The 57,671-nt window shown below is 69.2% G+C and carries 45 protein-coding genes (2 of these 45 running past the window's edge); 9 read left to right on the forward strand and 36 right to left on the reverse strand.

All coding sequences use genetic code 11. The features are described 5' to 3' along the window. From recO to rpoE, 10 genes are all read right to left on the reverse strand, one after another. On the reverse strand, positions 1 to 218 hold the 5' end (the start) of the coding sequence (gene recO / locus AB3X07_RS15850; protein ID WP_369939566.1) for a DNA repair protein RecO. The gene continues 583 nt to the left of window position 1, outside the view; only the first 218 of its 801 coding nucleotides appear in the window; the start codon lies at positions 216 to 218; its stop codon lies off the left edge, out of view. Between the two features lie 141 nt (positions 219 to 359). After that, a complete protein-coding gene (locus AB3X07_RS15855; protein WP_369939567.1) occupies positions 360 to 1,073 on the reverse strand; it encodes a hypothetical protein in 714 nt (237 codons plus the stop codon). Positions 1,074 to 1,154: 81 nt separating this feature from the next. Further along, complete coding sequence (era, locus tag AB3X07_RS15860; protein ID WP_369939568.1) at positions 1,155 to 2,057, reverse strand: GTPase Era; 903 nt, start codon at positions 2,055 to 2,057, stop codon at positions 1,155 to 1,157. Further along, entirely contained in the window at positions 2,054 to 2,734 is a 681-nt protein-coding gene (gene rnc / locus AB3X07_RS15865; RefSeq protein ID WP_369939569.1) for a ribonuclease III, read from the reverse strand. The genes era and rnc overlap by 4 nt, the downstream gene beginning before the upstream one ends. Further along, on the reverse strand, positions 2,724 to 3,101 hold the full coding sequence (locus tag AB3X07_RS15870) for a DUF4845 domain-containing protein (RefSeq protein ID WP_369939571.1): 378 nt from the start codon (positions 3,099 to 3,101) through the stop codon (positions 2,724 to 2,726). The genes rnc and AB3X07_RS15870 overlap by 11 nt, the downstream gene beginning before the upstream one ends. Before the next feature lie 23 nt (positions 3,102 to 3,124). Continuing rightward, the gene (lepB, locus tag AB3X07_RS15875) at positions 3,125 to 3,925 is read right to left on the reverse strand and encodes a signal peptidase I (protein WP_369939572.1); all 801 of its coding nucleotides are present in this window, start codon (positions 3,923 to 3,925) and stop codon (positions 3,125 to 3,127) included. Positions 3,926 to 4,025: 100 nt separating this feature from the next. Then, positions 4,026 to 5,816, reverse strand: coding sequence for a translation elongation factor 4 (lepA, locus tag AB3X07_RS15880; RefSeq protein ID WP_369944786.1), 1,791 nt, complete (start codon positions 5,814 to 5,816; stop codon positions 4,026 to 4,028). Positions 5,817 to 6,030: 214 nt separating this feature from the next. Further along, positions 6,031 to 7,581: a DegQ family serine endoprotease gene (locus AB3X07_RS15885; protein WP_369939573.1), complete on the reverse strand. Its 1,551-nt coding sequence runs from the start codon at positions 7,579 to 7,581 to the stop codon at positions 6,031 to 6,033. Between the two features lie 100 nt (positions 7,582 to 7,681). After that, the gene (locus AB3X07_RS15890; protein ID WP_369939575.1) at positions 7,682 to 8,623 is read right to left on the reverse strand and encodes a sigma-E factor negative regulatory protein; all 942 of its coding nucleotides are present in this window, start codon (positions 8,621 to 8,623) and stop codon (positions 7,682 to 7,684) included. Positions 8,624 to 8,637: 14 nt separating this feature from the next. Next, positions 8,638 to 9,258: an RNA polymerase sigma factor RpoE gene (rpoE, locus tag AB3X07_RS15895; RefSeq protein ID WP_369939576.1), complete on the reverse strand. Its 621-nt coding sequence runs from the start codon at positions 9,256 to 9,258 to the stop codon at positions 8,638 to 8,640. Positions 9,259 to 9,496: 238 nt separating this feature from the next. Between rpoE and AB3X07_RS15900 the strand changes: the two genes are divergently transcribed. Next, positions 9,497 to 11,560: a 3-hydroxyacyl-CoA dehydrogenase NAD-binding domain-containing protein gene (locus AB3X07_RS15900; protein ID WP_369939577.1), complete on the forward strand. Its 2,064-nt coding sequence runs from the start codon at positions 9,497 to 9,499 to the stop codon at positions 11,558 to 11,560. Between the two features lie 103 nt (positions 11,561 to 11,663). Here the strand turns inward: AB3X07_RS15900 and AB3X07_RS15905 are convergent, their stop codons facing one another. Both AB3X07_RS15905 and AB3X07_RS15910 read right to left on the reverse strand, forming a co-directional pair. Beyond that, entirely contained in the window at positions 11,664 to 12,644 is a 981-nt protein-coding gene (locus tag AB3X07_RS15905; RefSeq protein ID WP_369939578.1) for a cation diffusion facilitator family transporter, read from the reverse strand. A gap of 378 nt (positions 12,645 to 13,022) precedes the next feature. Next, positions 13,023 to 14,030, reverse strand: coding sequence for a YeiH family protein (locus tag AB3X07_RS15910; RefSeq protein ID WP_369939579.1), 1,008 nt, complete (start codon positions 14,028 to 14,030; stop codon positions 13,023 to 13,025). A gap of 106 nt (positions 14,031 to 14,136) precedes the next feature. Between AB3X07_RS15910 and AB3X07_RS15915 the strand changes: the two genes are divergently transcribed. Next, positions 14,137 to 15,039, forward strand: coding sequence for a LysR family transcriptional regulator (locus AB3X07_RS15915; protein ID WP_369939580.1), 903 nt, complete (start codon positions 14,137 to 14,139; stop codon positions 15,037 to 15,039). 49 nt (positions 15,040 to 15,088) lie between these two features. On the opposite strand, the gene AB3X07_RS15920 is transcribed toward AB3X07_RS15915, so the two are convergent. From AB3X07_RS15920 to AB3X07_RS15945, 6 genes are all read right to left on the reverse strand, one after another. Then, entirely contained in the window at positions 15,089 to 16,687 is a 1,599-nt protein-coding gene (locus AB3X07_RS15920) for an alkaline phosphatase D family protein (protein ID WP_369939581.1), read from the reverse strand. 10 nt (positions 16,688 to 16,697) lie between these two features. Further along, a complete protein-coding gene (locus AB3X07_RS15925) occupies positions 16,698 to 19,634 on the reverse strand; it encodes a TonB-dependent receptor (RefSeq protein ID WP_369939582.1) in 2,937 nt (978 codons plus the stop codon). A gap of 138 nt (positions 19,635 to 19,772) precedes the next feature. Further along, positions 19,773 to 20,816 (reverse strand): FecR family protein, encoded by a 1,044-nt coding sequence (locus AB3X07_RS15930; RefSeq protein ID WP_369939583.1) that lies wholly within the window; start codon positions 20,814 to 20,816, stop codon positions 19,773 to 19,775. After that, complete coding sequence (locus tag AB3X07_RS15935; protein ID WP_369939584.1) at positions 20,813 to 21,328, reverse strand: RNA polymerase sigma factor; 516 nt, start codon at positions 21,326 to 21,328, stop codon at positions 20,813 to 20,815. Before AB3X07_RS15935 ends, AB3X07_RS15930 begins: the two co-directional genes overlap by 4 nt. 364 nt (positions 21,329 to 21,692) lie before the next feature. After that, entirely contained in the window at positions 21,693 to 22,388 is a 696-nt protein-coding gene (locus tag AB3X07_RS15940; RefSeq protein WP_369939585.1) for a hypothetical protein, read from the reverse strand. Between the two features lie 299 nt (positions 22,389 to 22,687). Next, on the reverse strand, positions 22,688 to 24,616 hold the full coding sequence (locus AB3X07_RS15945) for an alpha-L-fucosidase (RefSeq protein WP_369939586.1): 1,929 nt from the start codon (positions 24,614 to 24,616) through the stop codon (positions 22,688 to 22,690). 437 nt (positions 24,617 to 25,053) lie between these two features. Between AB3X07_RS15945 and mutS the strand changes: the two genes are divergently transcribed. Further along, the gene (gene mutS / locus AB3X07_RS15950) at positions 25,054 to 27,666 is read left to right on the forward strand and encodes a DNA mismatch repair protein MutS (protein WP_369939588.1); all 2,613 of its coding nucleotides are present in this window, start codon (positions 25,054 to 25,056) and stop codon (positions 27,664 to 27,666) included. A gap of 395 nt (positions 27,667 to 28,061) precedes the next feature. Here the strand turns inward: mutS and AB3X07_RS15955 are convergent, their stop codons facing one another. Both AB3X07_RS15955 and AB3X07_RS15960 read right to left on the reverse strand, forming a co-directional pair. After that, positions 28,062 to 28,718 carry a glutathione S-transferase family protein gene (locus tag AB3X07_RS15955; RefSeq protein ID WP_369939590.1) on the reverse strand — a complete coding sequence of 219 codons (657 nt, stop codon included), beginning with the start codon at positions 28,716 to 28,718 and terminating at the stop codon, positions 28,062 to 28,064. Positions 28,719 to 28,775: 57 nt separating this feature from the next. Further along, positions 28,776 to 29,471 carry a helix-turn-helix transcriptional regulator gene (locus AB3X07_RS15960; RefSeq protein WP_369939591.1) on the reverse strand — a complete coding sequence of 232 codons (696 nt, stop codon included), beginning with the start codon at positions 29,469 to 29,471 and terminating at the stop codon, positions 28,776 to 28,778. A 362-nt stretch (positions 29,472 to 29,833) separates the two neighbouring features. On the opposite strand from AB3X07_RS15960, the gene AB3X07_RS15965 reads away from it, so the two are divergent. Continuing rightward, entirely contained in the window at positions 29,834 to 33,145 is a 3,312-nt protein-coding gene (locus AB3X07_RS15965) for an AAA family ATPase (RefSeq protein ID WP_369939592.1), read from the forward strand. Positions 33,146 to 33,841: 696 nt separating this feature from the next. Further along, positions 33,842 to 36,088, forward strand: a complete 2,247-nt coding sequence (katG, locus tag AB3X07_RS15970; protein WP_369939594.1) for a catalase/peroxidase HPI — start codon at positions 33,842 to 33,844, stop codon at positions 36,086 to 36,088. A gap of 933 nt (positions 36,089 to 37,021) precedes the next feature. Here katG and AB3X07_RS15975 read toward each other — a convergent pair. After that, positions 37,022 to 37,429 (reverse strand): RNA-binding S4 domain-containing protein, encoded by a 408-nt coding sequence (locus tag AB3X07_RS15975; RefSeq protein ID WP_369939595.1) that lies wholly within the window; start codon positions 37,427 to 37,429, stop codon positions 37,022 to 37,024. A 409-nt stretch (positions 37,430 to 37,838) separates the two neighbouring features. On the opposite strand from AB3X07_RS15975, the gene AB3X07_RS15980 reads away from it, so the two are divergent. Beyond that, positions 37,839 to 39,299 carry an MATE family efflux transporter gene (locus AB3X07_RS15980; RefSeq protein ID WP_369939596.1) on the forward strand — a complete coding sequence of 487 codons (1,461 nt, stop codon included), beginning with the start codon at positions 37,839 to 37,841 and terminating at the stop codon, positions 39,297 to 39,299. Positions 39,300 to 39,568: 269 nt separating this feature from the next. Here the strand turns inward: AB3X07_RS15980 and rplS are convergent, their stop codons facing one another. The 8 genes from rplS to ffh form a co-directional block, all read right to left on the reverse strand. Further along, a complete protein-coding gene (rplS, locus tag AB3X07_RS15985) occupies positions 39,569 to 39,985 on the reverse strand; it encodes a 50S ribosomal protein L19 (RefSeq protein ID WP_128421712.1) in 417 nt (138 codons plus the stop codon). A 132-nt stretch (positions 39,986 to 40,117) separates the two neighbouring features. Beyond that, positions 40,118 to 40,900 carry a tRNA (guanosine(37)-N1)-methyltransferase TrmD gene (gene trmD, locus AB3X07_RS15990; protein ID WP_369939598.1) on the reverse strand — a complete coding sequence of 261 codons (783 nt, stop codon included), beginning with the start codon at positions 40,898 to 40,900 and terminating at the stop codon, positions 40,118 to 40,120. Positions 40,901 to 40,973: 73 nt separating this feature from the next. Continuing rightward, entirely contained in the window at positions 40,974 to 41,486 is a 513-nt protein-coding gene (gene rimM / locus AB3X07_RS15995) for a ribosome maturation factor RimM (protein ID WP_369939599.1), read from the reverse strand. Between the two features lie 43 nt (positions 41,487 to 41,529). Further along, positions 41,530 to 41,790, reverse strand: coding sequence for a 30S ribosomal protein S16 (gene rpsP / locus AB3X07_RS16000; protein ID WP_145701131.1), 261 nt, complete (start codon positions 41,788 to 41,790; stop codon positions 41,530 to 41,532). A 186-nt stretch (positions 41,791 to 41,976) separates the two neighbouring features. Continuing rightward, a complete protein-coding gene (locus AB3X07_RS16005) occupies positions 41,977 to 42,777 on the reverse strand; it encodes an aminotransferase class IV (RefSeq protein ID WP_369939601.1) in 801 nt (266 codons plus the stop codon). Next, positions 42,774 to 43,862, reverse strand: coding sequence for an NAD(P)H-dependent flavin oxidoreductase (locus AB3X07_RS16010; RefSeq protein ID WP_369939602.1), 1,089 nt, complete (start codon positions 43,860 to 43,862; stop codon positions 42,774 to 42,776). Before AB3X07_RS16010 ends, AB3X07_RS16005 begins: the two co-directional genes overlap by 4 nt. A gap of 1 nt (position 43,863) precedes the next feature. After that, positions 43,864 to 44,682, reverse strand: coding sequence for a DUF2314 domain-containing protein (locus tag AB3X07_RS16015; RefSeq protein ID WP_369939603.1), 819 nt, complete (start codon positions 44,680 to 44,682; stop codon positions 43,864 to 43,866). A gap of 157 nt (positions 44,683 to 44,839) precedes the next feature. After that, positions 44,840 to 46,219 (reverse strand): signal recognition particle protein, encoded by a 1,380-nt coding sequence (ffh, locus tag AB3X07_RS16020; protein WP_369939604.1) that lies wholly within the window; start codon positions 46,217 to 46,219, stop codon positions 44,840 to 44,842. Positions 46,220 to 46,513: 294 nt separating this feature from the next. Between ffh and AB3X07_RS16025 the strand changes: the two genes are divergently transcribed. Further along, positions 46,514 to 47,308, forward strand: coding sequence for a cytochrome C assembly family protein (locus tag AB3X07_RS16025; RefSeq protein ID WP_369939605.1), 795 nt, complete (start codon positions 46,514 to 46,516; stop codon positions 47,306 to 47,308). A 149-nt stretch (positions 47,309 to 47,457) separates the two neighbouring features. Here the strand turns inward: AB3X07_RS16025 and AB3X07_RS16030 are convergent, their stop codons facing one another. Beyond that, positions 47,458 to 48,510, reverse strand: a complete 1,053-nt coding sequence (locus AB3X07_RS16030; RefSeq protein ID WP_369939606.1) for an aldose epimerase family protein — start codon at positions 48,508 to 48,510, stop codon at positions 47,458 to 47,460. A gap of 645 nt (positions 48,511 to 49,155) precedes the next feature. Here AB3X07_RS16030 and AB3X07_RS16035 point away from each other — a divergent pair. Further along, the gene (locus AB3X07_RS16035; RefSeq protein WP_369939608.1) at positions 49,156 to 50,748 is read left to right on the forward strand and encodes an alpha-N-arabinofuranosidase; all 1,593 of its coding nucleotides are present in this window, start codon (positions 49,156 to 49,158) and stop codon (positions 50,746 to 50,748) included. 94 nt (positions 50,749 to 50,842) lie between these two features. Here AB3X07_RS16035 and AB3X07_RS16040 read toward each other — a convergent pair whose 3' ends face one another. From AB3X07_RS16040 to fusA, 6 genes are all read right to left on the reverse strand, one after another. Continuing rightward, positions 50,843 to 51,316, reverse strand: a complete 474-nt coding sequence (locus tag AB3X07_RS16040; protein WP_369939609.1) for a hypothetical protein — start codon at positions 51,314 to 51,316, stop codon at positions 50,843 to 50,845. A 128-nt stretch (positions 51,317 to 51,444) separates the two neighbouring features. Continuing rightward, complete coding sequence (locus tag AB3X07_RS16045; RefSeq protein ID WP_369939610.1) at positions 51,445 to 52,566, reverse strand: hypothetical protein; 1,122 nt, start codon at positions 52,564 to 52,566, stop codon at positions 51,445 to 51,447. A 10-nt stretch (positions 52,567 to 52,576) separates the two neighbouring features. Beyond that, entirely contained in the window at positions 52,577 to 53,050 is a 474-nt protein-coding gene (locus AB3X07_RS16050) for a hypothetical protein (RefSeq protein WP_369939611.1), read from the reverse strand. Positions 53,051 to 53,060: 10 nt separating this feature from the next. Further along, on the reverse strand, positions 53,061 to 53,546 hold the full coding sequence (locus AB3X07_RS16055) for a hypothetical protein (RefSeq protein ID WP_369939613.1): 486 nt from the start codon (positions 53,544 to 53,546) through the stop codon (positions 53,061 to 53,063). 44 nt (positions 53,547 to 53,590) lie between these two features. Next, positions 53,591 to 54,067, reverse strand: coding sequence for a hypothetical protein (locus tag AB3X07_RS16060; protein ID WP_369939614.1), 477 nt, complete (start codon positions 54,065 to 54,067; stop codon positions 53,591 to 53,593). Between the two features lie 562 nt (positions 54,068 to 54,629). After that, positions 54,630 to 56,684, reverse strand: a complete 2,055-nt coding sequence (gene fusA, locus AB3X07_RS16065; RefSeq protein WP_369939615.1) for an elongation factor G — start codon at positions 56,682 to 56,684, stop codon at positions 54,630 to 54,632. Between the two features lie 614 nt (positions 56,685 to 57,298). Here fusA and AB3X07_RS16070 point away from each other — a divergent pair. After that, positions 57,299 to 57,671, forward strand: the 5' portion of a protein-coding gene (locus AB3X07_RS16070; RefSeq protein ID WP_369939617.1) for a DJ-1/PfpI family protein. It continues 764 nt past the right edge of the window; the window shows 373 of its 1,137 coding nt (coding positions 1-373); it begins with the start codon at positions 57,299 to 57,301; its stop codon lies beyond the right edge, outside the window.

The following is a 57,671-nucleotide window of genomic DNA, read 5'->3' on the forward strand; positions in this document are numbered from 1 at the left end:
GCGCGCAGTTGCGCCAATTCGCCGCGCCGCTGCGCGCTGAGGCGGATCGACTGCAAGGGCTGCAGGGCGGCGCGCAATGGCTGCTTCTTCGGCCCCTGCACGCCGCGGGCCAACACGCCCAGCCGACCGTAGCGCGCGCTCAGGACTTCCACCAGCAGGCTGGTCTCGCGCCAGGGGCGCGCATGCAGGACGAAGGCGGGTTCGTGTTCGATGAACATCTCAGGCCAGCACCCGCCATCGCGGTCTCAGCCCAAGCAACGACGTCCGCAATCGATCGGTCGCGCGATCGCCAACGCCATCTTGCGGTGCTCTCGGCATCCCGGCGTCGGCAACCATGCCGCGCGCACCATGGACATCCGCTAGGGTGCGCTGGCGGCGGCAATGCATTGCTTCAAGCGATCCCTGGCTTGGTGACCGTCGTGCCACTTGATCTCGAACACCTGCTTCTTGTCGATGGACAATCGGTAATGCGCTTGGTCCTCTATCCCGCCGAGCAAGGCATCAGCCGTCGGGACCGCAAACGCGATCGTGACCAGCCCGGTCCCGGGCGTGACATAGCGATAGGCGCGCACGGTCTGCGGATTTCCATCGCCACCGTCCAGCGTGACCTTGACCACGTCGTCCTTCTTGGCGTGCGGCAATCCGGCGCCGGTGAAGGCCAACGTCGCCCCTCGGTAATCGCCCGACGGACCGGCGATGGTGGCAAGCCCCTGCAAGCTGGCGTAAGCAGCCACACAGCTGTCGCCCGGTTTGGCGCCGGCGCCAGGCGCGAAGTACTGCCAGTATCCATCGCGCAAGCGCTGATAGAGAGGGTCGTTGGCCATCTTCGCCGCATCGCCGGCCAGGATTTTCGCCATCGCCATGACCGCGTTGGCCATCCCTCTGGCCGGATCGGATTCCGGCTGCGCCGCACCCGGGGGGGCACCATCACGCACACACAGCGGCGTCGGCGCGATACCGGGTCCACCCGGCGCCATCCCCACCATCCGTTCGCCTGATCCGGCGGCATTCGAGCATGGAAAGGTCTGCGCGTTGACCGCGAACGGCAGCGCCAGCAACGCCGGCACCACCATCCTGCTGAAAACCGCGCGAGACGGGAGACCGCAAAAACCGGATTTCGCCCATCGCATCTCGCATCCCCTGTTGTTAGGGCGTCACTCCCCGTAGCCGAAGGCCTTCAGCGCCGCCTCGTCGTCCGACCAGCCCTCGCGCACACGCACCCAGGTCTCCAGGAACACCTTGGCGCCGAACAGGCGCTCCATCTGCTGGCGGGCCTTGGCGCCGATGTCCTTGAGCCGGGTGCCGCCCTTGCCGATCACGATCGCCTTCTGGCCCTCGCGCTCGACCCAGATCACCGCGCCGATGCGCAGCAGCGCGCCGTCCTCGGCGAAGCGCTCGATCTCCACGGTGGTCGCGTACGGCAATTCCTCGCCGAGCTGGCGCATCAACTGCTCGCGCACCAATTCGCCGGCCAGGAAGCGCTGGCTGCGGTCGGTGATCTCGTCCTCGCCGAACATCGGCGGCGCTTCCGGCACCAGCGCCAGCAGGTCGCGCACCAGCGCCTCCAGGCCCTTGCGCTTGAGCGCGGAGATCGGGTGCACCGCGGCGAAGCTGCGGCCGTCGCTGACCTGCTGCAGGAACGGCAGCAAGGCGGTCTTGTCCTTGAGCCGGTCGACCTTGTTGACCACCAGCACCACCGGGACGCCGGCGTCGCTGAGCACGTTGAACGCCAGCGTGTCCTCCTCGTCCCAGCGCCCGGCCTCGATCACCAGCAGGCCGGCGTCCACGCCTTCCAGCGAGCCGCGCGCGGCGCGGTTCATCACCCGGTTCATCGCGCGCTTCTGCTCGCGGTGCAGGCCGGGGGTATCGACCAGCACCAACTGCCCTTCCGGGAAGCTGGCGATGCCCAGCAGGCGGTGCCGGGTGGTCTGCGGCCGGTTGGAGACGATGCTGACCTTGGCGCCCACCAGGGCGTTGGTCAGGGTGGACTTGCCCACGTTGGGGCGGCCGATCACGGCCACGCTGCCGCTGCGGTAAGGGGTCGCTTGCTCGTTCACTTGCTCGAATCCAGTTGCTCGATGGCGGCGGCGGCGGCCTGTTGTTCGGCCAGCCGTCGCGAGGTGCCCTCGCCCTCGGTGACGAGGGCGGGCTCGGCGAGTACGCAGCGTACCCGGAATAGTTTGGCGTGGTCGTCGCCGGTCTCGCTGATCAGCTCGTAGGCCGGCAACGTCCGTTGCCGCGCCTGCAGCCATTCCTGCAGGCGGGTCTTGGCATCCTTCTCGGCCTTACCGACCGGCAGTGCGGCCAGCGCCGTCTCGAACCAGGGCAGGATCACCGCACGGCAGGCCTCGAATCCGGCGTCCAGGTAGATCGCCGCGACCACCGCCTCGACCGCATCGGCCAGGATCGAGTCGCGGCGGTGCCCGCCCGACTTCATCTCGCCCGGCCCCAGGGTCAGCCGCTCGCCCAGTTCCAGCTGGCGGCCGATGCTGGCCAGCGAGGCCTCGCGCACTAGTTCGGCGCGGGCGCGGGTCAGCGCGCCCTCGTCGGCCTTGGGCCAGCGCTGGTACAGCGCCTCGGCGATCATCTGGTTGACGATGCTGTCGCCGAGGAATTCCAGCCGCTCGTTGTGCGGCGCGCCGGCGCTGCGATGGGTCAGCGCCTGCGCCAGCAGCTGCGGGTCGGCGAAGCGGTGCCCGATCCGGTCGCCGCGCTGGAAGGTCTTATTCGCCACCGCGCTTCGTCAGGTCCTGGGTGATGTCGAACTTGCCGACCACGTCCAGGTTGGCGATCAGTGGCTTGCGCACCTCGTAGGCCACGTGCATCTTCCAGCCCGAATCCATGCGGTCGAACTGGACGTCGTCCGGCTTCACGTTGTCCGAGTTGTTGATGTCCAGGCGGCGGAACAACAGCGTCTTCGCCTGCGCCGGATCCATGTCGGCGCTGCCCGGCTCGGCGGCCAGGCCCTTCATCGCCGAGCGCACCGCGTAGTACTCCATGTACATCGGGAACAGCTTCATGCCGATGTAGGCGAAGAACCCGACCACCGCCAGCACCACCACGAACGAGGTCAAGGTCATGCCGCTTTGCTTGTGCTTCATCGCGCTTCCCCTTACGCCAGAAATCACTGGATGCCGGTTCCGATCCGCGAGGGATCGAAACTGCCGCTGCAGAACCACCCTTCGCAATTGAGCCAGACCAGGAACGCCTTGCCGCGCAGGTTCTCCTCGGGCAGGAAGTGGGTCTGGGTCCAGAACCGGCTGTCCTCGCTGTTGTCGCGATTGTCGCCCATCACGAAGTACTGGCCCGCCGGCACCTCCCAGTCGCCCTGGCCGGCCGGACTGTTGCGGCCCAGCCATTCCAGTTCGGTGTGGGTGCGGCCCGGCAGGTACTCGGTGAGCAGCGTGGCGCCGGTCATCTCCGCGCCCTTGCCCTTGCCGACGTACTCGCCGCGCACCTGGTACTTCATCGGCGTGCCGTTGATGTAGAGGGTGTCGCCATGGAAGCCGATGCGGTCGCCGGGCAGGCCGATGACGCGCTTGATCCAATTCTCGTCCGGCTTGTGCGGCGGCTTGAACACCACCACGTCGCCGCGCTTGGGCTCGCCGACCGGAATCACCTTTTGGTTGGTGATCGGCAGGCGGAAGCCGTAGGAGAACTTGTTGACCAGGATGAAATCGCCGACCAGCAGGTTCGGCATCATCGAGCTGGACGGGATCTTGTACGGCTCGGCGATGAAGCTGCGCAGGATCAGCACCACCGCCAGCACCGGGAAGAACGCCCGCGAATAATCCACCAGCACCGGCTCGGAATCGAGCAGGCCGGCGCGCGCGGCGCGGCGCTTGGCGAAGAACAGCTTGTCCAGCAACCAGATGATGCCGGTGGCGAAGGTCAGGACCACCAGCGCGATTTCAAACCATTTCATTCTTGTTCCTTCGGAATGGGAATCGGGAATCGAAAATGGGGAATCGGAAAGGCAAGAGCATGCGCTCTTCCATTCCCCATTCCCTATTCACCATTCCCAGCTACTTATCCATCTGCAGCACAGCCAGGAAGGCTTCCTGCGGGATTTCCACGCGGCCGACCTGCTTCATGCGCTTCTTGCCTTCCTTCTGCTTTTCCAGAAGTTTCTTCTTGCGCGAGACGTCGCCACCATAGCACTTGGCCAGCACGTTCTTGCGCATCGCCTTGACCGTGGTACGGGCGATGATCTGCGAGCCGATCGCGGCCTGGATCGCCACGTCGAACATCTGCCGCGGGATCAGGTCCTTCATCTTCTCGCACAGTTCGCGGCCGCGGCGGTCGGCGTGGCTGCGGTGCGCGATCAGCGACAGCGCATCGACCTTGTCGCCGTTGATCAGCACGTCCACGCGCACGAACGGGCCGGCGTCGAAACGCACGAAGTGGTAGTCCAGCGAGGCGTAGCCGCGGCTGACCGACTTGAGCTTGTCGAAGAAGTCCAGTACCACCTCGGCCATCGGCAGCTCGTAGCTGATCTGCACCTGGCTGCCCAGGTAGTTGATGCCGATCTGGCTGCCGCGCTTCTCCTCGCACAGCTTGATGATGTTGCCGATGTATTCCTCGGGGGTGAGGATGTTGGCGCGGATGATCGGCTCGCGGATCTCCTCGACCATGTTCAACTGCGGCAGCTTGGCCGGGTTGTCCATGCTGATGATCGAACCGTCGGTCTTGAGCACCTCGTAGACCACGGTCGGCGCGGTGCTGATCAGGTCCAGGTTGTACTCGCGCTCCAGCCGCTCCTGCACGATCTCCATGTGCAGCATGCCGAGAAAGCCGCAGCGGAAGCCGAAGCCCATCGCCTCGGAGCTTTCCGGCTCGAAACGCAGCGCCGCGTCGTTCAGGCGCAGCTTGTCCAGCGCCTCGCGCAGGTTGGTGTAGTCCTCGGCATCGACCGGGAACAGGCCGGCGAACACGCGCGGCTGCATTTCCTGGAAGCCCGGCAGCGGCTTGGCCGCCGGGTCGCTGGCCAGGGTCAGGGTGTCGCCGACCGGCGCGCCGTGCACGTCCTTGATGCTGGCGGTGACCCAACCCACCTCGCCCGCGCGCAGCGCCGGCAGGACCTTGCGCTTGGGCGTGAACACGCCGACGCTGTCGACCTGGTGGGTGCGGCCGGTGGACATCACCAGCAGCTTGTCGCCGGCCTTGATCTCGCCCTGCATCACCCGCACCAGCGAGACCACGCCCAGGTAGTTGTCGAACCAGGAGTCGATGATCAGCGCCTGCAGCTTGTCGGTGTCGCGCGGCACCGGCGGCGGGATGCGGTGCACGATGGCCTCCAGCACCTCCTGCACGTTGAGCCCGGTTTTGGCGCTGACCGCGACCGCGTCCTCGGCGTCGATGCCGATCACCGCCTCGATCTCGGCCTTGGCGCGCTCGATGTCGGCGGTGGGCAGGTCGATCTTGTTGAGCACCGGCACCACTTCCAGGCCCTGCTCCACCGCGGTGTAGCAGTTGGCCACCGACTGCGCTTCCACGCCCTGCGCCGCGTCCACCACCAGCAGCGCGCCCTCGCAGGCGGCCAGCGAGCGGCTGACCTCGTAGGAGAAGTCGACGTGGCCGGGGGTGTCGATGAAGTTCAGGTGGTAGACCTGCCCGTCCCTGGCCGTGTACGGCAGCGAAACGGACTGGGCCTTGATGGTGATGCCGCGCTCGCGCTCGATCGGGTTGGAGTCGAGCACCTGCGCTTCCATCTCGCGGGCCTGCAGGCCGCCGCAGAGCTGGATGATGCGATCGGCCAGGGTCGATTTGCCGTGGTCGACGTGGGCGATGATGGAGAAGTTGCGGATGTTCCGCATCGAATCAGAGGACATGAGGTGGGCGGCGGCCAGGACCGTCGTCAGGATAACGGGCCATTATCGCATGCCCGGAGCGCCGCGGGCCGCCGTGCGCGGCGCACCCGTGGCCGTGTCGGCGCGGCCCTGCCCACCTGGCGAAATTTCCAATGAAATCAAGGACGGCCAGCGCAGCTGCGTGCGCTGGCCGTCGGCGCGACCGAGCGGTCGCGGGGGATCACTCGACGCTGATGGCGACGAACTGGCTGGCCGGGCTGCCCGGCGCGCGCACCAGCAGCATCACCACGTCGCCCTTCTTGGCCCCGGCGGTCAGCTTGTGGAACTGCGCCGCGCTGGAGACCGGAGTGCGTCCGACCTGCAGCACGATCATGCCCGGACGCAGCTGCGACTTACTCGCCACCGCGCGGCTGACCTGCGCCACCTGCACGCCCTCGTCCGCGCGCAGGCCGAGCTTCTGCCGGACCGGGGCCGGGATCTCCTCCACGCTGATGCCCAGCGCGCTGCTCTCCGCGGCCTGCGGCGCCGGCGCGGCACCGCCGCGGCCCGGCTGCTGCGGCCCCATCGCCATGCCGTCGTCGCTGAGTTCGCTCAGGGTCACGCTGATGTCGCGCGGCTTGCCGTCGCGGATCACGGTGACGCGCGCCTTGCTGCCCGGCGGCAGCATGCCCACCAGCGGCGGCAGGTCCTCGCGGGTGTTGATCTTCTGCCCGTTGAAGGCAACGATGAAATCGCCCGGCTCGATCCCGGCCTTGGCCGCGCCGCTGCCCGGCTGCACGCCGTTGACCAGCGCGCCGCGGGTGTCGCTCAGGCCCAGGCCCTTGGCCTCCACGTCGCTGATGTTCGGCTGCATGGTCACCCCGAGCATGCCGCGGCTGACCTTGCCGGTCTTCTTGATCTGCTCGACCGCGCTCATCGCCAGGTCGATCGGGATCGCGAAGCTGATGCCCATGTAGCCGCCGGAGGCGGAGAAGATCTGCGAATTGATGCCGACCACCTCGCCGCGGGTATTGAGCAGCGGGCCGCCGGAGTTGCCCTGGTTGATCGCCACGTCGGTCTGGATGAAGGGCACGTAGCGCTGGTCGGCGTAGGGATTGCTGCGGCCGGTGGCGCTGACGATGCCGGCGGTGACCGAGTGATCCAGGCCGAACGGCGAACCGATCGCGACCACCCACTGGCCCGGCTTGAGCCCGTTGGAGTCGCCCACCCGCACCGTCGGCAGGTTCTTGCCGTCGATCTTCAGCAGCGCCACGTCGTACTGCTGGTCGCTGCCGACCACCTTGGCGGTGAACTCGCGGCGGTCGGTCAGCTTGACCTTGACCTCGCTGGCGCCATCGATCACATGGTGGTTGGTCAGCACGTAGCCGTCGGGCGAGATGATGAAGCCCGACCCCATCGAGCGGCCGGCGGGACCGTCGTCGTCGTCCGGTCCCTGCGGGCCGGGCATGCCGGGCCGCCCGGGCATGCCGTCCGGGCCGAAGAAGCGGCGGAAGAACTCGGGAATCTGGTCATCGTCGGGCATGCCGCCGCCGCCGCGCGTGGCCGCGGCCTTGCGGCTGATCGTGGTCTCGACGTTGACCACGCCCGGCCCGACCTGCTCGACCAGGTTGGTGAAATCGGGCAGCCCGGCGACCAGCTGCGGCGCCGGCGCCGCGCGCGCGACCGGCGCCGCGGCGGAAGTCGCGGACGGCTCCGGCTGCTGCGCGCAGGCGGCCAGCGGCAGGGTCAGGGCCAACACGCCCAGCAGATGGTGGCGGATACGGTGAGTCATCGGACGCGAGCCTCCGGTTCGGGAAAGGGAAGGAAAACGCTGGCGGTGCAGCGCGCACCGCGCGCCAGGACGAAGCGCGCGCTCCGGCCGGCGCCTCGGATCAAGGTTGCTGCGGCGCCGGCGCGGACGCGGTGTCGGCCGGCAGCCGCGGTTCGAACGGATAGAACGCCGCCGGCGCGCCCTGGCGCGGGAAACTGGCGGTGAACGCGCTGCCGGACGCGGCCGGCGCCAGCGCCGAACGCGGCCATGGCCGGGCCTGCAGCGGGGTGGCGGGCTGGTGCGCGAACGGATCGTCGGGGTGCTGCTGGGCCAGCACCGGCGCGGCCTGCGCCGGCGTCAGCACCGGCCGTGGCGGCGTGGCCGCGGCGACCGCGCGCACCGGCTCGGCGCCACGCGCCGCGCTGCCGCGCGCGGCCTGCTGGGTGCGGGTGGCGCCGCGGCGCGCGGCGGCCTCCTGGCGGCGGGTCGCGGCAATGGCGACCGCCGGCGCCGCGGCCACCGCCGCGCCGAGATCGCCCTGCGGATCGGCCGGCGCCGGCGTCGGGACCGGCGTCGGCGCATGCGCGGCGGCGGACGGCAGCGCCGGGGCCGAGGCGGCAGGCGCAGCGGAATCGGCGACCTGCACCGCCGGCGCGGCCGGCGCGGCGTCGGGCAGGCGTTCGCGGGTCATGAACAACGCGATCGCGGCGACCGACGCCGCCAGCGCGGCACTGCCGCCCCAGCGCCAGGAACGGCGGCCTCCGGCGGCGGCGCTGGCACGTGCGGCGTCGGCGTGCTGCGCCTCGGCCGCCACGGCCTGGCGCACGCGCTCGCTGAAATCGACCGGCGCCGGCGCGCAGACGCGGCCGCGCAGGATGTCGCCGCACAGCTGCCAGCGCTCGTGGCAACCGGACAGTTCGGTGTCGTGCTGCAGGCGGCGCAGCACGAAGCGCGCTTCGTCGGCCGGCAGCTCGCCGTCGATGAGGGCGGAGAGCTGCTGCCGGTAGTGCAGTTCGAACTTGTCCGGCGGCATGGCGCCGGGGGTCGGCTCGGAATGGGGCATGGGCGTGGTGTCGGTCATACGCGGTGTCGCTCACGGGTGGCGCTGTCGGTATCCAGCAGGGGACGCAATTCGGCGTCGATGGCCTCACGCGCGCGGAAGATCCGCGAGCGCACGGTGCCGATCGGGCACCCCATCTTCTGCGCGATGTCCTCGTAGCTCATTCCGTCCACCTCGCGCAGGGTGATGGCGGTACGCAATTCCTCCGGCAAGCCGTCGACCGCCTTCATCACCGTGCGCTCCAGCTCCTGGCGCATCAGTTCGCGCTCGGGCGTGTCGGTGTCGCGCAGCCGCGTGCCGCTGTCGAACTGCTCGGCGTCGAGCACGTCGACGTCGTCGGTGGGCGGCCTGCGGTTGTGCGCAACCAGGTGATTCTTGGCGGTGTTCACGGCAATCCGGTGCAACCAGGTGGAGAACTGGGCGTCGCCGCGGAAATTCCCTATCGCGCGGTAGGCGCGGATGAAGGTGTCCTGGGCCACGTCCTGACATTCGCTCCAGTCGGCGATGTAGCGCCCGATCAACCCGACGATCCGGTGCTGGTACTTGCGCACCAGCACATCGAACGCCGCGCTCTCGCCGCGCTGCACGCGCCGGACCAGTTCCAGGTCCAGCTCCTGAGGTGTTTCGACATCGGCCATAACGGGCCGCACTCCTGTCAGCCCAACCTACGTCGGACCATCTGACCGCCATTCCGGAAAAAAGTTCAGCGGCCCTGCGGACCGCCGCCCCACGACGTTAACCCGCGTTCCGTTAGGCTGGCGCCATGCCAGCGGTCGCGGGACCTGCGCGTCACTCCCCGTGGATTGGGATTTGACGCAAGGGAAACAACCTCTGGATGATAACGATCTTCTCCATACATAAGCGGATGGTCCTCCCATGCTCTCAGGCTTCGACGGGCTCCGATTCAGTCACTGGCAAGCGGACATCCGCGGCGATGGCGTCGTCGTGCTCAGCCTCGACCGCCAGGACGCCCCCGTCAACGCGCTGTCGCAGGACGTGCTGCTGGAGCTGGGCGACCTGCTCGAACGCATCGCCATCGACCCGCCCAAGGGCGTGGTGATCCGCTCGGCCAAGGCCAACGGCTTCATCGCCGGCGCGGATCTGAAGGAGTTCCAGGAGTTCGACCGGCGCGGCACCGTCAACGACGCGATCCGCCGCGGCCAGGCCACCTTCCAGAAACTGGCCGAACTGCCCTGCCCGACCGTGGCCGCGGTCCACGGCTTCTGCATGGGCGGCGGCACCGAGATCGCGCTGGCCTGCCGCTACCGCGTCGCTTCCAGCGATGCGTCCACCCGCATCGGCCTGCCCGAGACCAAGCTCGGCATCTTCCCCGGCTGGGGCGGCAGCGCGCGCCTGCCGCGGCTGGTCGGCGCGCCGGCGGCGATGGACCTGATGCTCACCGGCCGCACCGTGTCGGCCTCGGCGGCGCGGGCGATGGGCCTGGTCGACAAGGTCGCCGCGCCGGCGGTGCTGGTCGATACCGCGGTGGCGCTGGCGCTGTCCGGCAGCACCCGTCCCTTCAAGCAGCGCGCCACCGCCTGGGCCACCAACACCTGGCCGGCGCGCAAGCTGCTGGCGCCGCAGATGCGCAAGCAGGTGGCGCGCAAGGCGCGCAAGGAACACTACCCGGCGCCGTACGCGCTGATCGGCGTGTGGGAGCGCAGCGGCGGCAGCGGCATCCAGGCGCGCCTGGATGCCGAGCGCAAGGCGGTGGTCAAGCTGGCCAGCACCCCGACCGCGCGCAACCTGATCCGCATCTTCTTCCTCACCGAACGACTCAAGGCGCTGGGCGGCAAGGACCATGGCATCCGCCACGTGCACGTGGTCGGTGCCGGCGTGATGGGCGGCGACATCGCCGCCTGGTCGGCCTACAAGGGCTTCGAGGTGACCCTGCAGGATCGCGAGCAGCGCTTCATCGATGGTGCGCTGAGCCGCGCCGGCGAGTTGTTCGCCAAGCGGGTCAAGGACGACAGCAAACGCCCGGCGGTGGCGGCGCGCTTGAAGGGCGACCTGGCCGGCGACGGCGTGCCGACGGCGGATCTGGTGATCGAGGCGATCATCGAGAATCCGCAGGCCAAGCGCGAGCTGTACGCGTCGCTGGAGCCGCGCATGCAGCCCACGGCGTTGCTCAGCACCAACACCTCATCGATTCCGCTGACCGAGCTGCGCGAGCACATCCAACGCCCGGCGCAGTTCGGCGGCCTGCACTACTTCAACCCGGTGGCGCAGATGCCGCTGGTGGAGATCGTCTGCCACGACGGCCTGGCGCCGGAGAACCAGAAGCGGCTGGCCGCGTTCTGCAAGGCGATCGACAAGCTGCCCGTCCCGGTCGCGGGAACGCCGGGCTTCCTGGTCAACCGCGTGCTGTTCCCGTACCTGCTGGAAGCGGCCACCGCCTACGCCGAGGGCATCCCCGGCCCGGTGATCGACAAGGCCGCGGTGAAGTTCGGCATGCCGATGGGGCCGATCGAACTGATCGACACCGTGGGCCTGGACGTGGCCGCCGGCGTCGGCGCCGAACTGGCGCCGTTCCTGGGCCTGCCGATCCCGGCGGCGCTGCAGACGGTGGAACCGGGCAAGCGCGGCAAGAAGGACGGGCAAGGCCTGTACGCCTGGGAGAACGGGCGCGCGAAGAAGCCGGAAGTGGCCAAGGACTATCGCGCGCCCGACGACCTGGAGGACCGCCTGATCCTGCCGCTGCTTAACGAGGCGGTCGCCTGCCTGCACGAGGGCGTGGTCGCCGATGCCGACCTGCTCGATGCCGGCGTGATCTTCGGCACCGGCTTCGCCCCGTTCCGCGGCGGCCCGATCCAGTACATCCGCACCGCCGGCGCCGAGGCCTTGCTGGCGCGGCTGCGCGCGTTGCAGGCGCGCTACGGCGACCGCTTCGCGCCGCGCCCGGGCTGGGACGCGCCGGCGCTGCGCGAACCGGCGGCCTGACCCTCGCTTCGTGTAGGAGCGGCTTCAGCCGCGACAGGCCTTGCCGACGCGCATCCTGTCGCGGCTGAAGCCGCTCCTACAGGGAAGCGCAAGCGTCCTAGTGTCAGGGATGCGTATGCCCGTGCGCGTGGCCATGCCCATGATGCGCATGCCCATCATCATGGCCGTGGTCGTCCGCCGCGGCGCTTGCCGGCGTGCCGCACGGCGCGGCGCCGCAATGCCCGGCTTCCATCTGCAGGGTCACATGGTCGATCTCGAAACGCGCATGCAGGCCATCGCACAGCGTCGCGCGCAACGCGTCGGCGTCGGCATCGGCGGCGACCACCACGTGCGCGGTGAGCGCGGGCGTGCTGGAGGCCAGCGCCCAGACGTGCAGGTCGTGCACGTCCTCCACCCCCGGAACGCCGCGCAGATAGCCGCGCACGGCGGCCATGTCCATGCCCTTGGGTACGCCTTCCAGCAACACGTTGACCGCCTCGCGCAGCAGCACCCAGGTGCGAGGCAGCACCCACAGGCCGATCAGCACCGCCAGGATCGGGTCGATCATCCTCCAGCCGGTGAGACGGATCGCCAGCGCACCAACGATCACCGCGACCGAGCCGAGCATGTCGCTCCACACTTCCAGGTACGCGCCCTTCATGTTCAGGCTTTCGCCGCTGCCAGCCTTGAGCAGGCGCATCGAGATCAGGTTGACCAGCAGGCCGAACGCGGCGATGCCGAGCATGCCGATCGTGGCCACTTCCTGCGGCTGGCGGAAGCGCTGCACCGCCTCCCACAGGATGTAGGCGGCGACCACGAACAGCATGCCGCCGTTGAACAGGGCGCCCAGCGCCTCCAGCCGCGCGTAGCCGTAGGTGCGCTTGGCGTCGGGCGGACGCCGGCTCAGCCGCACCGCGATCAGCGCGATCATCAGCGCCAGGGTGTCGGTGGCCATGTGCGCGGCATCGGACAGCAACGCCAGGCTATTGGTCAGGAACGCGCCGACGACCTCCACCAGCAGGAACGCGGCGGTCAGTCCCAGTGCCCACCACAAGGGCTTCTCGTGGCGGATCTCGGTCGGTGCGTGGCTGTGGTCGTGTCCCATGCGAAGGCTCGTAGCGATACAGGCGAAGAATGCCGCCACCTTAGGGCGCCCGCCACGGCGGAGACTATTACACCGCTCCGCCCGCGCTGGTCATGCCGGGCGCGACCATCACGCGCACGCAGCCGTGCACTCGCGCTCGAACACTGCATGGCAGCGCACCGTCCTCACGTGGAGCGCGGCATGAGGAATGCCGCATCACCACGCAACGTCGTGCTGCCATCGAACCGCAGAGCATGGCCTTCGACGGCGCCGCAGCGGCGTGGGCCTTTACATCGCACCGATGGCCGCCGACCGTAGCGCTTCGCTGGTGTTGGTGGCGCGCAGCGCGATCCCGCTGGACGACACCGACGCCACGGATCGCGGCGCGTACAGCGGCCCCTACGGCAGATAGTGAACCAGCAACAGGCTGATGGCGGCCAGCGCCAGCAGCGACAGCGTGCCAGCGGCCAGCACCCGCCCGCCGGAGGCGAGCACGGACCGCAGGTTCACCGACAGCCCCAGCGCCGCCATCGCCACCAGGGTCAGATCGGTCGCGGCGCGCTGCGCGATCTCCGCCACCGCCGACGGCAGCAGGCCGGAACTGCGCACCAGCAGCATGCCGATGAAGCCCAGCACGAACCACGGCACCACATGATGCAACGGCAGCCGCGCGGCGCCCGGCCGGCCCGCGACGAGGCCGAGCAGCAGCATCACCGGCCCCAGCATCACCACCCGCATCAGCTTGACCATCGCGCCGACCTGCGCGCTGACCGCGCCCACCGGCAGGGTGGCAGCGAGCACCTGCGGCACCGCATACACGGTCATGCCGGCGAGGATGCCGTAGTGGCGATCGTCCAGGCCGAACAGCGGCGCCGCGAGCGGCAACACCAGCACGACCACGATGCCCAGCGCGGCGGTGAAGGCGATCGACGCGGCCACTTCGTCCGAGTCGGCCTCGATCACCGGCGCCGCCGCCACGATCGCCGAATTGCCGCAGATCGCATTGCCGCAGGCCACCAGCGTGGCCAGGCGCGCCGGCAGGCCGAGCAGGCGCCCGATGCCGTAGCCGATGCCGATCGCGAGCAACACGATCGCCGCGATCGCGCCCAGCAAGACGCCGCCCGCCGCCCCGATGGCGCTGACGCTCACCGACGCACCGAGCAGGACGATCGCCACTTCCAGCGGCAACTTGGCGGCGAATGCGATGCCATCGTGCATGCGCGCGGGCAACCGCACCGCGGTGCGCAGCAGCGTGCCGAACACGATCGCGAACACCAGCGCATCGACCCACGGGCGGCCCAGCCAGCGCAGTTGCACGCGCTCGGCCAGCATCGCCAGCGCCGCCACCGCCGCGGCGAGCAGCACACCTGGCCACAGCGTTTTGTCGCTCCCGTCCATCTTGCGCATTGCCCACGCCCGCCTTGTCGAAGTGGCGGCAGGATGCGCCCACGCATTCTGTCATTCCATCGCATAATGCTGGATAGTTCGTTCGATATCTCCGAATGATCCTGCCATGACCCTGGAACAACTCGCCCTGTTCGTCGCCGTCGCCGAGCGCCAGCACCTGACCCTGGGCGCGCAGGCCGCGCACCGCACGCCGTCGGCGGCCAGCGCCGCGATCAAGGCGCTGGAAACCCGCTACGGCGTGGCCCTGTTCCATCGCGTCGGCCGCGGCATCGAGCTGACCGCCGCCGGCGCCGCATTCGCCGACGAAGCGCGAGCGATCCTGGCGCGCGCCCATGCCGCCGAACTGGCCCTGAGCGAATGGAGCGGCGTGCTGCGCGGCACCCTGGAACTGCATGCCAGCCAGACCGTGGCCAGCTACTGGCTGCCGGCGCGATTGATGGCGTTCCATGCGCGCCATCCGCGGATCGAGATCCGCCTGCAGGTGGGCAACACCGAAAGCGTGGCGCGCGCGGTCGCCGAGGGCCGGGCGGAACTGGGCTTCGTCGAGGGCGGCGTGCACGACCCGGCGCTGCAGCTGACCGCGCTGGCCCAGGACCGGCTGCTGGTGGTCGCCGCGCCGGCGCACCCGCTGGCGGGGCGCCGCCGGATCGCGCTGCCGGCGCTTGCGGCGTCCACGTCATGGATCATGCGCGAGCCCGGTTCCGGCACCCGCTCGGAGTTCGAGGGCGCGCTGCGGGCGGCGCAGGTCGCCCCGGAGACCTTGCGCGTCGCGCTCACTCTGCCCTCGAACGAGGCGGTGCTGTCGGCGGTGCTGTCGGCCGGGCACAGCGTGGCCGCGGTCTCGCAACTGGCGGCCGCGCCCTGGCTGGAAAGCGGACGCCTGCAGCGCGTGGGCGGCGCCCTGGGCACGCGCACCTTCCATGCGGTGCGCCACCGCGAACGCGCGCTCGGCGCGGCCGCGGCGGCGTTGCTGGCCAGCGGCGGCGATGCGGTGACGGTGAGCGGCTGACGTAACCAAGGCGGACGCGCGCGGCTTCACCGCCGCATCCGGCCATGCCTCAGGCCTCCTGCAACCCCGGCTTGCCGTGCGCGACGGCATAGCGCTTCCAACTGCGCAGTGCGCCATTCGGCTGCATCACCTGGTCCAGCGTCTTCATGTCGCCGATCCACGCATCGCGGGTCACGTCGCACAGCACGTAGCCGCGCTTGTCGGTGGTCGCCTTCAGGTGCGGACTGTGGCGCAAGGTGTTCTCGGCAATCGCATCCACGCCCAGGCCATCGGACCCGGAGGTGATCGAGGTCGCCAGGAATTCGCTGGAGACGATGCCCGATTCGGCGTTGTCCTGCACCAGGTCGCTGGCGTAATGGCGGTGCGCGTCGCCGCAGGTGGTGACCACGTTGCCGAAACCGACACGTTGGATGTGCGCGAGCAGGCGGCGGCGGCTGGACAGGTAGTCCGACCACTGGTCGTCGGACGCGATGAGTTGGCCGTCCTTCTCGCGCACGTAGTTGCCCAAGGCGACCTGGTGGGCGATGGTGTGCCAACGCGGCGCCGCATCGGCCAGCCCGTCGAACAGCCAGCGCTCCTGCGTCGCGCCCATGATGCTGCGCGCCGGCGATTCGATCTGCGCGCGCTGGCGCATGTCCTCCACCTGCTTGCTGCGGTACTGGCGGGTGTCCAGCAGATGCAGGTCCATCAGGCGGCCGTAGCGCGCACGCCGATACAGTTGCAGGTGGCCGTCGCGCGGAAACGAGGCGCGGCGCAACGGCATGTTCTCGTAGTACGCCTGGAAGGCCTGCGCGCGGCGCAGCAGGAACACCTCGCTGGGCGTGCCGTCCTGGTCTTCGGTCCCGGCCCAGTCGTTGTCCACCTCATGGTCGTCGAAGGTCACGAACCACGGCGCCGCCGCATGCGCGGCCTGCAGGTCGGGATCGCTCTTGTACTGCGCGTAGCGGCGCCGGTAGTCGTCCAGCGTGTAGATCTCCGGGCCGACGTGGTTGCGCAGGTTGGTGAACGGGCGGCCGTTCATCGTGCGCGGGCCGGGCCGCGCGGCACCTTCGTAGATGTAGTCCCCGTAGTGGAACACGAAATCCAGCGGCTCCTCGGCGATGCGCCGCCAGGCGGTGTAGTGGCCCTCCTCGTAGTGCTGGCAGCCGGCGACCGCGAAGCGCACGCGGTCCACCGCGGCGTCCGGCGCCGGCAAGGTGCAGGTGCGGCCGACCGGGCTGGCGTGGCCGCCGACGCTGAAGCGATACCAATACGGCCGGGCGGGCGCCAGGCCTTCCAGTTCCACATGCAGCGCATGGCCCAGCTCCGGGTGGGCCAGCGACGATCCCTGCCGCACCACCTGGGCGAAACGCTCGTCGGCGGCCACCTGCCACTCGACCACCATCGGCCTGGTCGGCATCCCGCCGCCGTACACCAGCGGCTCGGTCGCCAGCCGCGTCCACAGCACCACGCCGTCCGGCGACGGATCGCCGGAGGCCACGCCGAGGGTGAACGGCGTCGTCGCGAACCGCGGCGTGGCGAGCAGGTTGCGCGGGATCAACGCCTTGGCGTCGTTCTCCGCCGCCAGCACGGAGGCGGCGCCCATCCAGGCGCCGAACGCGGACAAGCCGGACAAGGCAAGGAAGCGCCTGCGATTGAAGGTGTTCATGGCGATGCCCTCAGTTGTAGATGAGGTGGAAGTAGAAGAAGCGGCCGTAGTCGTCGATCTCGGTGCGGAAGCGCCCATCGGGACCGGTGCTGTAGGTCGGCTGCGTGTTGAACAGGTTCTTGGCTTCGTACTTCAGCGTCACGTGCTTGCCGATGCGATGGCTGAAGGCCAGGTTGAAGGTCATGTACGGGTCGTAGTACGAGTCCAGCCACTGCGTGTCGCCGAAGTCGACCAGCATGCGGCTGCGGTAGGTGCCGGACACGCGCAGTTGCGCGCCCTGCCACGGCATGCGCCAGATCAGCGAGCCGTTCAACGACCAGTCCGGCTGGTACAGCAGGCGGCCCAGGCGGCGCTCGCTGCCGTCGCTGATCCGGTAGTCGGTGCGCCCCTGCAGCCGGGTGGCGTTGAAGTACATGTCGAAGCGCTGCTGGCCCACGCGCAGGTTGCGGTTGGCGATGGCGAACTCCACGCCGCGCAGCGTGGAGGCGTCGGTGTTCATCGGTTGCGTCACCCGGTAGCGCACGTCGCCGATGGTCTCGAAGGTGGTGAGCGTGTAGATGTCGTCGCGGATGCGCTTGTCGAACAGCGCCACCGAGACCAGGCCGTTGTTGCCGTTGAAGTACAGGTCCCAGGCCAGGTCGAGGTTGGTGGCGCGGCGCGGCTTCAGTTCGGCGTTGCCCTGCTGGATGGTGCAGAAGTTCCCGCCCTGCCCGTCGTCGCCGCAGTTGGTACTGGTGGCCTGGGCGATGTTGCTCGGGGTCGGCCGCCCGAGCGTGCGGCTCGCCGAGAAACGCAGGCGCTGGTCCTCGTTGAGCTTGAGGGTGGCGTTCAACGACGGCAGCAGATTGTCGTAGCCGCCCCCGGTCTTGCGCAGGTCCGCGGTATAGGTCTTGCCGCCGTCGGCGCTGAACGGGCTGTACGCGTCGAAGCGGGTGTGGTCGTAACGCAGGCCCCCGATCAGCAGCAGGCGTTCCCAGGCGTAGTGTGCCGAGAGGTAGGCGTTGCCGATGTCCTCGACGTACTTGTAATCGCTGGTGACGTTGGCGTTCGGGTAGGCGGCGTTGTTGTCGCCCAGGGTCGGCGCCAGTTGCTCGCTCCACTTGCGGTTGTCGATCAACGGAAAGCCCGCCACGGTGCCGACCAGGGTCGAACCGGGATACAGGTAGTCGTTGAGCGTGGCACTGGTCTTGTAGTAATCGAACTCGATGTCCTGCCAGATCTTCAGGTGGCGGTACTCGGCGCCGGCGGCGAAACCGAAGCCGCGCGCGTCGGCCTCGATGTTGTGGGTGAAATCGACGCGCAGATCGTCGATGCTTTCCTGCGCATCGCGCGGCGAGGTGTAGGCCTGGGCCGGATTGAGCTTGAACGCCGAGGTGGTCAGCAGGCTCGGCGAGGACACCCCGACCGCGTTCGGAAAGCCGTGACTGTCGTTGGCATAGTCCACGAACAGGTTGCTCGGATAGGCGCGCACGCCCCAATAGACCTGGGTGTTGTCGAACGTCTCCTGGGTATGGCCGGCCCGCAGGGTGAGCCTGGACAGCTCGCCGGTGTCCCAGCTGACGTTGGCGATGGCGCCGCGGTTGTTGCGGTCCCAGCGATCGTGCCGGTTCTTGATGTAGATGCTGTTGATCTGGGTGGTGCCGCCGTCCTCGGTCTGGTTGCGGATCGGGAACTTGGCGTTGCCGTACAGGTCGGTCTTGTTCATCGTCGAGTTCTCGTAGAACCGGTACGAGTACAGCAGCAGCGAGGCGTAGAACGGTTCGTCCGACGGTTTCCACTCCAGCTTGGCCGAGCCGCCGAAGTTGGTGATGTAGTTGGTGTAGGTGCCGGTGCTGTAGTTGCCCGGCGCACGCAGGCCGTTCCAGCCGGCGGCCTCGCTGGGTTCGGTGGTGCCGTCGGTCAGGTACTTGCCGGCATCGTTGAAGTAGTAGTTGGATTCGACCCAGCGCTTGATGCTGTTGCGCGAGCGCTGTTCGTAGCGCGCCACCGCCACGATGCCGAACTGCTGGTCGGCGCCGAACTGGTCGGAGAACACCGCCTTGGCGCTCTTGCCGAAGTGGCCCAGGGTCTTGTGGTCGCCACCGGCGCTGCGGCCGACGTCGGTCTCGGCGGTGGAGTAGATGCCGGCCACGTCGGCGAACACGTACCGCCCCGAACGGTCGAAGGCGCTGCGGCTGACGATGTCGATCACCCCGCCGATGGCGTCGGGCGCCTGCTCGGCGCTGAAGCTCTTGTAGATGTCGGTGCGGGTGCCGATGTCGCTGGGGATCAACTGCAGGTTGTTCATGCGCTCGCCGGATCCGCTGCCGCCCACACTGGCGATGGCGATGCCGTCGATGGTGGTGTAGTTGAGGTTGGGCTGCACCCCGCGCACCGTCACGTAGCGCGGCTCGCCCGCATCCTCCACCGCGCTCACCCCGGGCGCGGCCATCAGGCTCTCGGCCAGCGTCTCGTCGCCGTAGCTGTCCATCTCGTCGTAGATCACCGAGTCCCGGATCACCGGCGAGGTCTTCTTCTGCTCGATCACCTCGTGCGCGGCGATCACCTTCACCGCATCCAGGGTGGGCGCGACCGGCGCCTCCTGCTCGCGCGGCGGCGGCGGCACGGCTGGCGCGGGCGCGTTGCGCGCCGGCGCCGGATCGATGGCGATGACGTTGCCGTCGACCACCGCGTAGTTCAAGCCGGTTCCGGCCAGCAGCGCATCGAGCGCCTGCTGGACGGTCGCCCCGGCCGGGACCGCTCCGCCGATGGGGACGGTGCCGGTCGGCGAGTACAGGAACTGCACGCCCGACTGCCGCGAGAGCTGTTCCAGCGCGCGGCCCAGCGGCTGCGCCGCGATCGGCGCGGCGACCCGGATCTGCAGTCCGTCCGGCGCGGCCGCATGCGCGTGCAAGAGCAGACCGGGAGAGAGGGCGAGGACGATCGACAGGGAGAGCTGCTTCCGCATTGCGGTTCCTTGGAGGAGAAGATGGCGGCGCCACGTCGCGGATCGACGGCGGCTTCTCCTAAGAAAGAGCGGGAAAGCGCGGAAATGGAGAACGCGGATTCGATGAATTTTTTCTGACAGCGCCGGCATGCGCCGCACTCAGCGACTGGAGACCCGCACGGTGTCGCCGTCGCGGCGCACTGCCAGGCGCGCATCGCGCTGCAGGAAGGCCTGCAATGCCGTGACGCGGTGCGCGTCCAGGCTGCCGGACAGGCGCACCGACGCGGCCGCCGCGTCCTCGACCACCACCTGCACCGCGTTGTGCCGATTGAACGCCGCGGCGACTTCGTCCAGGCGCTCATCGAGGAAGGAGACCTTGCGCTGCTGCCAGTCCAGCAGCATCGCCGCCGGCATGTCGAGCCGTTGCACCGCGCCGCCGCGTTCCACCAGCACCACCCGGCCCGCGTCGAGCTGCGCCAGGCGTCGCGCCGCGACCCCGCCACTCCACACCTCCACCTCGCCGGACATCACCCCGATGCGGATGCCCTGCAGCCGCCGCGACACGTCGAACACGGTGCCGATATCGCGAATCCGCAGCCCATCGACCTGCACCTGGAAGGGCCGCCGATCGGCGGCGATGTCGAAGCTGGCTTCGCCTCGCAACAACTCGACATGACGCGCCCACCAGCCCATGCGCACGCGCACGACGCTGTCGGCGTTGAGCCGCACTTGCGTGCCGTCGGACAACCGCAGTTCGCGCAATTGCCCGTGCCCGGACGCCAGCAATAGCGGCCGGGGTTGCAAGTGCGGCAGCGCCAGACCCAGCGCCAAGGCCAGGCAGGCCGCCGCTGCCGCCAGCGTCCAGCCGCGCCGGCCGCGACGCCCGCGAGGCGCGGCCGCGGCTGCGGCTGCGGCTGGCGCGGCGGAAAACAGCGGCACCACCTTGGCCGGGACGCCGCGCTCGGCGCGCGGCGCCTGGCCGGCGGTCGCGCCCGCGTCGGGTGCCGCGCCCAGCGCCGCGCCCACCTGGCGATGCAGGTGCAGGGCGCGCAAGTACTCGCGCACGTGCTCGGGCGAACCCTGCAGCCAGTCGAGGAACGCCACGCGCTGGGGTTCGCTCAACGGCCCCTGGCGGTGCAGCAGGAACCAGTGCGCCGCCTGCTCGGCCAGCGTGCCGTCGCCGCGGATCGGATCGGTGCTCATGCGTCCTCCCCTGCGCGCACCGCCTTGCGGCAGGCATCCAGTCCTCTGCCGATGTGCTTGCGCACCATGTGCACGGACACGTCCAGTTGCGCGCCGATCTGCGCGCACTCCAGGCCATCGCGATAGTGCAGTTCCATCATGCGGCGGGTCGCCGGCGGCAGCCTGGCGATGGCGCCGCGAATGTCGTTCCAGCGCTGCCGGCGTTCGAACCCGCCTTCCACATCCTCTTCGCTGCTGAGCACTTCGGCCAGCAGCTCGACGTCCTCCAGCGGCGGCAGCGACGCGCGCGAGCGCGCATGCTCGCGGGCCAGATTGGCCGCCACCGTGAACAGGTAGGCCTCGGGATTGGCGACCGCTTCGGCGTTCTCGCCGGTGCTACGCAACAGGCGCAGATAGACCTCCTGCGCCAGATCCTCGGCGTCCTCGGCATGCGAGCCACGGCGCAGGAAGAAGCCGCGCAGCAGGCGCCGCCGCAACTCGTAGCTCTTCTCCCAGATCCTGACGCTGCTCACCGCCAATCGACCGCACCGACCATCTAAACGGCCGATATTCCGGTTGCAAGATGACAGCACGATGGCATCGCGGCGCTGCCGCGTTGCGTACGGCGGTGCGCCGCAAGATGACAGCACGATGGCATCGCGGCGCTGCCGCGTTGCGTACGGCGGTGCGCGGCGCTGCGTCTAACCTACTGCGCCCCTATGCCGACGATGCGGTGCGCGCCAGCATTTCCAGCCGCCCGGGACAGATCGCGGACGAAGGGACAATCGCTCCATTCGCTGCGCACCGACCCGCACAAGTGCGCCTTCATCCCTTTCAGGATCGCGCGCATCCCATGACGGCCATCCCCCCTTCCCGTTCGCCTTGTTGGGCGAGCACTCACCCCGGGGAATCCGTATCGCGTCGATCCAACTCGAAGCTCACCACCGTCACGCACTTCGGCGATTCCCGGCGATCGGGAGTCACGGCAATGAACAGGCTCAGGGAAGGCCCCGCCGCCTTGTCGAACGAGATCCGCTGATCGTCGCCGAAGGTGGGCACGTAGACGCGAAAGCCTCTGGCTTCCAGCGGCGCCCTGATCGCGTCGTAGGCCAGGCATGCGTCCGGGGTCAGGGTCAACTCGACGATGTGGCCCGGATTGTTGGGAGACAGCTTCCAGACCGCCCAGGAGTAGCGGCCAGTGCCGACGCGCCCGCTGACGCCTCTCCGCTCCTGCTTGGCGTCCGGTGGCAGCGGCATGCCCAGCACCTGCTCCACCTTGCGCGGCTCGGAATCGCGATAGGTGCGGATGGCCCTGGCCATCGCGTCGACTTGCTGCAACAACTGACTGACGCCGAGTTCCGGACCCGGCGGAAGTTCGGAGTAACCATTCCACGTCGCAAGTGAAAGAAGCAAAGGCGTGGCCGCATCGACAATCGATTGAGCGATACGATCCTGCTCGCGCTGCACATCGGCGGAGGTCACGCTTTGCGCGGCATCCTGCTGCTGAGCATTCGACGGCGCCGCGCAAGCGGCAAATCCCAAGAACAGCATTGCCGCTGGAAGGGCTTTGGCGATTGCGGATCCCTGGCTCATGTACCCCATGGCCTACACCCGAGTCTCTGGAGCGAGCAGCTTATCTGCAATCTCCAGGCCCGGACCGAAGCAGGCTGCCGAAGCGCGCGATGCCGGTGCCACCGCGCGCTGCGGGCCTTGCCCGAAACGCTGCCCTCGTCCAGTCGCTGATGTTCCGGCGGCTCGGCCCAACCGTGGCGCCTAGGCGACGCCGACGCCAGCCTCCGTCGGCAGTCGATCCGCGCGGCGCCTGTAAGTCCGTGAAACCGCGCCACCCCGCCATGCCCCCTAGCGTGCATGGCGGCCTGGATCGCAAGCCGTCAGCGCAAACGCGAGAATGCACCGATCCCGGCGATCGCCAACCGCTCGGCGGGCACCGCCGTTTCGGCGAACGACAGCCGCAGGTAGCGGATCTGACGGACATCGGGGAAATTCACACGCTGGGTCGCAAGCGCGTAGGCGATGTTGGACAGTTCGCCGGCGCCGGCCGGCTGCCAGTGCTGGCCATCCTCGCTGGTTTCGGCGCGATAGCCCTTCGGCGGTGCGGCGCCGTTGAGCACGGCGCGCGACGGCGTGAGGCTGAAGCCGGCCACTTGTCGCAGCGCGCCGAGATCGATGGTCACCTGCGCGGGATGACCCGGCTTGGGCGCGGGCAGGAGCCAGACCGTGCTGGCATCGTCGTCGAGCAACGTCTCCGCCCCTGGCGCGCTGGCCTCGACGATGCGCCAGCCCGCGGTGGACACCACATCGGGCGCGTTCGCCGTCGGCCGAGCGACCGGCACGGGCGCCACCGCGCGAAACAACGCGAACTCGCTGATCGCCGGACACACCGGCGCCTCGAGCACGACCAGGCGCACCTGGCGCGCGGCGACCGGGCGATCCAGCCGCAGGATCCGCTGCGCGCCGATGCATTGTGCTTCGGCCAAGCGCCGCCACTGCCCATCGACCTGCGCTTCGATCGCGAAGCGGGTGACGCGCACGCCCAGCGGCAGGTATTCGCGCAGCCGGATCAGGTCGAAGCTGCGCAGCGCCGGCAGTTCCAGGGTCAGCGTCGGCGTGGTGACGTCGTCCGGCGTGGACCAGTAGCTGTCCGGCTGGCGGTCGAGCACGCGCGCCGGTTCGAACCCGGCGCCGCGCGACGCGCTGGCGCTGGCCTTGGCGCCCTTGGCCAGATCGATGGCGAAGCTGGCGCGGATCGCGTCGCCGAAGCTCTTCAACACCGCGACGTCATGGTCGGCGATGCGACCGCGCCGGTCGGGCGGAAGATTGAGATTCATGTTGGTGCCGCGCGCGACGGAGGTGTCGAAGTAGCGCACCAGGTTCTCCGGGCTGCGCACCTTGCCGTCTTCGTCGGCATGGTAGAACCAGCCTGGGCGGATCGAGGTGTTGGTTTCGGCCGGCCACCACAGCGCCCCGCCGCGCACGCCGGCATTTCCGTTTTCCTGGGTGTAAGGGGCATTGGGCATGGTCGGCCAGCACGGATCGCCGGCCACGCCATCCTCGTTGCCCACCCAGCGGATGTCGGCGCCGAGCGGATCGAAGGTGCAGGCCAGCGGCTGGTGCTGGTGGACCAGCGCAATCGTCCGCGGCCAGTCGTAGTAGGCGGGCGCATCGATCTTGCGCGATTCGCGCGCCCCGCCATAGTAGCCGTCGCCGCCATTGGCGCCGTCGAACCAGAACTCGAACAGCTCGCCGTAGCCCGTGCACAGTTCGACGATCTGCTTGCGGAAATAGTCGAGATAGCTGGGGCGGCCGTACTCGGCGTGGTTGCGATCCCAGGGCGAGAGATAGAGGCCGAAGGCCAGGCCCGCGCGTCGGCACGCCGCAGCCATTTCGCCGACGATGTCGCCCTTGCCGTTCTTGTAGGGAGAATTGCGAATGCAGTGTTCGGTCAGGCGCGTCGGCCAGAGACAGAAGCCATCGTGGTGCTTGGCGGTGAAAATGAGTCCTTTCAGGTTGCCGGCCTTGGCCGCGGCGACGATCTGGTCGGCGGAGAAATCGCTGGGATCGAACGTGCGCGGGTCTTCGTCGCCGTAGCCCCACTCCTTGTCGGTAAAGGTGTTCATCGCAAAATGCACGAACGCGTATTGCTCCCAGCGGTGCCAGCGCAGCTGTCGCGCGCTCGGCACGGCGCCCCACGGCGCCGGCCCGTTGCCACGCGGCGCGGCCACGAGCCGCGTGGCGGATGCGCCGAAGCTCGCGGCGACGGCCGCAACACCCGTGGCAAGAAAGGTACGACGATCGATCATTGGCGCCTCCGACTCTGCACGAGCTCGGATCTTAGCTTTTCCGACGGCGGAACAGCCCTGCTCCGAAGCACGGTCGCTCAAGGCGGAACCTCACACGTGTGCCGTTCCTTCGCGGCATGCTTGGAATGCGCTGCGCACTGTCGCCTCTCCCCGTTTCCGCGGACACTTTCCGCTGACGCCAGACGACTCGACTGCACTTGGTGCGGGCTCGGCATTGCACGTTCCGCGCACAGATCGGACATTCCTGGTCTCGCCGATGACCGCTCCGCGGATGCTCGTGGAAACGCGGCGACACCTGGAGTTCTGCAGCGGATCGACAGGTGCGCGGCGGGGCGCGGCTCCATGGCGGGCGCCGCGCCACCCTGTCATTTGCTGGCCGCCCCCGTCCATACTTGCCCACTGCGCGCTCTTCCGAATTTTCTAACTCTTTGAATCAGATGCAAAACCGAGAAAAATCCCAAGCCCCGGGCGGCGCGGTGGAGCACACCCCGCTGATGAAGCAGTTCTTCGCCGCCAAGTCCGAGTACCCGGACCTGCTGCTGTTCTTCCGCATGGGCGATTTCTACGAGCTGTTCTACGACGACGCGCGCAAGGCCGCGCGGCTACTGGACATCACCCTTACCCAGCGCGGCAGTTCCGGCGGCGCGCCGATCCCGATGGCCGGGGTGCCGGTGCATGCCTACGAAGGCTATCTGGCGCGGCTGGTGGCGCTGGGCGAGTCGGTGGCGATCTGCGAGCAGATCGGCGATCCGGCGCTGGCCAAGGGCCTGGTCGAGCGCAAGGTGGTGCGCATCGTCACCCCCGGCACGGTCACCGACGAGGCCTTGCTGGACGAGCGCCGCGACACCCTGCTGATGGCGATCGCGCGCAACAAGCACGGCTACGGCCTGGCCTGGGCCGACCTGGCCGGCGGCCGCTTCCTGGTCAACGAGGTGGACAGCGAGGATGCGCTGGAAGCGGAACTGGCGCGGCTGGAGCCGGCCGAACTGCTGGTGCCCGACGAGGACCAGTGGCCGGAATTCCTGCGCGAGCGCCGCGGCGTGCGCCGCCGGCCGCCGTGGCTGTTCGACGCCGACAGCGGCCGCCGCCAGTTGCTGGCGTTCTTCCAACTGCACGATCTGACCGGCTTCGGCATCGACGACAAGCCGCGCGCCACCGCCGCCGCCGGCGCCCTGCTCGGCTACGTGGAGGAAACCCAGAAGCAGCGCCTGCCGCACCTGACCGCGATCGCGATGGAGACCGCCGGCGAGGCGATCGCGATGAACGCGGCCACACGCCGCCATCTTGAATTGGATACGCGCGTCGACGGCGACACCCGCAACACGCTGCTCGGCGTGCTCGACAGCACGGTGACGCCGATGGGCGGGCGCCTGCTGCGGCGCTGGCTGCACCGTCCGCTGCGCCTGCGCGAGGTGCTGGTGCAGCGTCACCACGCGGTCGGCACGCTGATCGACCGCGGCGCCGACGCCGACCTGCGCGAGGCGTTCCGCGCACTCGGCGACGTCGAACGCATCCTCACGCGCGTCGCGCTGCGTTCGGCGCGTCCGCGCGACTTCTCCACCCTGCGCGACGGCCTGGGCCTGCTGCCGAAGGTGCGCGCGATCCTGGCGCCGCTGGATTCGCCGCGGCTGGCGGCGCTGGCCGCCGAACTGGGCCAGCACGACGAGATCGCGCACCTGCTGGCCTCGGCGATCGCCGAGCAGCCGCCGCTCAAGCTCAGCGACGGCGGCGTGATCGCCGCCGACTACGACGCCGAGCTGGACGAACTGCGCCGGCTCAGCACCCATGCCGACCAGTTCCTGATCGACCTGGAGGCGCGCGAGCGCGCCAGCAGCGGCATCGCCACGCTGAAGGTCGGCTACAACCGCGTGCACGGCTACTACATCGAGATCAGCAAGGGCCAGGCCGACAAGGCGCCGGTGCACTACAGCCGCCGCCAGACCCTGACCAACGCCGAGCGCTACATCACAGAGGAACTGAAGAACTTCGAGGACAAGGTGCTGTCGGCGCGCGAGCGCGCGCTGTCGCGCGAGAAGCTGCTCTACGAAGGGCTGCTGGACACGCTCGGCGAGCGCCTGGAGCCGCTCAAGCGCGCCGCCGCCGCGCTCAGCGAACTGGACGTGCTGGCCGGCTTCGCCGAACGCGCGCAGGCGCTGGACTGGACCCAGCCGGAGCTGGAAACCGGCGCCTGCCTGCGCATCGAACGCGGCCGCCACCCGGTGGTGGAAGCGGTGCGCGAGCAACCGTTCGAACCCAACGACCTGGACCTGCACCCGGATCGACGCATGCTGGTGATCACCGGCCCGAACATGGGCGGCAAATCGACCTACATGCGCCAGAACGCGCTGATCGTGCTGCTCGCGCACATCGGCAGCTACGTGCCGGCGCGGCGCGCGGTGATCGGCCCGATCGACCGCATCCTCACCCGCATCGGCGCCGGCGACGACCTGGCGCGCGGCCAGTCGACCTTCATGGTCGAAATGGCCGAGACCAGCTACATCCTGCACCACGCCACCGCGCAATCGCTGGTGCTGATGGACGAGATCGGCCGCGGCACCTCCACCTACGACGGCCTGGCCCTGGCCGACGCGGTGGCGCGCCATCTCGCCCACCACAACCGCTGCTACACGCTGTTCGCCACGCACTATTTCGAGCTGACCGCATTGGCCGACGAATCGGTCGAAGGCGGCCCCAGCGGCATCGCCAACGTGCACCTGGACGCGGTCGAGCACGGCGACAAACTGGTGTTCATGCATGCGGTCAAGGACGGCCCGGCCAACCGCAGCTTCGGCCTGCAGGTGGCGGCGCTGGCCGGCCTGCCCAAGGCCACGGTGGCGCAGGCGCGGCGGCGCCTGGCGGAACTGGAGCAACGCGGCGGCGAAAGCCACGCCTCGCAGATGGCGCCGCAGGCGCTGGACGCGCCGCAACAGTTCGGCCTATTCGCGGCCGCGTCCTCTGCCGCGCAGGACGCGCTGGCCGCCCTGGATCCGGACGAACTCACGCCCAAGCAGGCGCTGGAGGCGCTGTACCGGCTGAAGTCGCTGCTGTAGCACGGCCTGCGGCCTCAGGCCCTAAGCCCCTCTCCCACCGGGAGAGGGGTTGGGGTGAGGGTCCGGCGCGAAAGCGACTCGCGGAGTGTGGACGCACGAGGCTTCGCCCGTACCCTCATCCGCCCCTGCGGGGCACCTTCTCCCGAGGGGAGAAGGAAGAGCGTTAGCCCCTCTCCCCCCGGGAGAGGGGTTGGGGTGAGGGTCCGGCGCGAAAGCGACTCGCGGAGGTTGGGTGCACGAGGCTGCGCCCGTACCCTCATCCGCCCCTGCGGGGCACCTTCCCCCGAAAAGGGGGCCATGGTCCCGATGGGAGAAGGAACAGCCTTAGCCCCTCTCCCACCGGGAGAGGGATTGGGGTGAGTAATAGTCGGCGCAACAAACGCCTCCTGGATTCGCTAGGCGGCAGCCGGCGCCACACTCACCGGCATATCCGGATTCGGATGCGCAGCAACCAGCGCATCGTCCAGCGCCTTTGCCCGCACTGCAGCGGGGCGCGCGCCATGGTGCTGGACGAAGGCGATGAACGCCGGACGCGGCTCCAGCACGCCGATGCGCAGGTAGAAGCCGAGCACCCCGGTCGCATACAGGTCGGCCGCGCTGAAGCGATCGCCGGCCAGATGCGCGCGTCCGGCGATCGCCTGCTCCAGCGTGCGCAACAGGTCGGCCTCGTTGCCGTAGCCGGCACTGCGCGCCGGTGCCAGCGCCCCGGCTTCCTTGGCGGTGAGCAAGGCCTCGAACGGACCAGCCAGGAACGCCAGCCAGCGATAATAGTCGGCCCGTGCCGGCGAGCCCGACGGCGGCGCCAATTGCCGCTCCGGCACCAGATCGGCCAGGTAGGCGCAGATGGCCACGTTCTCGGTGACCACGGCGCTGCCGTGGGTCACCGCCGGCACCTTGCCCATCGGGTTGATCGCCAGGTACTCCGGCGTCTTCATGGTGGTGCCGTAATCGAGGATGACGTCCTCGTAGGGCAGGCCGGTTTCCTCCAGCATCCAGCGGGCCAGGCGGCCGCGCGACAGGGGGTGGGTGTAGAGCACGATCTTGGTGGACATGGCGGACTTCCGTGGTGAACAGCCTGCAGTCTGGCCGTGCCCTGCTGACAGCCGCTGTCAGGAGTCGCCGGCGTAGCCGGTCGCGGCGCGCCAGCGCTTGATCAGCAGATGCCGACGCGAGGGATAGCGCTCGCCGGCGTCGCCCAGCGCCAGCACCCGGTCGGCGCGGAAATGGCGAAAATCGCCGCGCAGTTCGCACCACGCCGCGATCATTCCGTAGCCGCCGAGGAAGGCCATGGCGAACGGCCAGATCCGCCGTTGCGACGCTACGCCGTCGGCGTCGGCATAGTCCATGTGCAGCACGTGTTCCAGGCGGATGCCGCGACGCAGGACCGGTAGCCACGGCGCCGGCGGTTGCGCGGGCGTGGCCGCCGGCACCATCAGCCCGCTGGTCTCCAGCGCCAGCCGCAACGGCGCCGGGAGCGTCGCTCCGATCCGGGCGATCGCCCGCTGCGCCGCCTGCGCCAGTTCCGGATCGGCCTGGCGCGCCACCCAGCGCGCGCCCAGGGTCAGCGCCTCCAGTTCGTCCTCGCTGAAATTCAGTTCGGGCAGCAGGAAGCCGGGGCGCAGCACATAGCCGATGCCGGGGTCGCCGAGGATGTCGGCGCCCTGCGCGCGCAGGGTCGCGATGTCGCGGTACAGCGTGCGCAGGCTGACGCCCAGCGCGCTGGCGAGGTGGGCGCCGGCCACCGGGCGGCGGCGCCCGCGCAATGCGTCCAGCAGGTGCAGCAGGCGGGTGGCGCGAATGGTCATCGCGACAGGATAGTGGGCTTTGCCGCGAACTGACCGACCACTGCGGCATCGCCGCGCCCGCGGCACGGCGGGCGGTCCGCGATCCGGTCCACGGTGCCGCAGCGGCAAGAATCGATGCGCGCGGTAGCCCGCCCGAAACCCGCGCACCTATACTCGCCGCAGCGCCCGCAGGCCGGCGGTCGCGATCGGACCAGCGCGCGCACGCGCCCAAGCACAAGGAAGCAGCAACGCCCATGTCCACTCGCCAGTACGCCACGGCGCCCACACCGACGCCGCACGCGGCCGTCGCCACCGGCATCGATACCGCCGCCCCCGGACGCGGCATCCGTTCCCATCGCATCGGCAGGCACTGAGGAGCCCGCGTGGAGATCTACCTGTTCGTCTGCGGCGTCATCGTCGGCGCCTTGATGCTGCATGTGTTCAAGCGCGGCGGCACGGCCGAATCGCGCCCGTCGCAGCCGGTTTCGGAACCGCAAGCGCCGCCCGTCCCCGAACCGCCGCCGCGCGACACGCCGGCCGAGCACGTGCAGCAGTTGCGCCAGCAGGTGGAAGCGCTGGACGAACAGATCCAGAGTCCGCCCGACCTGCTGCGGATCCCGCAATTCGCGCAAGGCGTGACCCTGCTGGCCAGCCAGGAGTTCTCCGACCAGGCGGTCCTCGATGCGCTCGCCAGCCCCGGCTACGTGCTGCCATCGATGGCAGCGGTGGCCTTGCCGCAGCGGCGCCGTACCGACCCGGAAGCGGTGCTGGAATTGCTGCCGCACCTGGGCTCGTATCCGCTCAACTTCGTGCTCGACTACCTGCAGACGCTGCCCGATGCCGATCACCTGCACGTCGTGCTGCGCCAGGCGCGGGACTGGTGGTGGGGGTTCGTGCCGTTCCGGCAGCGTCTGCGCGGCTATCTGCACTGGGCGGCGGGCAAGGCGGCAGCGGCGGCGGACCGCGCGGTGGACTTCGACGGCCTGGACGACGAGGCGCTGGGCAAGCTGACCGAGACCCTGGGCCAGTTCAAGGAGCCGGTGCTGGAGCCGTTTCTGCAGCGCGTGCACGACGCGCGCGCGCAGCGCCGCGAGCAACGCGTGCTGGGCGGCTTCGGCCGAGTGGTGACCGCGCTGCCATCGCGCCTGCGCCTGCGCCACCCGGCGCTGGACGCGGCCTTGCAGCGCGCCTACGAACAAGTGGCGGCCACGCCGCCGCAACCGGTGCTGCTGGTCGGCGAACACGGCGTCGGCAAGAGCGTGCTGATCGACCTGCTCAGCGAGCGCCTGCTGGCCGAGGGCTGGCGCGTGTTCGAGGCGTCGGCGGCGGAGATCCTCGCCGGGCAGAGCTACATCGGCGAACTGGAAGGCCGCATCCGCGAGATGCTGGCCGTGCTGCACCGCGAACGCGCGCTGTGGCGCGTGCCGGACTTCTACGACCTGCTGCACAAGGGCGCGCATTCGCGCGACCCGCGCGGCATCCTCGACCTGGTGCTGCCGGCGCTGGAGCGCGGCGAACTGCGCCTGATCGGCGAGATCACCCCGCGCCAGCTGGCGCAGCTGCAGGTGGCGCGGCCGGCCACCCGCTCGCGCTTCGAAGTGGTCGCGCTGGCGTCCCCCGCCGCCGCCGAACTGGCGCAGATCGGCACGGACTGGGCGCAGGCGCAGCGCGACACGCTGCACGGCGAGGTCATCGACGCGCGCGCCCTGGCCGAGGCCGAACGCATGGCCGCGCAGTACTTTCCCGAGCAGCACGAACCGGGCCGGTTGCTGCAACTGCTGGACGAGACCCTGCAGGCCGCCACCAGCGGCGCCGCGCCGCGCCTGCCACTGGACGACGACGCGCTGCTGCAGGCGGTGGCCAGGCGCAGCGGCCTGCCGCTGGAAGTGATCGACGATCGCCAGCGGCTGGAACTGGACGCGCTGCGCCGCTTCTTCCGCCAGCGCGTGCTCGGCCAGGACGAGGCGGTGGAAACCCTGCTCGACCGGATCGCCATGCTCAAGGCCGGGCTGGTCGACAGCCATCGCCCGATCGGCGTATTCCTGTTCGCCGGCCCCACCGGCACCGGCAAGACCGAACTGGCCAAGGCGCTGGGCGAACTGCTGTTCGGCACGCCCGAGCGCCTGCTGCGCCTGGACATGAGCGAGTTCCAGGGCGAGGACGCGCTGGCCCGGCTCACCGGCGACGACAGCGACGGCCAGCGCACGCTGATCGCGCGGATCCGCGAGCAGCCGTTCTCGGTGGTGCTGCTGGACGAGTTCGAGAAGGCCCACCCGAAGGTCTGGGACCTGTTCCTGCAGGTGTTCGACGACGCGCGGCTGAGCGACCGCAACGGCAATACCGCCGACTTCCGCCACAGCATCATCATCCTGACCAGCAACGTCGGCGCCACCCTCGCCCGCGGCGCGGCGCCCGGCTTCGCCACCGTCGCCGGCGGCTATTCGCGCAGCACGGTGGAGAAGGCGGTGTACGACACCTTCCGCCGCGAGTTCATCAACCGGCTCGACCGGGTGGTGCTGTTCAACCCGCTGGACCGTGCGCTGATGCGCGAGATCCTGCACAAGGAACTGGACCGCACGCTGACCCGGCGCGGCCTGCGCAACCGCGCCTGGGCGGTGGAATGGGAGCCGTCGGCGATCGAGTTCCTGCTCGACCGCGGCTTCACCCCGGACCTGGGCGCACGCCCGCTGCGCCGCGCGATCGAACAGCACCTGCTCGCGCCGCTGGCGCGCAGCATCGTCGAGCAGCGCGCGCCGGAGGGCGACCAGTTCCTGTTCGTGCGCGGCGCCGGCGATCGCCTGGACGTGCGCTTCATCGCCCCCGATGCTCCCGCGCCGGCAGCGGACGCGGAGCGCGACAGCGACGCCGATCCGGCCGCGTCGACCGACCTGCGCGACATCGTGTACGCGCCCAGCGCCAGCGATGCGGTCCTGGCGCGCCTGGACGCGGCACTGCATGCGCTGCACGAGACCCATGCCGCGAGCGCGTGGCGGCTGGCGCGGGACGCGGACTTCGCGCGCATGGGCGAATCCGATTTCTGGTCGCAACCCACGCGCTTCCAGGTGCTGGACCGGATCGAACGCCGCGACCGCATCGAAAGCGCGCTGGACAGCGCCGTGCGCATGCGCGCGCGGCTGCACGGCGCGCAGCGCGACGGCGAATTCGTCGCGCGCCTGGCGCAATTGCTGTGGCTGCTGCAACTGGCCAGCGCGACGCTGCAGGAGCAGCGCGCGCAGGACGCGCTGCTGGACCTGCGCATCGGCGCCAGCGAGCTGCACCGCCATCGCGCCGACGCGCGGCACTGGTGGCAGCAGCTGCTGCAGATGTATCTGGCCTGGGCCGCGCAACGCAACATGCGCGTGGACGTGCTGCAGCAGGATGCCGAACAGGGACGCGCCTGGCTGGCGATCGGCGGCTTCGGCGCGCTGGACCTGCTGCAGGCGGAGACCGGCCTGCACGTGCAGGAACAGGACGCCGACGATCCCGCCTTGCGCCGGCTCGCCGTGCAGGTCCGGGTCGCGCCGGATCTGCCCGGACAGCCGCGGCGTGCGCCGCATGGCGACGAGGAACTGCGGGTGTGCCGGCGCTACCGCGTCGCGCCGTCGCCGCTGGTGCGCGACAGCGTGCGCGGATGGCGCAGCGGGCGCCTGGAGCGCGTGCTGGGCGGCGATTTCGACGTGATGCCGCCGGCCTGAGCCAGGCGGGACTGCGCCGGCTCGGAGTGCATGCGCCGGTCGCGCCAGAGTGAACTGCCGGGCCTGTCCCGGCTCGGGCGCGGTGCGCGCCCTACGGCCAGGGCGGTTGCTGGCAGTGGCGGCGTTGCCGACATCGCGCTGTCGCCGCTGCTTGCGATAGTGCCCGTCGGCGGTGATGAGCGCCTATGGCTGGCGATCGACTCGATGCCTTAGGCCGCCCATCAACCTGCCTGGACTGCGACGACGGCGCTGGACGACGACGGGGGACCTGTGGGGATGACGGCGCTACTGCATGTCCCTTGCCGCGAGCGCCACACACGGCGCCTGCGGCCATCTTCCGATGCCGCGCTGCCAGAGAGACCACGGCCTGCGGGAGCACGTACTGGGCGGCGCAGGTCGCCGCACACCGCCCGCCCATTCAACGCGTGCAGCGTAGCGCAGGCTCGCCTCGCAGCGACCGTCTTTGATTACTTTTCGCTATCGAATCATTTCAATAAATCAATTTTATAAATGAATGGCCCCTCGATAGTCTGCCTCTACCAAACCACCGCGCCGCCAGCCATGCGTCAGACCCGTTTCCGCTTGTTCCTGTTCCCCACGTCTGCGCATCCGTAGCACACGCACCCGCTTTCCCCCGTCCCATCCCATTCCAGCCACCGCCCGCTGCGCCGGGCGCCCGCACGAAGGTCCAGACCGATGAACACCGAAGCGAAATGCCCGTTCCATAGTGCCGTCAGCAGTGGCACCACCAACAAGGAGTGGTGGCCGCAGCAGTTGCGCGTGGACCTGCTCAGCCAGCATTCGTCCAAGTCCAATCCGCTGGGTGAGGCGTTCGATTACCGCAAGGCCTTCAACGGCCTCGATCTGCAGGCGCTGAAGCGCGACCTGCACGCGCTGATGACCGATTCGCAGGACTGGTGGCCGGCCGACTTCGGCCACTACGGGCCACTGTTCGTGCGCATGGCCTGGCATAGCGCCGGCACCTACCGCACCGGCGACGGCCGCGGCGGCGGCGGCCGCGGCCAGCAGCGCTTCGCCCCGCTCAACAGCTGGCCGGACAACGTCAGCCTGGACAAGGCGCGGCGCCTGTTGTGGCCGATCAAGCAGAAGTACGGCCAGGCCATCTCCTGGGCCGACCTGCTGATCCTCACCGGCAACGTCGCGCTGGAATCGATGGGCTTCAAGACCTTCGGCTTCGCCGGCGGCCGCGAAGACACCTGGGAGCCGGACCAGGACGTGTACTGGGGCCGCGAGACCAAGTGGCTGGGCGGCGACGATCGCTACTCGCGCGGTTCGCCCGGCGTGCCCGAGCCGCACGGCGTGCTGGTGAAGGACGACGACAGCGAAGTGCAGCACACCCGCGACCTGGAAAACCCGCTGGCCGCGGTGCAGATGGGCCTGATCTACGTCAACCCGGAAGGCCCGGACGGCAATCCCGACCCGCTGCTGGCCGCCAAGGACATCCGCGACACCTTCGGCCGCATGGCGATGAACGACGAAGAGACCGTGGCGCTGATCGCCGGCGGCCACACCTTCGGCAAGACCCACGGCGCCGGCCCGGCCGACCATGTCGGCGCCGAGCCGGAAGCGGCCGACCTGGAAAGCCAGGGCCTGGGCTGGCACAACAGCTTCGGCAGCGGCAAGGGCGGCGACACCATCACCAGCGGCCTGGAAGTCACCTGGACCACCAAGCCGGCGCAGTGGACCAACGAGTTCTTCGAGCACCTGTTCAAGTTCGAGTGGGAACTGAGCAAGAGCCCGGCCGGCGCGCACCAGTGGGTGGCGAAGAATGCCGAGGCGGTGATTCCGGACCCGCACGATCCGTCGAAGAAGCACCTGCCGACCATGCTCACCACCGACCTGGCGCTGCGCTTCGACCCGGCCTACGCGAAGATCTCGCGCCGCTTCCTGGACCATCCGGAACAGTTCGCCGATGCCTTCGCCCGCGCCTGGTTCAAGCTGACCCATCGCGACATGGGCCCGCGTGCGCGCTACCTCGGCCCCGAGGTGCCGGCCGAGGAACTGCTGTGGCAGGACCCGATCCCGGCCGTGGACCACCCGCTGGTCGACGCGCAGGACATCGCCGCGCTCAAGCGGTCCCTGCTCGATTCCGGGCTGAGCGTCGCGCAACTGGTGTCCACCGCCTGGGCCGCGGCGTCCACCTTCCGCGGCTCGGACATGCGCGGCGGCGCCAACGGCGCGCGCATCCGCCTGGCCCCGCAGAAGGACTGGGAGGTCAACCAGCCGGCGCAACTGGCGCAGGTGCTGGCCACGCTGGAACGCCTCCAGGCGCAGTTCAACGGCGCGCAAAGCGGCGGCAAGCGGATCTCGCTGGCCGACCTGATCGTGCTCAGCGGCGTCGCCGCGGTGGAACACGCGGCCAAGCTGGCTGGGCAGACCGTCGAAGTGCCGTTCGTGCCTGGCCGCATGGACGCCTCGCAGGAGCAGACCGACGTCGAGTCCTTCGCGGTGCTGGAACCGATCGCCGACGGCTTCCGCAACTACGCCAGGCGCCGCTACGCGGTGTCGGCCGAAGCGCTGCTGATCGACAAGGCGCAGTTGCTGACCCTGACCGCGCCGGAGATGACCGTGCTGGTCGGCGGCCTGCGCGTGCTCGGCGCCAACAGCGGCCAATCCGCGCATGGCGTGTTCACCGACCGTCCGGGCGTGCTCAGCAACGACTTCTTCGCCAACCTGCTGGACATGGGCACCGAGTGGAAGGCGACCTCGGCGATGAAGGACGTCTACGAAGGCCGCGACCGCAACAGCGGCGCGGTGAAGTGGACCGGCACCCGCGCCGACCTGGTGTTCGGCTCCAACTCGGTGCTGCGCGCCGTGGCCGAGGTCTACGCCAGCGCCGACGCGCAGGAAAAGTTCGTCCGTGATTTCGTCGCCGCATGGAGCAAGGTGATGCACCTGGATCGCTTCGACCTGGCCGCCTGAGGACGGCAGGCGCGACGCCGCCTCGGCGCCGCGCCTCGCAAGCTGGCAGCACACGCCAACGCCCCGTTCGCCGGGGCGTTGACGTGTGTGCAGCGACCGCCGCCGATCTGTGGCACGAGCCGAGACACGAAGAGCGGACAACTCCCGCGTCGCGGCTGAAGCCGCTCCCACAATGTGCCGATCGCAATGAGCAAGCCGACCTTGCCGACGACGCGGACCAAGCTGCGGGAGCGACTTCAGCCCCGACTGGGTGCGCCTGCGATGCCTCGTTCCTGCTAGCTGCAACTACAACGCCCCGCCCTCTGTAGGAGCGGCTTCAGCCGCGACAGCATGCCGGCAAGCACCTCAAACAATGCGCGACGATGGTTCGATGCGAACAAGGCCATGCAGCGAGCGTCACGGATTCGCGCGTCGCGGCGGAAGCCGCTCTTACCGCTGCCCACCGCGATGAGCACGCCCACCTCGACGGGCGCCGGTCTACTTGCAGAAGGAACTCCAGTCCCGACTACATGCATCCTGCAACGCCTCTTTCCTGCTAGCCGCAACTGCAACGCCAGGCCTCTGTAGGAGCGGCTTCAGCCGCGACAACATGCCGGCAAAGCACCTCAAACAATGCGCGACGACGGTTCGATGCGAACAAGGCTACGCAGCGAGCATCACGGATTCGCGCCTCGCGGCTGAAGCGGCGCCTACCGCTGCCCACCGCGATGAACACGCCAACCTCGACGGGCGCCGGTCCACTTGTGGGAAGGACTTCAGTCCCGACTGCATGCGGCCTGCAACGCCGCTCTTGCACCGCCTTGCCGCTTGCAAACGGCGAACGCGCACATCAACGCATCACCAACCGACCGCGCCGCCACCCGGTTCCAGGGCGCATCCGCGGTCGATGCAGCCTCGCCCGCACCCGGCCTAAGCGACGCGCGCCAAACGCCGCTACAACGCGTCGATATCGCCGAGCGCGCGGATCAATCGCCGCGCGCGCTTGTCCGGCTTGCTGTCCGGAGCCTGGTAGCCGTTGCGCTCGGCGCTGCGCTGCGCGCGCAGCTGCGCGCGGCGTTCGCGCGAGGCCTCGCTCTCCTGGTACAGGGCCTGCGCCACACTGGCCGGGCCGCGCGTGTCGCTCAGGCCCAGCACCTGGACCTCGAACACCTCGTCGCCGCGCTGCACGCGCAACTGCTCGCCCACGCGCACCGCGCGCGAGGACTTGGGCCGCTGCCCGGCCACGTCCACCTTGCCGGTTTCCACCGCCTGCTTGGACAGGCTGCGGGTCTTGAAGAAGCGCGCGGCCCAGAGCCACACGTCCAACCGCACCGCAGCCGCTTGTACAACGGGTTCGTTCATCGCGTTCAGGACATTCACCTGCATGTTGTTCGCCCGGTCGCGGTCGGCCGCGGCCTTCAGCGCCAGCCCGCCGGCGCGTCGCTCGCCGGAGCTCTATCCGCCGCGCCGGAGCCTTCCCGGCGCCGCGCCCGGCTCGGCCGACCGGCCGGACCGTGTCGCCCGGCGCATGGCCACCATACGCGCCGCGCCCGTTGCATGCAGGTGGCGGCGCGGTCGCCGCATTGCAAGTCTCCGTCACCGCTCGCGCCCCGCCGCGTGCGCGGCAGCCGCGCGACGCAAGGCGCCTGGTTCGCATCGACGCATCCATTCTAGGCCTTGGCCGGCCGCGCCACATCTGCCGTCGGTTGCCTCCCGGTGGCCGGGTGCCGGTGCTAGTGTGCACGCCTTTCCCGCCCCTCGCAGGCATCCGATGCAAAAGCCCGCCGCGCTGACCGAAGGCCCGATCGGCCGCCAGTTGCTGCTGTTCTCGCTGCCGATCCTCGCCGGCAACATCGCGCAGTCGCTGAACGGCTCGGTCAACGCGATCTGGGTGGGCCGCTACCTCGGCGAGGCGGCGCTGACCGCCGCGGCCAACGCCAACAGCATCATGTTCTTCCTGATCGGCTCGGTGTTCGGCATCGGCATGGCCGCCACCATCCTGATCGGCCAGGCGATGGGCCGCGGCGACGTGGCGCAGGCGCGGCGGGTGATGGGCACCAGCGCGACCTTCTTCATCGGCATCTCGGTGCTGATCGCGGCCTGCGGCTGGTGGCTGGCGCGGCACCTGCTGGCGGCAATGGGCACGCCGGCGGCGTCGCTGCCGCTGGCCGAGGCCTACCTGCGGGTGATCTTCCTGGCGATGCCGCTGCTGTACGCGTTCGCGTTCCTGTCGGCGGCGCTGCGCGGCACCGGCGACTCGCGCACGCCGTTCCGCTTCCTGCTGCTGTCGGTGGCGCTGGACATCGGCTTCAATCCGCTGCTGCTGTTCGGGCTGGGGCCGTTCCCCAGGCTGGGCATCGCCGGCGCTGCCTGGGCCACGCTGATCGCGCAGGCCATCGCCCTGGGCGGACTGTTGCTGTACCTGCGGCACAAGCGCCATGTGCTGTGGCTGGGCCGGCAGGACGCGCGGCTGTTCCGCCTCGATGCGACGATCCTGCGCGCGCTGGTGGTCAAGGGCGTGCCGATGGGCCTGCAGATGGTGCTGATCTCGCTGGCGATGATCGTGATGATCTCGATGGTCAACGGCTACGGCACCGACACCTCGGCCGCGTACGGCGCCGCGCTGCAGCTGTGGACCTATCTGCAGATGCCGGCGATGGCGATCGGCGCCGCCTGCTCGTCGATGGCCGCGCAGAACGTCGGCGCGCAGCGCTGGGACCGGGTCGCGGCGACCGCGCGCAAGGGCGTGCTGTTCAACTTCCTGCTGACCGGCGCGCTGATCGCGCCGCTGATCCTGCTCGACCGCTGGACCCTGGCGCTGTTCCTGCCGCCGCACAGCGCCGCGCTGGAGATCGCGCGCCACCTCAACCACATCGCGGTGTGGTCGTTCCTGTTCTTCGGCGTGACCTTCGTGATCTCCGGCGTGGTCCGCGCCACCGGCGCGGTGATCCCGCCGCTGCTGATCCTGGCGCTGTCGCTGTGGGGCGTGCGCGTGCCGTTCGCGCATTTGCTGCAACCGCAGTTGGGCGCCGACGCGGTGTGGTGGAGTTTCCCGACCAGCGCCACCTGCGCGATGCTGCTGTCGCTGGCGTATTACCGCTGGGGCAACTGGCGCAAGGCGCGGATGCTGGCGCCCTCGCGACCGGACACGCTCGCGCACCCGGCGGAAGTGCCCGCGCAACCGCCGGCCCCGGTGGCCGACGTGGCGGCCGCGCAGGATCCGGCGCGCTGATTGTTTGGGTGTGGGCGATGCCTTGCCGCCGAATCCCAGCCTTGTGTAGGAGCGGCTTCAGCCGCGACCGGGGATCCCCGCAAGCCATTGCCGCTCAGCGCCTGGATGCGCCTGGATTCCGGTCGGGCGTCTGTCGCGGCTGAAGCCGCTCCTACAGGGGCTTTCCGCGCGCGGCCTTGGCTGGACGAAACCGGCACCATGGCCGATCCCCAAAACGCGAACGGCCGCCCGAAGGCGGCCGTCGCGGCAGCGACCGAAGTCGCTGGGGATTACTCGGCCTTGGCGGCGGCCGCAGCGGCCTGGCGCGCGACCTTGGCCTGCGCAGCGGCGGCCAGATCTTCCTTGATGCGGGCGGCCTTGCCTTCCAGGCCACGCAGGTAGTACAGCTTGCCGGCGCGGACCTTGCCGCGGCGCTTCACTTCGACCGAGTCGATGATGGCGCTGTGGGTCTGGAACACGCGCTCCACGCCGAAGCCGTGGGAAATCTTGCGCACGGTGAACGAGGAGTTCAGGCCGGCGTTCTTGGTGCCGATCACCACGCCTTCGTAGGCCTGCACGCGCTCGCGGTTGCCTTCCTTCACCTTGACGTTGACGACGACGGTGTCGCCCTGGTTGAACTCCGGCAGCTTGCGCTGGATCTGGGCGGCTTCGAAGTCGGCCAGGATGGTCTTGTTGAGCTTGCTCATGGTGGGCACCGCTTGTGTCTGGTGAGGTGGTCCGGCAGTCGCCGCACGGCGATTGCGCGATATCGGAATGGGCCAAGCGCGGAACGCACTGGCCGGAAAGCCGGGCATTTTAACCCAGTCGTGCCGCCGTGGCTAGGGCTTGGACGGATTTTCCTGCACGGGCGCCGCCTCGGCCGCCAGGCCCTGGCGAAATTCCTCCAGCAGGCGCCGGTCGGCCTTGCTCAGCCCGGCTTCGTCGAGCAGGTCCGGACGCCGCAGCCAGGTCCGCCCCAGCGCCTGCATGCGCCGCCAGCGCGCGATCGCGGCGTGGTTGCCGGAACGCAGGATCGCCGGCACCTCGCCCAGCGCGTGCTCGCGCGGGTGGGTGTAGTGCGGGCAGTCGAGCAGGCCGTCCGGGCCCTCGAAGCTGTCCTGGGCGGCGGATTCGGTGTCGTTCAGCGCGCCTTCCTGCAGCCGCGTCACCGCGTCCACCAGCACCGCCGCGGCCAGTTCGCCGCCGGACAGCACGTAGTCGCCGATCGAGAGTTCCTCGTCCACCATCGCGGCGACGAAGCGCTCGTCCACACCCTCGTAGCGCCCGCACAGCAGCACCAGCCGCGGCAACGCGGCCAGTTCGCGCGCCCTGGCCTGGGTCAGCGGCTTGCCCTGCGGGCTCAGGTAGATCACCGGCGCCGGTTGCGGGTCGGCCTCGCGCAGCGCCTGCAGGCAGGCCTGCAGCGGCTCGATCATCATCACCATGCCCGGGCCGCCGCCGAACGGACGGTCGTCCACCTTGCGGTAGCCGCCGCTGGCGTAGTCGCGCGGGTTCCAGCCGTGCAGGTCTAGCAACGCGCGCTCCTGCGCACGCCCGACCACACCGAACGCGGCGCACTGGGCGACGAACTCGGGGAACAGGCTGATGACGTCGATGCGCATGGGCGGGGATTGGGGAGTCGGGATTGGGGATTCGCAAAAGCAACAGCGGGGCCGGCGCGCGCGCCGGCATCGCTCAGAACTCGGGGTCCCAGTCGACCACGACCAGGTTGGCCTCGAAATCCACCGACTTGATGTAGTCCGGTTGCACGAACGGCACCAGCCGCTCGCGGTCGCCGCGGACCACCAGCACGTCGTTGGCGCCGGTGGAGAACAGGTGCGACACCTGCCCCAGCGGCACGCCCTCGACGGTGCGCACATCCAGGCCTTCCAGGTCCACCCAGTAGTACTCGTCCGGGCGCGGCGGCGGCAGGCTGCTGCGCGCCACGTAGATCTCGGTGCCGCGCAGGGCCTCGACCGCGTCGCGGTCGGTGACGCCGGGCAAGGTGGCGATCAGGTACTTGCCGGACTCGCGGCCGCGCACGCCATCGAGGCTGCTTTCGCTGCCGTCGGGCTTGCGCACGATCCAGGGCTGATAACGGAAAATGGCGAGGCGCGGCTCGGTCCAGGACTCGAGCTTGGCCTCGCCACGGATGCCGAACGCGCCAAGGACCCGACCGAGCAGGATGCGGCGCTGGCTGTCTTTCATCGGGGCAAACGCAAGGGCCGCGCGCTGGGCGCAGCCCGCAGGATCAGGCCGCGGCGGCCTGGGCCTTGGTGGCTTCCTTATACAGGTTGCGCACCTTGTCGGTCAGCTGCGCGCCGTTGGAGACCCAATGGTCCACGCGCGGAAGGTCCAGCACGATGCGCGGCTCGGCGCCCTGCGCGACCGGGTTGTAGTAGCCCAGGCGCTCGATGTTGCGACCGTCGCGCGCGCTGCGCACGTCGGTGACGATGATGTGGTAGAAGGGGCGCTTCTTGGCGCCGCCACGGGTAAGGCGGATCTTGACCATGGTGAGTTTCCGGTGTTGCCCAGTCGCCAGGATGGCGCGGTGAGCCGGCGATTATAGCCACCGCCCTGCCCGCTGCCAAGTCGCTGCCGCCGCACAGGGATTGGGGATTGGGGATTGGGGATTGGGGATTGGGGATTGGGGATTCGCGAGAAGCGCCGCCAATGGCGGCGCCATCTCCCTGGGGGCTCAGATCGCCTGCCAGGGCTGGGTAAGCAGCGCATCCTCCAGCAACGCCAGCAGGTCCGCGGCCGGACCCAGCGCGCGTCCGTCCACCGCCGCGACCGCCTGCTGGCCGCGGGCGTTGCAGGTGAAGGCGGCCACGTCCGCCCCGAATGCTTGCAGCGACAGCGGCCGCTCGCGCTGCGCCACGCCCAGCGCGGCCAGGCCCGCCTGTAGCAACCGCTGCTGGGTGCCGTGCAGCGCCGGCGCCTGCGGCCAGTGCAGACAGGTGCCATCCCACAGCCCCAGATTCCAGGTCGGCCCCTCCATCACCTGCCCCTGCGCGTCCACGAACAGCGCATCGTCGCTGCCGGCCTGCTGCGCCAGGCGACGCTGGTGGAACGCGGCGAAGGTGCCGACATGCTTGAACTGCGGCGCCTCGCGCGCGAAGGCGCTGCTGCGCAGGCGCAGCGGCGCGGGGTCCGCCTGCGCCGGCTCGGCCAGCGACACCAACAGCTCCACGGTGCAGTTGGCATCCGCCCGGCGCAGGCTGAACGCGGGCCAGAACACGGTGACGCGCAGCGCGGCGTCGGCGCGCCCGGCCGCGGCCAGCGCCGCGCGCAGTTCCTCACGCACACGCTCCGCCGCCAAGGCGCTGCCGAACAGGGCCAGGTTGGCCTGCTGCAGCCGCCGCAGATGCAGATCCAAGCCGCGCACGGCGCCGTCGCGGACCTGCATGGTGCTGAAATGGCCGTAGTTGACCAGCGCCGCGGCGGCCAGCACCTCGGCCGTGGCCGCGCGTCCGTGGTGGAACACCTGCGCGGTCACAGCAGGGCCTGCGCATGTTGCCACCAGCGCGTCAGCAACGCCGCCGCCGGCTCGGCCGGCGCCATCCATGCCGACTGCCCGGCCCAGGCCTGCATCGCCGCGAGGCGGTCGGCGCGCAGGGCGGCCTGGCGCATCGGCGCGGTCAGGGCGCGCTGCACCGGATACGGGCGTGGCGGCGGCGCCTCCGCGGCGGCCGCGGCGCGCACGTAGTCGGTAGCCAGCGCCCGGCCCAGGCGGCCGGAGAAGGCGCGGGTCAGCGTGGTCTGCTCCGGCTCGGCCGCGGCCAGGGCCGCGGCCCAGGTCGGCGCCAGCGCCGCCTCCGGCGTCCGCAGCAAGGCGGTGCCGATCTGCACCGCGCTCGCGCCCAGGGTCAGCGCGGCGGCGATGCCACGGCCGTCGCCGATGCCGCCGGCGGCGATCACCGGCACCCGCAGTCGGTCGGCCAGCCGTGGCAGCAGCGCGAACAGCCCGGTCAACTGCCGCTCGGCGTTGCCGGCGTCGAAGGCGCCGCGGTGGCCGCCGGCCTCGGCCCCCTGCGCGACCACCGCGTCGGCACCGGCCGCTTCCGCGGCCAGCGCCTCGTCCAGGGTCGTGGCGCAGGCGAACCAGGCGATCCCGGCCTGGCGCAGGCGCCGCACCTGGTCCGGCCGGAACAGGCCCATGATCGACGAGGCCACCGCCGGCCGCGCCGCGAGCAAGGCGTCGAACTGGGCGTCGAAATCGGCCGGCGTCGCATCGCCGGTAGCGACATCGACCGGCGGCCCCCAGGCGCCGAGGAAGGCGCGCACCTCGGCCTCGGCGGCGGCATCGCGCCGCGGCGGCGGATCGGGCACCCACAGATTGACCTGGGTCGGCCCGCCGCCGGCGGCGCGGAACGCCTCCATCCATTGCACGATGTCCTGCGGCGACGACAGCACCGCGCCCATCGCGCCCATACCGCCGGCTGCGACCGCCGCCGCCGACAGCGGCACCGGACAGGTGCCGGCCATCGGACTGAGCAGGATCGGCAGGCGCAGGCCGACATCCCGGCAAAAGCGCGACGCCCGCGCACGCGCCGCGGATTCCCCGCCGGCCAGGCCCTCCATCTCAGCGCGCCTGCTGCAACAGTTGCACGATCCGCGGCCACTGCATCTGCTGCGCCAGCTCCAGCGCCGTGCGCCCCTGCGGATTGCGCAGCGACGGATCGGCCCCGTGCCGCAATAGCGTTTCCACCGGTTGATAGTTGCCGGCCAGCGCGTCGCGCTGCAGCAGCGTCCAGCCCTGCTCGTCGACCATCTGCGCCATATCGGGGCGGTTGCGCAGATCCTCGTCCATGCGCGGCCCCGCGTTCTCGCTCATCGGGTGCTCGCGCAGCGCGAGCGCGTCGGCGTCGTCCTCGACCTTGTCGTTGCGACCGAACAGACCGCCTAGCAGCCCAGGCTTCTTCGCCGCCGGCACCAGCCTGACCTGCCCGGGCGCAGCGAAGTCCAGCCCCCACGCGCCATCGTGCTCGGCGCGCTCGGCCGCGGACATGCCGCGGCGCATCGCGTCGATGGTGTAGCCGCCGTAGGCCTTGCCATCGATGACGTACATCCAGTCCTCCAGTTCGGCGACCGGAGCGGCGACGGCGTCGCCGGCGTGCAACGAGGAGATGTAGCCCGGATCGTTGAGCAGCGTGCCGGAAACGGTGTCACCGTCGAACTGCACCTCGCCGACCCACATGTGCTCGACCCGCGGCGCGTCGCGGTCGTCGGCGTCGGTCTCGAAGGCCAGCTTCACCGCCGCCATGTCCAGCCCCGGCACGATGCGCCGGTACTCCCAGGACAGTTCGCGCCAAAAGAACTTGAAGGTGCGACGCGCGGCGTGGAACGCCTCCAGCATCGCGGCGTCCTCGCCGTCCACGGAATAAGTGGAATCCTGACTCATCGCGGTGGTCTCCTGTGGTTGCAACGGATCGCAGACGCGGTGGCCGCGGCGCGCGAATCCATGCGCCGCCCGCATCGGGCGCGGGCCTCGAACGCTGCGATCGGGATAGCGAGATTCCAACGCGCGCCGCGCATGCGTGCGGCGCGCCGGCCGCGGGTCAGCGGAACGGCAGGCCGCCGCGCCCGCCCATGCCGCCCATCATGCCCTTCATGCCGCGCATCAGGCCCTTCATGCCGCCGCCGGCCATCTTCGACATCATCTTTTCCATCTGCTGGAACTGCTTCATCAGCTTGTTGACGTCGGCCGGCTGGGTGCCGGAGCCGCGCGCGATGCGGGCGCGGCGCGAGCCGTTGAGCAGCGCCGGGTTGCGCCGCTCCTTCTTGGTCATCGAGCCGATGATGGCGATCATCCGCGGCACGTCCTTGTTGCCGGCGACCTGCTGCTTGAGGTGCTCGGGGATCTGGCCCATGCCCGGCAGCTTGTCCATCAGCCCGGACAGGCCGCCCATGTTCTGCATCTGCTCGAGCTGGTCGCGCATGTCGTTGAGGTCGAACTTCTTGCCCTTGGCGACCTTCTCGGCCAGCTTCTGCGCCTTGTCCTTGTCGACCTGGTGCTCGACCTGCTCGACCAGCGACAACACGTCGCCCATGTCCAGGATGCGGCTGGCCAGGCGGTCGGGATGGAACACGTCCAGGCCGTCGGGCTTCTCGCCGACGCCGATGAACTTGATCGGCTTGCCGGTGATGTAGCGCACGCTCAGCGCGGCGCCGCCGCGGGCATCGCCGTCGGTCTTGGTCAGCACCACGCCGGTCAGCGGCAGCGCCTCGCTGAACGCCTTGGCGGTGTTGGCCGCGTCCTGGCCGGTCATCGCATCGACCACGAACAGCGTCTCGGCCGGGACGATCGCGGCGTGCAGCGCCTTGATCTCGGTCATCATCGCCGCGTCGATGGCCAGGCGGCCGGCGGTATCCACCAGCAGCACGTCGACGAAGGACTTGCGCGCGTCGGCGATGGCGGCGCGGACGATGTCCACCGGCTGCTGCGAGGCCTCCGACGGGAAGAACAGCACCCCGACCTGCTCGGCCAGGGTCTTGAGCTGCTCGATCGCGGCCGGGCGGTACACGTCGGCCGACACCACCATCACCTTCTTCTTGCGCTTTTCCTTCAGGTGCTTGGCCAGCTTGCCGACCGTGGTGGTCTTGCCCGCGCCCTGCAGGCCGGCCATCAGCACGATCGCCGGCGCCGGCACGTTGAGGTTGAGGTCGCTGGCGGCCGAGCCCATCACCGCGGTCAGCTCGTCGCGCACGACCTTGATCAGCGCCTGGCCGGGGGTCAGGCTCTTGAGCACCTCCTGGCCGACCGCGCGCACCTTGATGCGCTCGATCAGCGCCTGCACCACCGGCAGGGCGACGTCGGCCTCGAGCAGCGCGATGCGCACTTCGCGGGTGGCTTCGCGGATGTTCTCCTCGGTCAGGCGGCCGCGGCCGCGCAGGCGCTGCATGGTGCCGGAGAGGCGTTGGGTGAGGGATTCGAACATGCGGGCGGGTCGCGACGGGAAACGGCCGTCGATTATAGCCGCGCACGCCCGGCAACCCGGAGACGGCCGTACAACGGCTGCCCCAGCTGCGCCCTGCCAATCGGCGGGGCTGGCGGCGCCAGGGCGCGATGGCCGGTGCGCGGACCGAACCGGCCGCCGCTACCGGCCAGCGTCCAGCGCGGCTTCCGGGAAAGCCCCGCAGCGGGGACTCGGCGCGGCTGCGGAGCCGACATGCGGGCTTACGCGCCCAGCGGCGGCACCACGGGCGCAGCCCCGATATGCGAAACTGACGCGATGCTCCTCGTCCTCGTCGCGACCCTGCTGTATCTGACCGCCACCGGCCTGCTGGTCGGCTCGGTGGTGCGCGACCAGGTCGAGCGCAGCCGCGGCTGGCTATGGGTGGCGCTGCCCGCGGTGGCGTTGCACGCGGCCTATCACGTCCAGGTGGCGCTGCACACCGCCGGCGGGCCGGACATGCACTTCTTCGCCGCGCTGTCGCTGGTCAGCCTGGGCATGGCGCTGATGACCACCCTGGTCGGCGCCAGCGGACGCATGGCGGCGCTGGGCGTGGTGGTGTTCCCGCTGTCGGCGGCGCTGCTGCTGGCCTATCACGGGTACGGCCACGAGCCGGCGCCGATGCTGGACTGGCGGCTGCAGCTGCACGCCTGGATGGCGCTGCTGGCCTACGCCACCCTGGGCATCGCCGCATTGCTGGCGGTGATGCTGTGGCTGCAGGAACGCGCGCTGCGCCGTCGCGACTTCCACCCGTGGCTGCGCGCGCTGCCGCCGTTGACCGCGCTGGAGACGCTGCTGTTCCGCACCATCGTGGTCGGCTTCATCCTGCTGACCCTGACCCTGCTGACCGGCGTGCTGTTCGTGCAGGATTTCCTGGCGCAGCGGCTGGTGCACAAGACCGTGCTCAGCGTGCTGTCGTGGATCGTGTTCGGCGCGCTGCTGTTCGGCCGCTGGCGCTACGGCTGGCGCGGGATCAAGGCGGTGCACTGGACGCTGGCGGCGATGGTGTTGCTGCTGCTGGCGTTCTTCGGCAGCAAGTTCGTGATCGAACTGGTGCTCGGCTATCCGCAGTAGCGGCGCTGGGGATCTCAACGCCTCCCTGTAGGAGCGGCTTCAGCCGCGACGGAATGCCAGCGCACCCGGTTATCGTGCAGACGTGGCGTCGCGGCTGAAGCCGCTCCTACAGGAGTCGCGCCGCCCGCAAGCAGCCGGAACCCGACACTTCACTCGGCCAATGCGGCCTCGATCGCATCCCACTCGGCATCCGCGCCGACCTCGACGAAGCGGTAGACGATGCGGTGCCGATAGACCTGGCCCGGACGCAGGATGGTGTCCGGGAAGCCCGGCTGGTTGGGCGCATCCGGATAGCCCTGCGGCTCCAGGCAGATGCCGCGGCCCAGGCCCGGATGCTGGCGGTCCAGCCAATGCCCTTCGTACAGCTGCAGCGCGGGCATCGCGCTGGCGATGCGCATCGCCACGCCGCTGTGCGGCGAATACAGCACGGCGCTGCAGTCGCGCGCCGCGGCCAGCACCAGGCAATGGTCGTAGCCGCCGCTCAGACGCAACTGCGGATCGCCGGCGCTGTCCTTGTCGGCGATCGCGCGCGGCGTGCGGAAATCGAACGGCGTGCCGGCCACGCTGGCGATCTCGCCGCTGGGCAGCAGCGCCGCGTCGGCCACCGGCAGGTAACGGTCGGCCGGCACCCGCAGCCGCTGCGCGGCGGCCGCCACGCGGCTGTCGCCGGCCAGATTGAAGTAGGGATGATGGGTGAGGTTGAGCGGCGTCGGCGCATCGGTCTGCGCGCCGAACTCCAGTTCCAGGGTCTGGCCGTGCACGCTGAAGTCGGCGGTGAACCGGACGTTGCCCGGGTAGCCTTCCTCGCCGGCCGGCGAGTCGTAGCGCAGTTGCAGGCTGCGTTCGGTCCGCGCCTGCAGCGTCCACACCCGGCGCCCGAAGCCGAGCGCGCCGCCATGCAGATGATTGGCGCCCTCGTTGGCGGTGACCGCGTGGCGCTGCCCGTCCACGCTGAAGGCCGATCCGGCGATGCGGTTGCCGAAGCGGCCGACCAGCACGCCCAGGTAGGCCGGATCCTGCAGGTAGGCGTCCAGCGTCGGCAGGCCGAGCACCAGGTCGGTGCGGCCGCGCGCGGTGTCCAGGCTGAGGCTGCGCAGCAGGCCGCCGTAGGTCAGCAGTTCCGCGCGCAGGCCCGCACCGCTGTCCAGCACCAGGCGATGGATGGCGGTGCCGTCGGGGAGCTGGCCGAAGATCGATGACATGCGGGGAGTCCTGGTTGAGTGCGCGGAAGTGGATGGATTTCCGCGCGGGCCGCGCAGCATAACCAGCCCGACCGCCGGCAAGCCATCGCCGCGTCGCGCGACCGCGATGCATCCTGTAGACGCACCGCGCCTCGCATTCGCACGCCATCACTGAGAGCGTGCCATGCAACACAGAATGCCTGGATCTGCGGCATCGCATCATTGCAATCCCCGTATGGATCTCCCGATTTAAATCATTGGTCGGTCCTGCGCCGCTCCCCTATCTTCGGGTTGCGCAACGGGGAGCGCAGTCGCGGCCGGCATGCCGCATGCCGTGTGGCGCGACGTCGGCAGCACCGCACATCGGCTATCGCAACGAGGATCCACGTCATTGGTCGCATCGCACCGGCCCGCCCATGCCCGCACCACGGCCAGGCGCCCGCCATCGGGCGGCCACGCCGCCGCTGCGCCCTCCCCGCCCCCCAGGACTGCGCTGGGCACCCTCACCGCCAGCGTGTCGTATCCGGCCGCAGGCGATGTTCGTTTCCCACCACGCACGCGCCCAGGTCGCGCCATCGCGCGGCATCGTCCGCACGCCGTCCTTCCCGCACCCACCACACGCCGCGCGCCTGCGCGTCGCCGGCCCGACCCCCAGGAGACCCGCCCATGCGCTCGACCCGTCCACTGAAGCACGCCGCACGAGGCTGGCGGCACCGCCTGCCGCTGGCCGCCGCCATCGTCGCGCTGGCGCTGGGCACCGGCCTGACGCAGGCCGCCGAGGTCGAGGTGCGCGGCACCCTGCGCGCCGACCAGCCCGGCGCGCAGGTCTCGCGCAACCTGTTCGGCCAGTTCGCCGAGCACCTGGGCCACGGCATCTACGGCGGCGTGTGGGTCGGGCCGGAGTCGAAGATTCCGAACACGCGCGGCTACCGCAACGACGTGGTCGCGGCGCTGAAGGCGCTGCAGGTCCCCAACATCCGCTGGCCCGGCGGCTGCTTCGCCGACGAATACCACTGGCGCGACGGCATCGGCCCGCGCGCCAAGCGCCCGATCAGCATCAACACGCACTGGGGTGGCGTGGAGGAACCCAACAGCTTCGGCACCCATGAGTTCATGGACTTCACCGAACTGCTCGGCACCCAGGCCTACGTGGCCGGCAATGTCGGCGACGCCGCGCCGGACGAGATGGCGCAATGGGTCGAGTACATGACCGCGCCGACCAAGTCCACGCTCGCCAACCAGCGCCGCGGCAACGGCCGCGATGCGCCGTGGAAGGTGCCCTACTTCGGCGTCGGCAACGAGCTGTGGGGCTGCGGCGGCAACATGCGCGTGGAATACGCCGCGGACGTGTATCGCCGCTACCAGACCTTCGTCAAGGCGCCGGCCGACCAGAGGATCATGAAGATCGCGCCCGGCCCCAGCGACGACGACTACCACTGGACCGAAGTGATGATGCGCGAGGCCACCAAGTTCATGGACGGGCTGAGCATGCACTACTACACCATTCCCGGCGGCTGGCCGCCGCGCGCGTCCTCCACCGATTTCGACGAGACCGCGTGGATCCAGACGCTGTCGCGCACGCTGGTGATGGACGAACTGATCAGCAAGCACAGCGCGATCATGGACAAGTACGACCCGGACAAGAAGGTCGCGCTGGTGGTCGACGAATGGGGCACCTGGTACAGCGGCCTGCCCAACGTCAATCCCGGCTTCCTGCGCCAGCAGAACACGCTGCGCGACGCGCTGGTGGCCTCGCTCAACCTGGACATCTTCGTGCAGCACGCCGAGCGGGTGCGCATGGCCAACATCGCGCAGATGGTCAACGTGCTGCAGGCGATGATCCTCACCGACGGCGACAAGATGCTGCTGACCCCGACCTATCACGTATTCGCGCTGTACAAGCCGTACCAGGACGCGACCGCGCTGCCGCTGCAGATCAAGGCGCCCGATTACACGCACGGCGAGTACACGGTGCCGTCCGTGCACGGCTCGGCGGTCAAGGCCAAGGACGGCCACGTCTACGTGGCGCTGACCAACCTGGACCCGAACCGCGCCGCGCAGGTCGCGGTGAAGGTGGACGGCGTGCGGGCCAGCGGCGTCAGCGGGCAGATCCTCACCGCGCCGACGATCACCGCGCTCAACACCTTCGAACAGCCGCAGGCGGTGAAGCCGGCCAGCTTCGGCGGCGCCAGCCTGCGGGGCGACACGCTGCAGGTGGCGCTGCCGGCCAAGGCGATCGTGATGCTGAAACTGCAGTAATCGGCGGACGCCGCCGCGCCATCCCTCCCGCTGCAGGCGCGGGCGGGTCGTCCCCACCACGCCGGCCCAGGCCGGCGTGGTTTTTTTACCGGGTTTACTCCGACGTATCGGAGAGGCGCGCGAACAGCGACGCGCCATCGGGCGAGATCAGGTCGCTGACCGCCCAGCACCCGTTGCCGCGCCGCCGCAGTTCGATCTTCACCGCCTTGGAGGTGGGGTCCTCGTCGCCCAGCGCGAAGCGATAGTCCACGCGCACTTCCAGGACCGTGGCCTGGGGTCCGCCGGAGACCAGGGTGAAGCGCGGCTTGCCCTTGATGTCGCCGTCCTGCGCGTTGGTCCATGGGTCGTAGTCCAGATTGCACACACCTTCGCGTTCGGCGCAGGCCAGCTCGGCCTTGATCGCCTGCGCGAAGGCCGGGGTCAGCAGGCCATCCAGCTTCTGCGGCCGCCAATAGAAATCGCGCGCCTGGTACAACTGCTCGGCCACCTGCAGCGGCGTGGCGCACGGCGGTGTCTGCGCCGCGGCGAGTGCGGGCAACAGGGCAAGGATGGCAATGGCTCGACGCATGTACGGCTCCGGTATGGGGCGCCTATCAAGCCCGGATCGCGGCGCCTGCGCAAGTCCCGCGCGAGTTAGCTTCCAAGGTAGGAGATCCGGGGACGCGGCTCTCCGGACCCGGGTAGAGACCAACTGCGTTAATTCAGGACGGAAAACGCGCGCACCGGTGCATGCAGGGTCACTCTCGCCAGCTGCCAGTCGATCAGGCTGAACACGGCCTGCACTATCATCCCAGAGGCGACAGGCCAGTAGTAGGAACGCAGCTCTTCGCTTTCGGAGACCTTCGCAGGCGCGTGCTTCGCCTTGGCAATCGCAACGTCAGGCCGGTCGCCGAACTGCAGGCCGAAGGGCAGCACGCCGGAGTATCCCAAGGAACCCAGGTCGCCCCGGCGCTTGTAGGTGATGGCCGATACGATCGTATCGGATGCCGCATCCAGGTCTTCCGCCGCACCTGCCACGTCCTTTAGGTAGACCACGATGCCGTGCGATTGGGCACGCGCGTTCAGTTCCTCGGGGCAGCCATTGTCTTCATCGGCTTCATCGTCCAAGCCCAGGCTGGCAAGAAAACCGAGCACTTCCGATGAAGCGGCGGAGAGCCCCAGTTGAGCCAAGCCCGGCATGGCCGCATCGGCAGCGGGAGGAACATCCTCGATCCGCGGACTCAGCATGACGTCGTCGAACACGTTCTTTCGCCGAATATGCACATGCACCAGGCGCGCGTCCGGGCCCTCATCCTGGAAGCCGAAATTCAGTACCCAGTCGCCTGCGACAAAAAGGTCCGTGGACGTTTCATAAACCAATCGGCTGGCCAGTGGCTGGCCCAGCGCCGCATACGTGGCATCCGACCTACGGGTGGTCATGCCTACGCCGCGAAAAACCGGCCCCTCGAAACCCTGATAGATCTGAACACCCTTGGCGAAGAAGGCAACCTGCTCCAGAACGAACGACGCCTGGACGCCGCACGCGGCACGATGGACCAGATCGTAGTTTTCCCGCGTCTGAAAGATGAGGCAGAACCCATGGCGCTCGGACTGAACCACCATCGACTCTCGCGACAGGCATGCCAGTTCGTACTCCACATCCGTGTCGCCGTCATCCTCGACCAGCCCTTCGCGCTCGACCTGGTCGGGAGTCATGGGACGGTCATGAATCCGCTTTTGAACGAGAAATGCCTCCAGACCGCGGTCTTCGCAAGAGCAACCCAACCATTCGACCAAGGCCAGGACATCACCAGCGAAATCATCCATCAAGATCGCCATGTTTTCCTCTTCAGTCACACAGGCCGTGCTTGCGCTTGCCGTCGGTCGGCACGCCTATCTGGAAGAAGCGCAGCTTTTCCTCAGCGAAGGCCACCGTCCAGACAAGGCCATCCAGATAGTAGCTATCGTTGGTTGGCAGACGCCTTTTCAGGACCTTGAGCTTTCCCTCGATCTCGCTGCGCGAATCCGTGGCGAGTAGGCCATACGGCAAGGGGCCGAAATAGACCCCGTTTTCCTGACCCTTGTCCAGCAGCATGATTTCCAGTTGATAGAAGACGAACGTGCCTTCGCTTCTGGGCACGATGCCCAAGTCTTCCGCGTCGATCTGAAACGACATGGTAAGACCCGACCCAACGGCAATGAGGGTATCAAGCGACCTTCCTATTTTTGGCCGCTTCTTCACTCCCGACGCCGCCAGGTAGTCATCAAAAGGAGGATGGATGCTGCTATGGCCCAAAAACCCAATCAAAGGGGTTGCATTCATACAAAGCAACTCACGGACAAAGGTTGTTCTTGCGGAGCAGATTGGTCGGCACGCTCAGTTGCAGATACTGAAAGTGATCCTCATCAAAAGCAGCCATGTACACCAAGCCATCCCGACAATATGTATCCACCTCAGGCGTTCGTCTTTTCAGATTCACCAGCTTTCCCTCTATCTCGAGCCTAGACGCGGAGGCCGTGAGGCCATATGGAAGAGGACCGGAGTAAATACCCCCATCGCCATCCGACAGCAGTATTTCAAGCCCCCTAAAAACGAAGGCACCATCGCTCTTTTGGCTGATTCCTTCGGCCTCCGCCTTGATAGTAAAGCGAAGGGTCAACCCCTCTTTTTCCAGTGAAATCACATTATCCAGCGACCTTCCAAGCGCTGGCCTCTTTTTCACCCCGTGCTTCAACAGGAACTCATCGAATGGTTCATGAGTGCTGCTATAGCCAAGGAAATCCTTCAACTCGATCGCATTCATTTCAACCTTGAACACCTTGCCAACCTCAATCAAACCTAGCCATCATGAATACTTTCCACTCACTCGCAAAGGCCACGCTTGCGCTTGCCGTTGGTCGGCACGCTTATCTGGAAAAACTGCAAATCCTCGCCCTCGAAAGCCACCGTCCAGACAAGGCCGCCCAGAAAGTAGCTGTCATTGTCCGGCATGCGCCTCTTCAGGTTCTTGAGCTTCCTCTCGATCTCGCCGCGCGAATCCTTTGATAGAAGGCCATATGGCAAGGGTCCGGTATAGATTCCGTGGTCCTGACCTTCATCCAGCAGCATGATTTCCAACTGATCGAAGACAAAGGTGCCTTCGCTCTTTGGCACGATGCCCTCGCCTTCCGCGTCGATGTCAAACGACATGGCAAGCCCCTCACCCTTGATGAAAATGGTGGTATCGAGGGACCTACCCACCTTTGGCCGCTTCTTCACACCCGACGCCATCAGAAAGTCGTCAAAGGGCGGATAAATACTCCCGTGACCCAGAAAATCAAGCAGCGCGATTGCGTTCATACAAAACGATCCATGTAGAAATTTCCTTGAAAAGCGGACGACTCGACGATGCGAATATCGACAGTCGTCATCAACACAGGAATATACACCAACCATGCAACCGGCATGCATGAAGCTGAAAGTGCAGCGCCGCACCGCGAGCCGCAGAAGAACGTCGGTGCTTGCTCGGCGCGGACAGGCGCCATGCGGGATTGCCCGCCATGGCGAGGTGCTTAGCCCGGCCAATGATCGCAACGCGCATCCCAGGCGCGATCCGCCGGTGTTCGTGCATGCGGTGGCGATACCCGTGCCGGTCAGCGCCTGGCTTGCCCGACCTGTGAATTGCGCGCAGACAGGCCGAATTGCCTGGACCCGCATGCCGTGCCGCGCGTCGGCTGAACGGAACGGTGCTGCGGTCTTTGCCTGGTCGCAACCATTCGCCTGCCGCGCACTGGTTCAGGCCGCAGCGGAAGCCGGTGAACGGTTCGAAGTGCAGCACCGACGGTATGGAGTTACGCAAAAAAAAGGGAGCCGGCGAACCGGCTCCCCAACTTGCTACTTCAAGGTGCGACGACGGGCGGTCTCATGCCGCCTTGACCGCCTCATAGCGCTCGAACGCCATGCTGGCGGACGCACGGCCCTGGGTTAGCGACCGCAGCGCGGTGGCGTAGGCCTGCAACTGCGCCAGCGGCGCGTGCGCGACCACGTCGGCGCGCGCGCCGCGCTCGGCGATCGCCACGACGCGGCCGTCGCGCCGTTGCAGGTCGCCGAGCACGTCGCCGACGCTGGCCGCCGGGGTGTCGATCGCCAGCGCCATCACCGGCTCCAGCAAGCGCGTGCCGGCCTGCGCCAACGCCGCCTTGACCGCTTCCGACGCCGCACGCTGGAACGCCATGTCCGACGAATCCACCGCATGCGCTAGGCCGTCGACCAGGGCGACCTCCACACCGACCACCGGGTAGCCGAGCGGACCTTGCGCCAGCGCCGCGCGCACACCCTTCTCGGTCGCGGCGACGAAGGCCTTTGGCACCACGCCGCCGCGGCTGCGGTCCACGAACACGACCGCCCCGTCCGCACGTGGCACAAGGTCCAGCACCACCTGCGCGAACTGGCCATGGCCACCGTTCTGCCTGGACAGCCGCCCGACCACGCCCGGCACCGCCGCACGCAGGGTTTCCTGGTAGGCCACGCGCGGCACGCCGGTGCGTACATCCACATGCCACTCGGTGCGCAGGCGCTCCACCATCACTTCCAGGTGCAGTTCGCCCATGCCCCAGACCAGGGTTTCGCCGGTCTCCGGATCGCTGTCGAGACGGAACGAGGGATCTTCCTGCGCCAGCCGCGCCAGTCCCTGCCCCATCCGCACCAGGTCCGCGGCGTTGGCCGCGGCCAGGCGCCACGCCAGCACCGGCGGCTGGGTACGGATGCTCTCCAGCACCCAACGCGCGTCGCCGCCGCTGAGCGTCTCGCCGCTGGTCGCGTCCTTCCAGCCGAGGATGGCCACGATCTCGCCGGCGAGCGCCTGCGCCACGTCGTGGGTCCGCTGCGCCTGGACCACCGCCAACCGCCCGACCCGGCGCGGGCGCCGCGTCTGCGACGCCCACACCGTGTCGCCGACGCGCAAGGTGCCCGCGTACACGCGCACGAACGCCAGCGGCCCCTGCGCGGTATGCGCGACCTTGAACACCAGCGCCGCCAGCGGCGCGGACGGGTCCGGCGCCAGGTGCACGGTCTCCGCCACGTCGGCGTCGTCGCGCGCGCGTGTCGCAGGCACCGGCGGACGGTCCAGCGGCGACGGCAGCCAATCGACGATCGCGTCCAGCAACGGCTCGATGCCCTTGCCCTTGAACGCCGAACCGGCCAGCACCGGCACGCCGGCGCCCGCCAGGGTGGCGCGGCGCAACGCCGCGCGCAGCGCGTCGTCGTCGATCGCCTGCTCCCGCAGATAGGCATCGGCCAGGTCGTCGTCGTGGTCGGCTACCGCGGCGATGAGGCGCTCGCGCGCCGCGGCGAACGCGGCCGCGTCGTCCGCGGTCCACGCGCGCGCGGCCATGCGGTCGTCGCCGTCCCAGGCGAGCACGCGGCGGCCGACCAGGTCGACCCAGCCATCGAAGCCGGAATCGCCAGGCAGCGGCACGCCGACGGCCCATACGGTGGCGTCGAGCTTGTCGCGCAACTGGTCCAGCACACCGTCGAACGAGGCGCCGGCACGGTCCATCTTGTTGACGAACGCGAGCAACGGCACGCCGTGGCGGCGCGCCTGGCGCCACACGGTCTCCGACTGCGGCTGCACGCCGTCGACCGCGGAAAACACCGCGACCGCGCCGTCGAGCACGCGCAAAGAGCGCTCCACCTCGATCGCGAAATCGATGTGCCCCGGCGTGTCGATCAGGGTGAGCCGATGCGCCGGTTGCCCGCGCACGGACCAGTGCGCCTGCACCGCGGCGGCGTCGATGGTGATGCCGCGGGCGCGCTCGATGTCGGAGAAGTCGGTGGTGGCGGCGCCGTCGTGGACTTCGCCGACACGATGGATCGCGCCGGTGACCCACAGCAGGCGTTCGGTGAGGGTGGTCTTGCCGGCGTCGATGTGGGCGATGATGCCGAGATTGCGCCAGCGGGAAAGGGTTTGGGTGTTCATGAGAGGGGTTCCAGTGCCAACACGGGAAGGCCGCATGCCCCGGTTGGCGCGTGGGCATACGGCTAGGTTTCGGGTTCGGCTGCGTGGTGCATGGCACGTTCTCCTTCGCGTCTCGGAAGTGGGATGGCTGAAAAAAGGCAATAAAAAAGCACCCATCGGGTGCTCGTCTGCGGCGGATCGGCGGCGGCGGAGCGCTACGGCTCGGCTCGGTCCATCCCGTCAGGCAGGCGCACCCGGCCCGCGCTGATGCGCAGGGCGGCGGTCGGCAATATCAGTAGCGGCGCGTGCGACATGGCAGGACGGGCGATACGGTGGACGAGGGCGCAAGTCTGGACCTGTGGCGTTGCCGGGTCAATGCGTTGGGGGCGGCGCAGTTGGAACAGATCGGGGCGACCCATGCAACGACGCCGCGCCAGTGCGCCGCTCGCGCATCTGGCAGCCCCCGACTGCGACAAGGCGGGCTGCGGCGACTGGCACGAGGAGCAACCGAAGTGGACGCGAACGCGCCCGCGGACCCGCGCTTTCCTTGTTGGCAGGAAATGAAGGAAGATCGACCTTTAAGCCAAGCGTGAATCCCGGAACAGTGGGAGGCCGACCACACCCCGGATTTCGCCATGTCTGATGTTTCCCGTCACCGCGCCTGCATCGCCCTGCTCGCCTTCGCCGGTCTCTTCGCAGGCGGCGCAGCGGCAGCCGCCGCCGATTCCCCGGCACCACCGCAGCTAGCGGACACCCCGACGAAGGCCTTGCCGATCGTCCACCGCCGAACGGATCCGGACGCCCGTCCCGTGGTGGTCGTCATCGCCCAGGACAAGACCGTGTTGTCGGACTTCGTCGTGCCCTACGGCGTGCTCGCGCAATCCGGCGTGGCGCACGTGATCGCCTTGAACATGAAGGATGGCCCGCTGAAGGCTGGCCCGCTCACGCTGTTGCCCGACATGTCCGTTGCCGACTTCGACAAGGCCTATCCCGCGGGTGCCGACTACG

Source organism: Xanthomonas sp. DAR 35659 (assembly GCF_041242975.1).
GTDB classification, from domain to species: Bacteria; Pseudomonadota; Gammaproteobacteria; order Xanthomonadales; family Xanthomonadaceae; genus Xanthomonas_A; species Xanthomonas_A medicagonis.

Bases quoted from the DNA above. Each gene is read 5' to 3' on its own strand.
- AB3X07_RS15855 (WP_369939567.1), bottom strand. From the start codon at position 1,073: ATGGTGGTGCCGGCGTTGCTGGCGCTGCCGTTCGCGGTCAACGCGCAG.
- AB3X07_RS15870 (WP_369939571.1), bottom strand. From the start codon at position 3,101: ATGAAGCACAAGCAAAGCGGCATGACCTTGACCTCGTTCGTGGTGGTG.
- lepB (WP_369939572.1), bottom strand. From the start codon at position 3,925: ATGAAATGGTTTGAAATCGCGCTGGTGGTCCTGACCTTCGCCACCGGC.
- lepA (WP_369944786.1), bottom strand. From the start codon at position 5,816: ATGCGGAACATCCGCAACTTCTCCATCATCGCCCACGTCGACCACGGC.
- AB3X07_RS15885 (WP_369939573.1), bottom strand. From the start codon at position 7,581: ATGACTCACCGTATCCGCCACCATCTGCTGGGCGTGTTGGCCCTGACC.
- AB3X07_RS15890 (WP_369939575.1), bottom strand. From the start codon at position 8,623: ATGCCCCATTCCGAGCCGACCCCCGGCGCCATGCCGCCGGACAAGTTC.
- rpoE (WP_369939576.1), bottom strand. From the start codon at position 9,258: ATGGCCGATGTCGAAACACCTCAGGAGCTGGACCTGGAACTGGTCCGG.
- AB3X07_RS15900 (WP_369939577.1), top strand. From the start codon at position 9,497: ATGCTCTCAGGCTTCGACGGGCTCCGATTCAGTCACTGGCAAGCGGAC.
- AB3X07_RS15905 (WP_369939578.1), bottom strand. From the start codon at position 12,644: ATGGGACACGACCACAGCCACGCACCGACCGAGATCCGCCACGAGAAG.
- AB3X07_RS15910 (WP_369939579.1), bottom strand. From the start codon at position 14,030: ATGCGCAAGATGGACGGGAGCGACAAAACGCTGTGGCCAGGTGTGCTG.
- AB3X07_RS15915 (WP_369939580.1), top strand. From the start codon at position 14,137: ATGACCCTGGAACAACTCGCCCTGTTCGTCGCCGTCGCCGAGCGCCAG.
- AB3X07_RS15920 (WP_369939581.1), bottom strand. From the start codon at position 16,687: ATGAACACCTTCAATCGCAGGCGCTTCCTTGCCTTGTCCGGCTTGTCC.
- AB3X07_RS15925 (WP_369939582.1), bottom strand. From the start codon at position 19,634: ATGCGGAAGCAGCTCTCCCTGTCGATCGTCCTCGCCCTCTCTCCCGGT.
- AB3X07_RS15930 (WP_369939583.1), bottom strand. From the start codon at position 20,816: ATGAGCACCGATCCGATCCGCGGCGACGGCACGCTGGCCGAGCAGGCG.
- AB3X07_RS15940 (WP_369939585.1), bottom strand. From the start codon at position 22,388: ATGAGCCAGGGATCCGCAATCGCCAAAGCCCTTCCAGCGGCAATGCTG.
- AB3X07_RS15945 (WP_369939586.1), bottom strand. From the start codon at position 24,616: ATGATCGATCGTCGTACCTTTCTTGCCACGGGTGTTGCGGCCGTCGCC.
- mutS (WP_369939588.1), top strand. From the start codon at position 25,054: ATGCAAAACCGAGAAAAATCCCAAGCCCCGGGCGGCGCGGTGGAGCAC.
- AB3X07_RS15955 (WP_369939590.1), bottom strand. From the start codon at position 28,718: ATGTCCACCAAGATCGTGCTCTACACCCACCCCCTGTCGCGCGGCCGC.
- AB3X07_RS15960 (WP_369939591.1), bottom strand. From the start codon at position 29,471: ATGACCATTCGCGCCACCCGCCTGCTGCACCTGCTGGACGCATTGCGC.
- katG (WP_369939594.1), top strand. From the start codon at position 33,842: ATGAACACCGAAGCGAAATGCCCGTTCCATAGTGCCGTCAGCAGTGGC.
- AB3X07_RS15975 (WP_369939595.1), bottom strand. From the start codon at position 37,429: ATGAACGAACCCGTTGTACAAGCGGCTGCGGTGCGGTTGGACGTGTGG.
- AB3X07_RS15980 (WP_369939596.1), top strand. From the start codon at position 37,839: ATGCAAAAGCCCGCCGCGCTGACCGAAGGCCCGATCGGCCGCCAGTTG.
- rplS (WP_128421712.1), bottom strand. From the start codon at position 39,985: ATGAGCAAGCTCAACAAGACCATCCTGGCCGACTTCGAAGCCGCCCAG.
- trmD (WP_369939598.1), bottom strand. From the start codon at position 40,900: ATGCGCATCGACGTCATCAGCCTGTTCCCCGAGTTCGTCGCCCAGTGC.
- rimM (WP_369939599.1), bottom strand. From the start codon at position 41,486: ATGAAAGACAGCCAGCGCCGCATCCTGCTCGGTCGGGTCCTTGGCGCG.
- rpsP (WP_145701131.1), bottom strand. From the start codon at position 41,790: ATGGTCAAGATCCGCCTTACCCGTGGCGGCGCCAAGAAGCGCCCCTTC.
- AB3X07_RS16010 (WP_369939602.1), bottom strand. From the start codon at position 43,862: ATGGAGGGCCTGGCCGGCGGGGAATCCGCGGCGCGTGCGCGGGCGTCG.
- AB3X07_RS16015 (WP_369939603.1), bottom strand. From the start codon at position 44,682: ATGAGTCAGGATTCCACTTATTCCGTGGACGGCGAGGACGCCGCGATG.
- ffh (WP_369939604.1), bottom strand. From the start codon at position 46,219: ATGTTCGAATCCCTCACCCAACGCCTCTCCGGCACCATGCAGCGCCTG.
- AB3X07_RS16025 (WP_369939605.1), top strand. From the start codon at position 46,514: ATGCTCCTCGTCCTCGTCGCGACCCTGCTGTATCTGACCGCCACCGGC.
- AB3X07_RS16030 (WP_369939606.1), bottom strand. From the start codon at position 48,510: ATGTCATCGATCTTCGGCCAGCTCCCCGACGGCACCGCCATCCATCGC.
- AB3X07_RS16035 (WP_369939608.1), top strand. From the start codon at position 49,156: ATGCGCTCGACCCGTCCACTGAAGCACGCCGCACGAGGCTGGCGGCAC.
- AB3X07_RS16040 (WP_369939609.1), bottom strand. From the start codon at position 51,316: ATGCGTCGAGCCATTGCCATCCTTGCCCTGTTGCCCGCACTCGCCGCG.
- AB3X07_RS16045 (WP_369939610.1), bottom strand. From the start codon at position 52,566: ATGGCGATCTTGATGGATGATTTCGCTGGTGATGTCCTGGCCTTGGTC.
- AB3X07_RS16050 (WP_369939611.1), bottom strand. From the start codon at position 53,050: ATGAATGCAACCCCTTTGATTGGGTTTTTGGGCCATAGCAGCATCCAT.
- AB3X07_RS16060 (WP_369939614.1), bottom strand. From the start codon at position 54,067: ATGAACGCAATCGCGCTGCTTGATTTTCTGGGTCACGGGAGTATTTAT.
- fusA (WP_369939615.1), bottom strand. From the start codon at position 56,684: ATGAACACCCAAACCCTTTCCCGCTGGCGCAATCTCGGCATCATCGCC.